The organism is uncultured Desulfovibrio sp. (assembly GCF_944324935.1).
Taxonomy (GTDB): domain Bacteria; phylum Desulfobacterota; class Desulfovibrionia; order Desulfovibrionales; family Desulfovibrionaceae; genus Desulfovibrio.
This window is the reverse complement of the sequence record NZ_CALUYG010000019.1, coordinates 1-51405: the sequence shown is the minus strand read 5'-3', so window position 1 is coordinate 51405 and position 51405 is coordinate 1. Positions and strand designations below refer to the sequence as shown.

The 51405-nt window shown below is 64.1% G+C and carries 37 protein-coding genes and 1 pseudogene; 25 read left to right on the top strand and 13 right to left on the bottom strand.

Annotation, left to right across the window (positions count from 1 at the left end; genetic code table 11):
* Positions 1 to 187 precede the first annotated feature (187 nt).
* Entirely contained in the window at positions 188 to 697 is a 510-nt protein-coding gene (locus Q0J54_RS06095; RefSeq protein ID WP_296304572.1) for a nitroreductase family protein, read from the bottom strand.
* 133 nt (positions 698 to 830) lie between these two features.
* Here Q0J54_RS06095 and Q0J54_RS06090 point away from each other — a divergent pair, with 133 nt between their 5' ends.
* From Q0J54_RS06090 to Q0J54_RS06075, 4 genes and pseudogenes are all read left to right on the top strand, one after another.
* Positions 831 to 2858 carry a cation:proton antiporter gene (locus Q0J54_RS06090; RefSeq protein WP_296304571.1) on the top strand — a complete coding sequence of 676 codons (2028 nt, stop codon included), beginning with the start codon at positions 831 to 833 and terminating at the stop codon, positions 2856 to 2858.
* A 162-nt stretch (positions 2859 to 3020) separates the two neighbouring features.
* Positions 3021 to 3473 carry a CoA-binding protein gene (locus Q0J54_RS06085; protein WP_296304570.1) on the top strand — a complete coding sequence of 151 codons (453 nt, stop codon included), beginning with the start codon at positions 3021 to 3023 and terminating at the stop codon, positions 3471 to 3473.
* Between the two features lie 17 nt (positions 3474 to 3490).
* A pseudogene (locus Q0J54_RS06080) lies at positions 3491 to 3931 on the top strand (YkgJ family cysteine cluster protein); the annotation flags it as partial.
* Between the two features lie 7 nt (positions 3932 to 3938).
* Positions 3939 to 4979, top strand: coding sequence for a J domain-containing protein (locus Q0J54_RS06075; protein ID WP_296304568.1), 1041 nt, complete (start codon positions 3939 to 3941; stop codon positions 4977 to 4979).
* A 513-nt stretch (positions 4980 to 5492) separates the two neighbouring features.
* Here Q0J54_RS06075 and Q0J54_RS06070 read toward each other — a convergent pair.
* On the bottom strand, positions 5493 to 6242 hold the full coding sequence (locus Q0J54_RS06070; protein WP_296304567.1) for a molybdenum cofactor guanylyltransferase: 750 nt from the start codon (positions 6240 to 6242) through the stop codon (positions 5493 to 5495).
* Positions 6243 to 6868: 626 nt separating this feature from the next.
* Between Q0J54_RS06070 and Q0J54_RS06065 the strand changes: the two genes are divergently transcribed.
* The 4 genes from Q0J54_RS06065 to Q0J54_RS06050 all read left to right on the top strand — a co-directional run bounded on the left by Q0J54_RS06065 (position 6869) and on the right by Q0J54_RS06050 (position 11241).
* Complete coding sequence (locus Q0J54_RS06065) at positions 6869 to 7846, top strand: metal ABC transporter substrate-binding protein (RefSeq protein WP_296304566.1); 978 nt, start codon at positions 6869 to 6871, stop codon at positions 7844 to 7846.
* Positions 7824 to 8663, top strand: a complete 840-nt coding sequence (locus Q0J54_RS06060) for a metal ABC transporter ATP-binding protein (RefSeq protein ID WP_296304565.1) — start codon at positions 7824 to 7826, stop codon at positions 8661 to 8663. Before Q0J54_RS06065 ends, Q0J54_RS06060 begins: the two co-directional genes overlap by 23 nt.
* Before the next feature lie 222 nt (positions 8664 to 8885).
* A complete protein-coding gene (locus Q0J54_RS06055) occupies positions 8886 to 9773 on the top strand; it encodes a metal ABC transporter permease (protein WP_296304564.1) in 888 nt (295 codons plus the stop codon).
* Positions 9774 to 9939: 166 nt separating this feature from the next.
* Positions 9940 to 11241, top strand: coding sequence for a diguanylate cyclase (locus Q0J54_RS06050; RefSeq protein ID WP_296304563.1), 1302 nt, complete (start codon positions 9940 to 9942; stop codon positions 11239 to 11241).
* 370 nt (positions 11242 to 11611) lie between these two features.
* Here the strand turns inward: Q0J54_RS06050 and Q0J54_RS06045 are convergent, their stop codons facing one another.
* Positions 11612 to 14512: an EAL domain-containing protein gene (locus Q0J54_RS06045; RefSeq protein WP_296304562.1), complete on the bottom strand. Its 2901-nt coding sequence runs from the start codon at positions 14510 to 14512 to the stop codon at positions 11612 to 11614.
* A gap of 287 nt (positions 14513 to 14799) precedes the next feature.
* Between Q0J54_RS06045 and Q0J54_RS06040 the strand changes: the two genes are divergently transcribed.
* The 10 genes from Q0J54_RS06040 (at position 14800) to Q0J54_RS05995 (ending at position 34141) form a co-directional block, all read left to right on the top strand.
* On the top strand, positions 14800 to 17136 hold the full coding sequence (locus Q0J54_RS06040) for a methyl-accepting chemotaxis protein (protein WP_296304561.1): 2337 nt from the start codon (positions 14800 to 14802) through the stop codon (positions 17134 to 17136).
* A 223-nt stretch (positions 17137 to 17359) separates the two neighbouring features.
* Positions 17360 to 18427 carry an alcohol dehydrogenase gene (locus tag Q0J54_RS06035; RefSeq protein ID WP_296304560.1) on the top strand — a complete coding sequence of 356 codons (1068 nt, stop codon included), beginning with the start codon at positions 17360 to 17362 and terminating at the stop codon, positions 18425 to 18427.
* A gap of 14 nt (positions 18428 to 18441) precedes the next feature.
* Positions 18442 to 20034: a sigma 54-interacting transcriptional regulator gene (locus tag Q0J54_RS06030; RefSeq protein ID WP_296304559.1), complete on the top strand. Its 1593-nt coding sequence runs from the start codon at positions 18442 to 18444 to the stop codon at positions 20032 to 20034.
* A gap of 828 nt (positions 20035 to 20862) precedes the next feature.
* Positions 20863 to 21858: a TRAP transporter substrate-binding protein gene (locus Q0J54_RS06025; protein WP_296304558.1), complete on the top strand. Its 996-nt coding sequence runs from the start codon at positions 20863 to 20865 to the stop codon at positions 21856 to 21858.
* Positions 21859 to 22584: 726 nt separating this feature from the next.
* Positions 22585 to 24723 (top strand): glutamine synthetase III, encoded by a 2139-nt coding sequence (locus tag Q0J54_RS06020; RefSeq protein WP_367172230.1) that lies wholly within the window; start codon positions 22585 to 22587, stop codon positions 24721 to 24723.
* Between the two features lie 126 nt (positions 24724 to 24849).
* Positions 24850 to 26661: a carbon starvation protein A gene (locus Q0J54_RS06015; protein WP_296304574.1), complete on the top strand. Its 1812-nt coding sequence runs from the start codon at positions 24850 to 24852 to the stop codon at positions 26659 to 26661.
* Positions 26662 to 26854: 193 nt separating this feature from the next.
* Entirely contained in the window at positions 26855 to 27961 is a 1107-nt protein-coding gene (locus Q0J54_RS06010; protein ID WP_296304556.1) for a glutamate synthase, read from the top strand.
* Entirely contained in the window at positions 27949 to 29580 is a 1632-nt protein-coding gene (locus Q0J54_RS06005; RefSeq protein ID WP_296304555.1) for a glutamate synthase-related protein, read from the top strand. The genes Q0J54_RS06010 and Q0J54_RS06005 overlap by 13 nt, the downstream gene beginning before the upstream one ends.
* A gap of 12 nt (positions 29581 to 29592) precedes the next feature.
* Positions 29593 to 31896, top strand: a complete 2304-nt coding sequence (locus Q0J54_RS06000) for an FAD-dependent oxidoreductase (RefSeq protein WP_296304554.1) — start codon at positions 29593 to 29595, stop codon at positions 31894 to 31896.
* Between the two features lie 166 nt (positions 31897 to 32062).
* Positions 32063 to 34141: a methyl-accepting chemotaxis protein gene (locus Q0J54_RS05995; RefSeq protein ID WP_296304553.1), complete on the top strand. Its 2079-nt coding sequence runs from the start codon at positions 32063 to 32065 to the stop codon at positions 34139 to 34141.
* A gap of 117 nt (positions 34142 to 34258) precedes the next feature.
* Here the strand turns inward: Q0J54_RS05995 and Q0J54_RS05990 are convergent, their stop codons facing one another.
* Complete coding sequence (locus Q0J54_RS05990; protein WP_296304552.1) at positions 34259 to 35527, bottom strand: O-acetylhomoserine aminocarboxypropyltransferase/cysteine synthase family protein; 1269 nt, start codon at positions 35525 to 35527, stop codon at positions 34259 to 34261.
* A gap of 271 nt (positions 35528 to 35798) precedes the next feature.
* On the opposite strand from Q0J54_RS05990, the gene Q0J54_RS05985 reads away from it, so the two are divergent.
* The 3 genes from Q0J54_RS05985 to Q0J54_RS05975 are packed head-to-tail and all read left to right on the top strand — an operon-like array spanning position 35799 to position 39028.
* Positions 35799 to 36746, top strand: a complete 948-nt coding sequence (locus tag Q0J54_RS05985) for a hydrogenase small subunit (protein ID WP_296304551.1) — start codon at positions 35799 to 35801, stop codon at positions 36744 to 36746.
* 15 nt (positions 36747 to 36761) lie between these two features.
* A complete protein-coding gene (locus tag Q0J54_RS05980) occupies positions 36762 to 38438 on the top strand; it encodes a nickel-dependent hydrogenase large subunit (RefSeq protein WP_296304550.1) in 1677 nt (558 codons plus the stop codon).
* 59 nt (positions 38439 to 38497) lie between these two features.
* Positions 38498 to 39028, top strand: a complete 531-nt coding sequence (locus Q0J54_RS05975; protein ID WP_296304549.1) for a HyaD/HybD family hydrogenase maturation endopeptidase — start codon at positions 38498 to 38500, stop codon at positions 39026 to 39028.
* A 118-nt stretch (positions 39029 to 39146) separates the two neighbouring features.
* On the opposite strand, the gene Q0J54_RS05970 is transcribed toward Q0J54_RS05975, so the two are convergent.
* The 4 genes from Q0J54_RS05970 to Q0J54_RS05955 form a co-directional block, all read right to left on the bottom strand.
* Positions 39147 to 39593, bottom strand: a complete 447-nt coding sequence (locus Q0J54_RS05970; RefSeq protein ID WP_296304548.1) for a DUF523 domain-containing protein — start codon at positions 39591 to 39593, stop codon at positions 39147 to 39149.
* The gene (locus Q0J54_RS05965) at positions 39590 to 39856 is read right to left on the bottom strand and encodes a hypothetical protein (protein WP_296304547.1); all 267 of its coding nucleotides are present in this window, start codon (positions 39854 to 39856) and stop codon (positions 39590 to 39592) included. The genes Q0J54_RS05970 and Q0J54_RS05965 overlap by 4 nt, the downstream gene beginning before the upstream one ends.
* Positions 39857 to 39931: 75 nt before the next feature.
* Positions 39932 to 40093: a bacteriocin-type signal sequence gene (locus Q0J54_RS05960; protein WP_296304546.1), complete on the bottom strand. Its 162-nt coding sequence runs from the start codon at positions 40091 to 40093 to the stop codon at positions 39932 to 39934.
* 30 nt (positions 40094 to 40123) lie between these two features.
* Positions 40124 to 41569: a putative sulfate exporter family transporter gene (locus Q0J54_RS05955; protein ID WP_296304545.1), complete on the bottom strand. Its 1446-nt coding sequence runs from the start codon at positions 41567 to 41569 to the stop codon at positions 40124 to 40126.
* Between the two features lie 591 nt (positions 41570 to 42160).
* Between Q0J54_RS05955 and Q0J54_RS05950 the strand changes: the two genes are divergently transcribed.
* Positions 42161 to 43099, top strand: a complete 939-nt coding sequence (locus Q0J54_RS05950; RefSeq protein WP_296304544.1) for a TIM44-like domain-containing protein — start codon at positions 42161 to 42163, stop codon at positions 43097 to 43099.
* Between the two features lie 106 nt (positions 43100 to 43205).
* The gene (locus Q0J54_RS05945) at positions 43206 to 43601 is read left to right on the top strand and encodes a PaaI family thioesterase (protein ID WP_296304543.1); all 396 of its coding nucleotides are present in this window, start codon (positions 43206 to 43208) and stop codon (positions 43599 to 43601) included.
* Positions 43602 to 43974: 373 nt separating this feature from the next.
* On the opposite strand, the gene msrA is transcribed toward Q0J54_RS05945, so the two are convergent.
* From msrA to Q0J54_RS05925, 4 genes are all read right to left on the bottom strand, one after another.
* Entirely contained in the window at positions 43975 to 44358 is a 384-nt protein-coding gene (gene msrA, locus Q0J54_RS05940) for a peptide-methionine (S)-S-oxide reductase MsrA (protein WP_296304542.1), read from the bottom strand.
* Positions 44359 to 44372: 14 nt separating this feature from the next.
* A complete protein-coding gene (locus Q0J54_RS05935) occupies positions 44373 to 44897 on the bottom strand; it encodes a methionine-R-sulfoxide reductase (protein WP_296304541.1) in 525 nt (174 codons plus the stop codon).
* 115 nt (positions 44898 to 45012) lie between these two features.
* Positions 45013 to 45999, bottom strand: coding sequence for a UDP-glucose 4-epimerase GalE (galE, locus tag Q0J54_RS05930; protein ID WP_296304540.1), 987 nt, complete (start codon positions 45997 to 45999; stop codon positions 45013 to 45015).
* A gap of 454 nt (positions 46000 to 46453) precedes the next feature.
* Positions 46454 to 47626, bottom strand: coding sequence for an MltA domain-containing protein (locus tag Q0J54_RS05925; RefSeq protein WP_296304539.1), 1173 nt, complete (start codon positions 47624 to 47626; stop codon positions 46454 to 46456).
* A gap of 27 nt (positions 47627 to 47653) precedes the next feature.
* On the opposite strand from Q0J54_RS05925, the gene Q0J54_RS05920 reads away from it, so the two are divergent.
* A complete protein-coding gene (locus Q0J54_RS05920; protein WP_296304573.1) occupies positions 47654 to 48064 on the top strand; it encodes a thioesterase family protein in 411 nt (136 codons plus the stop codon).
* Positions 48065 to 48070: 6 nt separating this feature from the next.
* Here the strand turns inward: Q0J54_RS05920 and Q0J54_RS05915 are convergent, their stop codons facing one another.
* Positions 48071 to 48670, bottom strand: coding sequence for a DUF948 domain-containing protein (locus Q0J54_RS05915; protein ID WP_296304538.1), 600 nt, complete (start codon positions 48668 to 48670; stop codon positions 48071 to 48073).
* Between the two features lie 369 nt (positions 48671 to 49039).
* On the opposite strand from Q0J54_RS05915, the gene Q0J54_RS05910 reads away from it, so the two are divergent.
* Complete coding sequence (locus tag Q0J54_RS05910) at positions 49040 to 51103, top strand: elongation factor G (protein ID WP_296304537.1); 2064 nt, start codon at positions 49040 to 49042, stop codon at positions 51101 to 51103.
* Positions 51104 to 51405: the final 302 nt, after the last annotated feature.

The window sequence follows — 51405 nt, the reverse complement described above, 5'->3', positions numbered from 1 at the left end:
TTACAAGACAACTGTGGAAAAAATGAGGGAAGACGGGGTCTTCTTTGTGTCAACTTTCGTTTGACAATCTGCCCCCCTCTCACCCCCTGCCCCTCGCCGGGAGGCGACCAAGCCGCCATGCCGGGCAGCAGCCGCAAGCCAGCGGCAGAAAAGAAAGAAAAAGAAAGGACTTCCTGCACGCGCAGGCTTACCAGTGGTTATGGTGCACCTTGGCTTCCTGATAGCGGTCGGCTTCGCTGAATTCCTGCTCGGGATAGCCCATGACGACGAGGCTCAGGGGGACGATGTTCTCCGGCAGGCCGAGGATGCGGCGTATGGGGGCCACGCGGTCCTCGACGGGATGGAGACCACACCACACGCTCCCGATGCCGAGGGCACGGGCGGCGAGCATGAGGTTTTGCGTGGCGGCCGCGCAGTCCTGCACCCAGAAGCCCCTGGTCTTTTCCGCATCGAGGTCGCCGCAGACCACCACGGCCAGCGGCGCGCCGGCGGCCATCTTGGCATAGGGATGCTCCGTGGCGATCCGCTCCAGCGTGGCCTTGTCGTCCACGACCACGAAATGCCACGGCTGGCGGTTGCTGGCGCTGGGGGCCAGCATGGCCGCCTCGAGCATGATGCGGACATCCTCCGCGGCAATAGGCTGTGCGGTGTACTTGCGTATGCTGCGGCGAGTGCGAAGCGCTTCAAAAAATTCCATGATCCTGCCTCCTGTGCTGGCTCCGGCCCGTTCTCCGGCTGCCCCCCCGCTCAGGGACACTCCCTGCCATCTGCCCGGAACATTGCGTTATTTTTGCAAATAAGGTAGACTATGGGACTGGGGGTTATGCGCCATGCTGGAACTTGCCGAAGTCAATGATCTTGTTTTGCTGTTTTTGCTGTCCATCATCGTCAGCCTTGTCTGCAACAAAGTCAAGCTGACTCCTACGGTAGGTTTTCTCCTGACGGGCTTTCTCTGCGGCCCCTCGGTGATGAACGTCATCACGGATCAGGAATCCATCAGCACCATCGCCGATCTGGGCGTGGCCATGCTGCTGTTCACCATCGGCATGGAGCTTTCCGGGGAAGCGCTCAACCGGCTGAAAAAGCCTGTTTTTCTTGGAGGCAGCCTGCAAATAGGCTGTACCGCCGGGGCGGTGGCCGTGCTCATGCATTTTCAGGGCGTTGCCTGGACACAGGGCATCATCTGGGGCTGCCTCGTGGCCATGTCCTCCTCGGCCATCGTCCTGCAGATCCTCCAGCAGAAGGGGCTGACCAGCACGCCCATGGGGCGGCTCTCCCTGGCCATCCTGGTTTTTCAGGACATCATGGTGGCCCCTATGGTGCTCTGCATCCCCCTGCTGGCCGGCACGTTGCAGGTGGGCGGCTGGGAGATGCTGACCGCCGTGGGCAAGGTGGCGCTCATCCTGGGGGCGGTCCTGACGCTCTGCTACTACGGCCTCAACCGCCTCATGGAGGCCGTCGTCCGTACCCGCTCGCGGGAAGTGCTGCTGCTGACCACGCTCGGGCTCTGCTTCGGCATGGCCGTACTGACCCACCGGCTGGGGCTCTCCCTGTCGCTGGGGGCCTTCCTGGCCGGGCTCATGCTGGCGCGCTCCCAGTACAGCATGAGCGTCATCGCGGGCATCCTGCCCTACCGTGACGTGTTCATGTGTCTTTTCTTCATGTCCGTGGGCATGATGCTCAATCTGGATTTCCTCTCCTCGCACTTTCTGCTGACCATCCTCAACGCCGTCCTTTTCATCCTCATCAAGACCCTGCTGACGCTGCCTTCGGTGCTCATCCAGCGTTTCCCGCTGCGCACGGCCATCATCACCGGCCTGTCGCTGGCGCAGGTGGGGGAATTCTCCTTCGTGCTGGCCGCGCTGGCCGTGAGCGCCGGCGTCTTCACCCACCAGGCGTATCAGGGCTTCCTGGCCGTCAGCGTGCTGACCATGATGGTCACGCCCATGCTCATCAACTTGGCGCCGCGCATTGCCGATCTGCTCACGCGCTGGCAGCATCGCATACCCACGGCCGAAGAGACCGAGGCCGACGACAGCTGCCCCCTGCAAAACCACCTCATCATCGTGGGCTTCGGCATCAGCGGCAAGCATCTGGCGCGTGTGGCCCGCGAGTCGGGCATCTCCTACAATATCCTGGAGATGAACCCCGAGACCGTCACCCGCTACCGCGGCAAGGAGCCCATCATGCATGGCGACGCCACCCAGCCCGTCATCCTTGAACATCTGGGCATAGCCAAGGCGCGGGTCATGGCCATCATCATTTCCGATCCGGCCGCCGTCCGGGCCATCACGCTGGAAGCCCGGCGCATGAACCCCAATATCTACATCGTGGCGCGCACGCGCTTCGTTACCGAGGTGGCCCCGTTGCGGCGGCTGGGGGCAAATTCCGTCATTGCCGAGGAGTTCGAGACCTCCATCGAGGTGTTCAATCAGGTGCTCACCCAATACCTGATCCCCCGGCAGGACATCGACGCCTTTACCGCCCGCGTCCGGCAGGACAATTACCGCATGATCCGCAAGGCCGCCGCCACCACCACCGATCTGGACGAAGCCGTGCACCAGCTGCCGGACATGGGCGTGCAGGCCCTGCGGCTGGATGCCGGTTCCCCGCTCTGCGACCGCAGCCTGGTGGAAAGCGACCTTCGCAAGCGCTACGGCGTGACCCTGGTGGCCGCCCATCGCGGCAAGGAGACCATCGCTTCGCCCGGACCGGAATTCATCATGCGGGCGGGGGATCTGCTCTACTTCTTCGGCAAGACCGACAAGCTGCTGGGTCTGCCGCCGGTGTTGAGCCATCCCCGGACCGCCGACGGCGGGGCCAGCCGGGGGAGCGGAACGGCGGCAGGCCGGGCCTGAGTCACGGACGGGCCTGCCGTCAGGCCCGGACCTCTCCGGCCGCCTGCCGGGCGCGCCCCGGAGATGAGGCTTGCCATAACAGGCGGTTCGACGTATATTGTCACATTGTGTAAACGACGCTCGCAGAGCCATTGCGCGACAACAGGGGAAAGGGGGGAACGCATGGCCGCATCTCGTTTTGCGTCCGACGCCGTGTCGCATCTTTTGCGCACGACCGGAAGCATCGCTCTTGTCGGCGCCAAGGACAAGGCCGGCCAGCCGGTGGATCGCGTCGGCCGCTATCTTCTGGAGCAGGGCTTCACCGTCTATCCCGTCCACCCCGTGCGGCGTACCGTATGGGGCCTTTCCGCGTATCCCTCCCTTGCGGAACTGCCGCAGCCTGTCGACATCATTACGCTTTTTCGTGCTCCCGAGGCCTGCCCGGCCCATGCCCGCGAAACGCTGGCCCTGCCCTGGCGTCCCCGCTGCTTCTGGATGCAGGAGGGTATCCGCTCCGAAGCGGCCCGCGCCCTGCTGGAGCCCGCGGGCATCCTTGTGGTGGAGGATGCCTGCATCATGGTGGAGCATAACCTCATCATCCGCGGCTCCGACGGGGCCGCCGCAGACAGCCTATGAACAACGCTTCGGAACCGACCGTCTTTGTCTGCCGCATGTGCGGCCACTGCTGCACGGGGCGGGGGGGGATCATCGTCGGCCCCCGCGATCTTGAACGCCTTGCCGCCCATCTGGGCCTTGCCCCGGAAACCGTGCTGGAACGCTACTGCGAGCGCATGGGCGGCAAATGGCAGGTACGCTGCGGCGAAGACGGCAACTGCCTCTTTTTCCGGGCCGGGAAAGGCTGTTCCGTCCATGAGGGCAAACCCGCCATCTGCCGGGCCTGGCCCTTCTTTCGCGGCAATCTGGAAGATCCCCTCAGCTGGGAGCTGGCCAAGGAGTTCTGTCCGGGCATCGTGGCTGATGCCGACCATGCCGACTTTGCTGCCCAGGGGCTGCGCTATCTGCGCGAAAACGACCTGCTGGCCCATGATCCCGCCTGCGAGGCCAATGCCCTGATCCTCAACCCACAGCCGTAAGAGCCCCATGAAACGCAGCCGACAACTCACCCTCAAGCAGTGCCACGAGATACTCCGGCTGGACAAGAACGCCGGCCTGGAGGAGCTCAAAAGCGCCTACCGCAAGCGGGCCTTCGAGCTGCACCCGGATCTCAACCCCGGCAACCCCAACGCCAGCCACGACTTTCAGCTGCTCAACGAAGCCTATGTGGCCCTTTCGGCCGTGCTCAAACCCGCCGAAGAAGCCCGGCAAAAAGCGGAAGAAAGCCGCCGCAAGGCGCAGGAAAGCCGCGATGAACGCCGCCGCGCCGAGGAACGCGCCCGCGATGCCGCCGAAAGCCGCCGGGCCAGAGAGGAACGCGAACGCATCATCCGTGAACAGGCCGAGAAGCGCCGCGCCGAGGAACAGGCCCGCGCCAGACGGGAAGAACAGGCCCGCCGGCAGCAGACGCAGCAGGCCCGGCAGCAGCAGGCCGCGCAGGACGAAAAGGAGGGGCAGGCCGCCGATGCGGACGCCGCCCGGGATTTTCAGCAAAGCGGCTATGCCGAGCAGGATGTCCTGAGGGACCTGCTCAACGACCCCTTTGCCCGCCGCGTGTTCGAAGATATCTACAGCGAGCTGAACCGGCAGGAACGGGAAAAGCCGCAGACGGAAGCGCATCCGCAGGAAACGGCCTCCGCCGACGTTCCGCCCGCCGCCGAGCCCAGGGAGTCGGCACAGGGCAAGCCCCGCGAACGCATCCGCAAGGAGGACGCGCAGGAAGTCACCGTCACCTGGAGCGACAAGAAACCCGGTATCAGCCTGCGCAAGGGCGTTGCCGGAGCCGTCAAGGGCTGGCTGCGCCAGCAGATCGACGAGGAGCAGGAATTCACCCTGCCCGCCAGCAACCTCGTGCCCGGCCGGCGTATCCGCCTGCGCATCCGGCGTGGCTTCAGCAACGATCTCGTCACCGTGGAGATCACCCTCCCGCCGGATTTCGTCCCCGGCAAACCCGTTCGCCTGCGCGGCCTGGGCAAGCGCGTGGGCCCCTGGCAGGGCGACCTTTATCTGAAGCTCAACAGCCAGTAGACCGGATGGATCGAGCTCTTTCTCGGCCCGTAGCGCCCACGGCGTTACGGGCTGATGTTTTCTGGGGGAGGGGGCCCCCCGGCTCTGCCCCCACCCCTTTCCCCACCGCGCTTTATTGGGAAGGATGAAAAAACGACACGGCGCGAAAGCCGCCCCTTCGCTTGTCAGTCCCCCGGCGATATAAAAGAGGAAAAAGGCGGCAGGCTTCCCCGGTCGGCGGAGAGGCGACGGGTGCGACTCCCCATCGCCGGAACGCCCGAAGCGGCGGCAAACGGAAACGCAGGATGACAGCAGGCCGACGCGCGCCGCCCGCCGGTCACAGGAAACATCCGTACTGGGCAAACATTGTTTCCAGAAAAGCGTCCGCGTCCGTCATCCCGTCTCCGGCGCAGGCCATGCAGAGGATGGATGAGCCTCGCCGCGGGAGTGCTCTCGTTACGCGCTGGCATGTTGGAGCACGCGTGCTCTCCAGCGTTGACGGCACAGGACGTCGGCGTGGAACGACTCCAGGAGTTATTGCGCCGCCGTGCCGTCGTCGGCAGCGGGAATGTCCACCCCCAGCGCGCGGGCCTGCTCCGGCGTATTGCAGTTGGCAAACAGGCTGTGCGCCGCTTCCGGCAGGGGCACGAGCAATTTGGCCTCGTCCGGCAAGATGTCGCGGACGCGCCGCTGCCCGGTCCGCAGGGCGCGCGTCAGGAAGGGCAGCGCGCCGCAGCGGTACACGCCGGCCAGCGGCTCCTCCCAGCCGCCCGGCGTCCGGTAGAAGACGGCCAGCGCCGTTTCCCGCCCGACGGCCGCCGTCAGGAGATCGCGCAGCAGGCTTTCCGGCAGCCGCGGCATGTCGCAGGGCAGCGTCAGCATGCCCGCCCAGCCCCGCGCCCGCGCCCGCGCGAGGCAGGTCGCCAGCCCGGCCAGCGGCCCGAGGCCGCTTCCCGCCACGGACCGCGCATGCTCGGGCAGCGGCCCCGCCTGGCCGGCCGCCGCCGCAAAGGGCGCGTCGGGCACGCAGACATATCCGGCATAGCCCCGCCCGCTGCCGCAGGAGACCCAGACTTCCGGGCACAGGGCCGACAACCGCCCGACAGCCTGCGCGAGCAGCGTCTGGCCTGCCTGCCCGGACAGCGTGAGGAGCGCCTTGTCCCTCCCCATGCGCCGCGAGAGCCCTCCCGCCAGCACCACGCCGACCAGCGGCGCGGCGCCGCCCGGGCACTGCGGTCCCGCCCGTACCGTCAAATGTTCTCTGCTGACTGCTGTTGCTGGCATATGGCAAGCCTACCGAAAGCGCCCGCCTCTGCCAAGCGCCGGCAGCCGCCGGGACGGTCGCCTGGTACGCACCCTGCGGAAAGTCCGGCAAGACCGCCTTCCCGCGACGAAAAAGCCTCCCTTTCCCCTTGCGACTTGCCCTCTGGAGACAACGCCTCTTCCTTCTCCATCGGGAAACCGGACAGATGAAGGGCAGACGTTCGCGCTGCTCCTCCCTTTCATCTTCCCTTTTGATAAAAGCGCGCCGGGGAAAGGATGAAGGACTGGGAGAAAGGAAAGCGACCGAATGGCGGCCGGAGGCCGTGCCCGTCAGGCGACACAGGAGCCTTACGGGCATCGACAGCAGCGCGCGACCGAATGGCGGCCGGAGGCCGTGCCTGTCAGGCGACGCAGGAGCCTTACAGGCATCGACAGCAACGCGCGGCCGAATGGCGCTGTCAGGGCCTGTTACCACTATTCGCTGTCTGTTTGGAGGGAAGGGAACCCCCTCCGCCAGCGCGGGAGCGGGTTCCCCTTCCCCCCACAGAGACCATGACCGCCATGTCCCCTGGAGCAGGCGCTTGCTTGACAGTCCGTGGGGCACTCCCTAAAGAAAGGGAAAATCACCATCAACCTCTCGGCCAGCCATGATGTTCCCCTCCTTCCTCATTGCCGCTCTGCTGTCTGTTTTTTTCCTGCTTTGCCCGCAGCCTGCGGTCGCCGCGCAAGCTGCGCCGGGCATGCGCGTGCTGGCCAGCACCTACCCGGTATGGCTGCTCACGCGGGCCGTGACGGACGGCGTGCCGGATGTCGACATCCGGCTGCTCGTGGCGGCGGCCACCGGCTGCCCCCATGATTATGCGCCGACGCCCGCCGACCTGCTGCACCTCGAGCAGGCCGATCTTGTCGTCATCAACGGTCTGGGCCTGGAGGAGGCCTTCCACGACGCCCTTGCCCGGCGCAGGGCGGACGTGCTGGATTGCGGCGCGCAACTTGCCGCCGCCCTTGAGGACTATGCCGGCCGGCTCCCCGCCGCCACGATCTGCCGGCAGCCGGGTCACGGGCACGCGCATGAGCAGACGTCCGCCGGCTGCGGAATCGATCCCCACATTTTCGCCGGGCCGCACCTTGCGGCGCTCATGGTCGAGCGCATCGCCGAAGAGCTCGCCCGACGAGACCCGGCCCATGCCGCCGCCTATACGGAAAACGCCGCCCGCTTTGCCGCCGGCATGGACGAACTGGAGCAGCGCCTCCGGCAGCTTTCGCCGCAGGGGCGGCGGCTGCGCGTCCTCCTGCAGCATGATGCCCTGATCTACCTGGCGGCGGACGCCGGCTTCGACATCCTGGGCATCGTGCAGGAGACCTCCTCCGACGCTCCGTCGGCCAGCCGCCTTATGGAGCTTCTTGCCGATGTCCGGCGGGAGGAGCCGCGCCTCCTGCTGGGGGAACGCCAGTTTACGGACAGAACCATGCAGCTGCTGGCGCAGGAGTCGGGCATCCCCCTGCTCTGTCTGGACACCCTGGCCTCCGGCCCCGAGGATGTCCCCGCCGACCAGTATCTGCGCGTCATGCAAAATAATGTCAGCCTGCTTGAGGAACGCCTTGCCAGCTCCCCTGCCCACTGATACGGCCGTACGCCTGCGGGGTCTGACGGTACGCCGTAACGGACTGACCATCCTGCAGGACGTCACGGCGGACATCCCCCGCGGCGGCAGTACGGTCATCGTGGGGCCCAACGGCGCGGGCAAGAGCACGCTGCTCCTCTGCATCATCGGCAATATCCCCTTCGAGGGGCAGATCGATTTCCCCGCTTTTGGCGACCCGCCGCGCATGGCGTATGTGCCGCAGCACGTCCAGCTTGACGCGGGCCTGCCGCTGACCGTGCTGGAGTTCCTGACGCTGACCGGCCGACGCCGGCCGCTCTGGCTCGGCATGACCGGCGCCGCGCGCGAGCACGCCCGCCGCCATCTGGACATGGTGCAGGCCGTCCATCTGGCGCATCGCCGCATGGGCGACCTTTCCGGCGGCGAACAACGGCGAGTGCTGCTGGCAGGGGCGCTGGCACGTCGGCCCCGCCTGCTGCTGCTGGACGAACCGGCGGCCGGGGTGGACGCCAGCGGCGAACGTCTGTTCTGGAAAGTCCTGACCGCCGCCCGCCAGGAGCAGGGGTTCACCCTGATCATGGTCAGCCACAACCTGTCGCTGACGGCCCATTACGCCAGCCAGGTACTGTGCCTCAAGGGCTCTCTGCTGCGGGCAGGCGCGCCGCACGCGGCGCTGACCGCCCCGACCCTGCGGGCCCTGTTCGGCGTGCCCATCCATCTGTACCCCGAACAGTGCGAAGAACCGGACGAGACCTGCGCCCAGTGCGGGGCGCACTGCCACAGCGCGGATGCGCCTGCCTGCCCGGCAGCGTCAACGGCCCCCGGCAGGGCCGGTTAGCACACATGTTTCAAAAAAATCCCAACAGAATAAAAAGATACCACTATCACACATAATTATGGAAAAGCGTATGCCACATGCGCCGTCTCTCCCCTGGCAAGCACGCGCTGGGGAAAGAATGGGGGGCCCGGGAGGAAGAGAGGCCCCTCCCGCGCCGGCGGAGGACTCTCCCTTCCTCCCGGACGACCCGCGCAACGTGGCGATACGCCCTGGGAGCTAGCCATGCTGGAGAGCCTTTCCGCCCTGCTTCCCGACATGTTGCCCGTGGCGAACGCCCTTGGGCGGCTGCCGCTGGACTGTCTGCATGTGGGCTTCATGCAACAGGCCATGCTGGCCATCTTGCTGCTGGCGCCCATGACCGCCGCCCTCGGCGTCAGCGTCATCACCTTTCGCATGGCCTTCTTTTCCGACGCCATCGGTCATTCGGCCTTTGCGGGTGCGGCCCTCGGTCTGCTGTTTTCGCTTGATCCGCTCTTCACCATGCCGGCGTTCGGCGTGCTGGTGGGCCTGTGCATCATGGCCGTGCGCCGGGGCAGTCTGCTTTCGGCGGATACGTCCATCGGCATCGTCTTTTCCGCCGTGGTGGCCTTCGGCCTGGCCGTGGTCAGCCGCACTCCGGGCATGGCCCGCAACATGACGCAGTTCCTCTACGGCGATATTTTGACCGTCACGCCCGCCGAACTGGGCTTCCTGGCGCTGCTGGCGCTGGCAGTGCTTTTCTTTGCCGTCATCGGCTTCAACCGCCTGCTGCTCATCGCCCTCGATCCCGTCATGGCCGGGGCGCAGGGGGTGCGGGTGGCCATCTGGCAATACGCCTTTGCGGCCCTGCTTTCTCTGGTGGTTATGATGGCCGTGCGCGCCGTGGGGGTCCTGCTTGTTACGGCCCTGCTCATCGTGCCGGCGGCGACGGCACGGAACCTGGCCCGCAGCGCGGGTGGCATGTTCTGGTGGGCCCAGGGTGTCGCCCTGTTCAGCGGCGTTGCCGGGCTGCTGCTCTCGGCGCAAAGCTGGCTGGGCACATCCAGCGGCGCGACCATCATCCTTGTCGCCTGCGGCTGCTTCCTGTGCAGCGCCCTCCTGGCCGGACGGCAGGGACATCGCCGCGGCTGACGCCCTCCGGCAGCGCTCCTCGCGACGGCGCTCGCCGGATGCCCGCGCCGAAAAAACGCACCGTCAGTCCGGGCGACCCTGCCTCTCCTCCGACCTGCCCGCGCCCCACACATTGACCTTCCCCTTCCCGGTCGTACCCTGAAAGGAAACACGGGCCGGAGGCCACATGTCCATCAAGAAAAAACGGCTGCTCGCGGGTATTTTCCTCCTGCTGCTTGCCGTCAGTCTGGCCTGCTGTCGTGTCGTGCTGATCCAGCTGGAACAGCGGGAGCGGCAGCACTGCTACGGTATCGCCCAGTCCCAGCTCGGCTACCTGACGCGACAGGTGGAGAATATCTTCAACACCATGCGGCTGCTGGCCGAACGCTGCGTCCTGCCCGACGGCGGCGTGACGGATTTTGACGAAAGCGCCCGCGGCGTCATGGTGCTGCGGGAGATACGCTCCCTGCAACTGGCCCCGGACGGCCGCATCCTGTACAGCTATCCGCCGCAACCCGAGGTAACGCCGCTGGATCTTTTTGTCGACCCCGCCCAGAAGACGGAGGCCATGCAAAGCCGGGACTCCGGGCTGCCGGGCATTTACGGGCCCTATCCCCTGCGGCAGGGCGGGTCGGGCCTGCTCTGCCGTCTTCCCGTATATCGCGGCGCGCATGGCGACGCCTTCTGGGGCTTTGCCATCGCCGTTGTGGAGATGGACAATTTTCTGGCCAATCTCGCGCCCGCCTTCAGCAGCAAGGCGAACCTCCGCTTTGCCCTGTTCCGGCGCAATGGCGAAAACGGCGCGCCGGTCTCCATTGCGGGCTGTTCGTACGACAGTCTTGTCGATCCGCTGGAGATCAGCAGCATCCTGCCCAACGGCCAGTGGTCCCTGGCCATAGAGCCGCGCACCGGCTGGATCCAGCCGTGGTACGCCGCCAGCATCTACTGTGTGGCCGTTCTCCTGAGTCTTCTGCTCAGCATCCTTGCCTACTGGCTGCTCAAGCACATCTCGCAGACAGGCTTCCTGGCGGACATGGACTGTCACGACCCGCTCACCCATTGTCAGAACAAGGCGAGCCTGCAACAGGACGTGAGCACCTGGATCACCGCGCGGGAAAAGTTCTGCCTCGTCAGCCTGGGCCTGAGCAACTTCATCGCCTTGTGCGAGGAATACGGCTACGACGCCGGCGACCGCCTGCTTCAGGTCGTGGCCCAGCGGATACGTTCGCAGATGCCGCGCTCCGCGCGGCTCTACCGGACGGGGAACGCCATTTTCGGCCTGCTGGTGGAACGGGAATCCACAGGCCCCCTGCTTACGGCCCTGAGCCGCCAGCTCGACGGACCGCTGCGCATCGGCTCCCGGCTGCTGCGCTGCCATCTTGCCGTGGGCATTGCCCAGTTTCCCCTGGACGGGCATGCGCCCGACACCCTCCTCGGCAAGGCCGAAGAACGGCGGGAGAGGGACTCGCGCGAGCAGCGCGTGAACTAGGGGCTGCTGACACAAATTTTACAAAGAAATTTCAAAAGACAAGAAAAAATAAGCCGCACACGCTCCGCTTGTCTTTGGGGGCGGGGTGGCCTCGTGTCTCCGACTTTTCCCCGGTAAAAACGCGTTGGGAAGGGATGGGGGGCCTGGGAGGAGGACGAGCACGCCTTTTCTCGCCTCGCCGCGAAACGGCTTGGCACTCCCGTGCAGACGGTGACCGGAAGACCGTCCCTTCCCGTCACGACGCGGGAAGCCGCGAGCATCGACGGCAGCACGAGGGCTCTCCTTCCCTCAAAACAAGCGGCAGATAGAATCCGCCAGGCCCTGGGAAGGAAGAGAAGGAGGAGGTGGTGGTGGAAGAAGGGGCGTCCCCCTACAGACTGGCCCGCTGGGTCAGGAAGGCCTCAAAGTCGGCAAAGGGCATGGGCCGGGCGATATAATAGCCCTGCCCGTAGGTACAGCCTATGCCGGCCAGGAAACGAAGCTGCTCCAGCGTCTCGATGCCTTCGCACAACACTTTGAGGCCCAGCTTGCCGCCGAGATGCACGAGGGACTCCACCATGGCCGGACTGGACTTGTCGGAGAGGAATTCCTTGTCCAGTTTGAGCACATCCACCGGAAAGACCTGGAGGGCCGTCAGCGAGGAATAGCCCTTGCCGAAGTCATCCAGCGCCACCTTGATGCCCCAGGACTTGAGCTTTTGCAGGTTGGCCACGACCAGTTCCTCGTTGAAGCCCGCCAGGGACTCCGTCACCTCCACTTCCACAAGGTCATGGGGGATGTGATGCCGCTCAAGCACACTGAGGAACTGTTCGCAATAGGTGTCCGTCAAAAACAGCGCGCGTGACTGATTCACCCCGATGGGCACTACCCGCCGGCCTTCGTCCAGCCGCTGCCGCAGCCAGCGGCAGACGCGGTCAAGCACATACATGTCCAGTTCGCGGATAAAGCCGTTTTTCTCGAACAGCGGAATGAACTCATCAGGATAGATCTTGCTGCCGTCCGGCGGCATCCAGCGCACGAGGGCCTCCCCGCCGCTGACGTTGCCGGAGGCAAGCTGTATCTGCGGCTGCACATGCACCACGAATTCTCCGGCGCCAAGCGCCGCCTGCATGCGGTTCTCCAGCGCGGCCATGCGCAGGACGATGGCGTCCATCTCCGTATTGTAAAAGACGTAGGAAGACTTGTAGGTATTGTCGCCGATGCTGGTCTGGGCCGTTTCGGCGGCCACCACGAAGGGGGCGACCCTGCCTTCGAAATTCTGGATGCGGGCGATGCCGCAGACCAGCACCAGCGCATGCCCAAGCTCGCCGCCCAGTGCCGCCCCGGCATGGAAGAAGGTGTTCAGGCGGGCTTCCACGTCGCTGTCCTCCAGACAATGCCAGAGACAGAGGAAGCGTCCCCCGCCCACATGGGCCGCCAGTTCCCGGCCGGAGGTGAGATTCTGCAACTCCGCGTAACAGCGCCGTATGGTCCAGTCACCGCTGCCGTATCCGCATGAACGGTTGATCTGCACGAGCTTGCGGATATTGATGCTCACCACCACATAACCTTCCGCGCTGCCCAGCAGCAGTTCATCGCTCTCAAGCAAGAAGCGGGCGCGGTTGATGCCGCCGGTGACGGAATCGGTGTAGGCGACCTTTTCCAGGGCATGCAGGTGCTTCTGATTTGCCCTGCCCCTGCGCCAGAACACGAGCCCTCCCAGCACTATCCCCCCCGCGATGATCCAGAGGATGTTGCGGTGCACGACGCCGATCAGCATCTCCTGCATGGTCTGCGGCACATGATCCATGACCAGCGTTTCCACCTGACCGCCGGAAAGGGCCAGGATGCTCTTGTCGAAAATGGAGATGGCGTAGGGCGAGACGTGCGGCCCGAAGCCGAACGCCATGGGATAAAAGGCCTGCGTGATGCTGAAGGCGTGCCGCCGCGGCAGATTGGGCGGCGCGTACGATCCGGGATAGGTGGTCAGGTGGGCGTCCGCCTCCCCTCGTTCCACGGCTTCGCAGCATTCTTCAGGCGTGGCGTACTGCTCGAAGCGATCGGCGGGATAGGTATGCAGGTAGGATTCCTCCACGCTCAGGAATTCCCGGGTGGTGGCGATGCTCAGGCCCGTACCGGGCCTGGCCTTCCCGGCCACGGCAAGGGAGATGGGCGCATTGTAATAGGGCTGCCCCACGAAGATGCCGAAACGGCGCGCAAAGTCCGCCGACGGCGGCACGTTGCTGATCAGGTCGGCCTCTCCCCTGCGAAGCATGGCGAGGCATTCCTCATAACTGTCCGCCGGGACCATCTCCAGCCTGATGCCGGCCCGTCCGGCCATCTCCAGCGCGAGCCGCTGGAGGAAGGGGCCGGCCCGGGGGTTCATGCGCTGGAGCTCCCGGCTGTAGGCCATGCGCAGCATGGGCTTGCCGGCCAGCCATTCCTCCTCGCCGCGGGAAAGGGAGATGGCGACGTTGCTGCCCACATTGAGGAAACTGTCGAACAGGGCGGAAAAAAAACGGGGACTGGTAAGCTGCATCTGCCGGATGGCCTCGTCGATGCGGGGCATGAACACCGTATCGCCCTTGCGGGAGACGAAATAAAACGGCTCGATGGCAAAGGTGCCGGCGACCTTGGTGTTTTTCCCGGAAAGACAGCCGTCCACATAGCCGTCCACCGTGCCGTCCTGCACGGCGCGGAGCATGGGCAGGCTCTCTTCGAATTCCACGATGCTGAAATCGAAGTCGAACTGCCTGCCCATACGGCGAAAGATGTCCTGCTCGTACGCCCCGCTGAAAAACCCCAGCCGCATGCCGTCAAAGTCCTTGAACTCCATGTAATGGACATTGCTCTGCAAGGGCACATGCAGGGTGGTGATCTCAAAGCCGGCCTGGAGTTTGGAGAACGTCATCCGCCGCGCGCGCTCGGGCGTATAGGAAATGCCGCAGGATATGTCGATCTCGCCGCTGTCGAGCTTTTCCGCCAGCTCCTCGAACGGTATGGCGATCCACTCGAAGCGCCAGCCGGTATACCGGGAGATGGCCTCCAGCAGGGACGGCGCATAGCCGCACACCTTGCCGCCGTTCCTCCTGAAGACGGCATGCTGATCGAACCAGCCCACCCGCACCACGCGCTGGGCGGCATAGTCCTTGCGCAAATTCTCCGGCAAAAAAAAGTGCATGGGCGCGGCGGGGGCGTCATTGCGCACCGGGGCCGCCCGGCCCGCCTCCCCGAAGCAGAGCAGGCACAAGGTTCCCACCAGCACGCCCAATCGCCAGAACAACCGCGGCATATCCTTTCTCCTCATCATCCCCTGACGGGATGATCTGCGTCCTTCCCATCACATTTACGAGCTCGCAGAGGACAAGGCAAGAAAAATTGCGCCGCCAGCCGCAACGGCGAACGGCATCCGCATTGCCTCCGCGCCGCTCACACGGTATCATGCCCGGCGATGGGACAAAAAATCCCCCGCAGGCATAAAGGAAGCAAGCCCGCGGGCGATAAAGCGTATAGTTGGTAAAATTGCCTGTACGAGGCAGCGTGCGGCAGCGCCTGCCACGTTGTGAACTGGAGGATTCCATGCGTTGGGTTGACATCTCTGTCGGCAAGAAGCTGTATACCACATTCTGTGCGTTCATTTTTTTCTTCCTCATCACGATGGGGGCCATGCTCCTCTACCTCGATATCGTCAACAAGGACGCCAAGATCCTCAGTCAGCCCTCCAGGGACGGCGCGCTGCTGGCGGCGGAAGTAGCCCATTTGCAATGGGCGATGAAAGTGCAGAATTTTGTCCTCCAGCAGGGCAAGGCTCCTCTGGGCGTGCCCACCGACGGCCGGCAGTGCGACTTCGGCAAATGGTTCCACGGCCCGCAGCGCCAGGAGCTGGAAGAAGAGGTCCCCGGCATCCGCGGCATCTTTGCCAAGGTGGATGACGTCCATACCAGGCTGCATGCCTCGGCCCACACCATCAAGGAACACGTCGATGCCGGCCGGCATGAGGCGGCGAGCGCCTATTTGCAGGAAAATACGCTGCCCCTCCTTGCGGATGTCCAGAAGCTCCTCTCCCAGTCCCGCAGCCTGCTGACCGACTCCAAGGACGGCCTGCTCCAGCATCTGGCCGCCAGCGTCAACAATGCCCTGCGCCTCGCCTCCGCCGCCGCTGTCGTCTACATCGTCTTCGCCATTCTCATCTCCGTGCTGCTGGTACGCAACATCTGCAAGCCGCTCACCCGCATCACCACCGTGGCCGACAAGGCCGCCCGCGGCATCTTCGAACCGTCCGCCATCGACCGCGGCGACGAGATCGGCCGCCTGGCCAAGGCCTTCGACACCACGTCGGCCATCATCAAGGAAAAGCTGGGCGTCAGCGAAGGCCTCATGCGCGGCATGACCTCCCCGCTCGCCATCTGCGACACGCACGGCAAGATCACCTTTGTCAATCAGCTCATGCTCGACCTCTGGGGACGCGACGGACATCCCGAGGATTATCTCGGCGTCAGCGTCAGCCAGTTCTTCTACAATGACGATTCCCGCAAGACCATATGCGACGATGTGCTGCACAGCGGCAAGCCCGTGCTCGGCTACGCGCGCACCTTCATCAACATGCGCCAGCAGACCAAGCACATCGTCATGGATCTTTCGCCCCTGCTCAATCTTGACGGAACCCTGGTCGGCGTCTTCACCCTGCACAACGACCTGACGGAAATGTACGAGCAGCGCAACCGCATCGCCCAGCTCAACGACCGTATCTATCTGTCCGCCAGTCACGCGCAGGAGATCTCCACCACCCAGACCGAGGCCTTCCAGCAGCTCTTCCAGCAGCTGGAAAATACCGGCAAGGTCGCTACGGAACAGGAACGGGAAGCCGTCTCCGCCGCCGAGAGCATGCACGCCATGGCCGAGTCCATGCGTGATGCCGCCCTCAAGACCAGCTTCAGCATGGAAAAGTCCCAGACCGCCCAGAAGGAAGCCCAGGAAGGCTACGAGGTCGTGCGCCGTACCATCGCCTGCATCACGCGCGTGGACGAGCAGACTTCCAAGGTTGCCGACAGCATGGCCTCGCTTGATGCACAGGCCAAGGACATCGGCAACGTGCTCGAACTCATCAAGGACGTGGCCGATCAGACCAACCTGCTGGCCCTCAACGCCGCCATCGAGGCGGCCCGCGCCGGGGAGGCCGGCAAGGGCTTTGCCGTGGTGGCCGACGAAGTCCGCAAGCTGGCCGAAAAGACCATGCATGCCACGGATGAAGTGGCCGGCTCCATCATGGGCATCCAGAACAGCGTCCGGGAGAGCTCCAAGGCCACCAAGGAGTGCGTCACCCTGACGCGCCAGGCGACCGAACTGGCCGACAATTCCGGCGAACGTCTGAGCAACATCCAGAACGTCATCGGCGAAGCCGTCAACGACATCGCCGCCGTGGCCCAGGTCACGACCGATCAGGCGCATGCCAGCGAAGATGTGCTGCGCAAGATGGAGAACTTCTCCGAACAGGCCAAGATATCCACGCAGAACATGCACGATTCCTCCAGCCATGCGCAGGAGCTGCGCAAGCTCTCCGACGATCTGCGGCACATGATCGACGCCATGCGCAGCGAGCGCCGCGGCGACGAGCGCTTCGAAATCACGGAAGTGCATACCGTGCGCGTCTCCAACATGGCCGGCGTGCCCTTCTTTGCCACCATCCTTGACGCCAGCATCTCCGGCTTCCGGCTGCGCTTCGATACGCCGCCGAGCCTGCGCGAACAGGATGAAGTCAAGATGGACAGCGCCGACGGGCCCTTTGCCCGCATCCTGCATGATACGCCCGCCCGCATCATCTGGGTGGACGGCAACCTTGCCGGCGTCAACATGACCCACAACATCAACGAAAGCGTTCTGCGCGTGGTGGTGGACGAAGCCAATCACCGCAGCTAGACGACCTCCTCACATCACCCTTTGCTGGGGCGTCCATCCGGGCGTCCCTTTTTTCTTTTTTTCTTCATTTTCTCCGGCTGCCGGGGATTTTCTCCGCCTCTGCCTGCCGTGCCCGTCGCTTTCGGACTTGACAGTGTCCGCCTTTCTGGACCATGAAGCCTGAAAGCGCTCCTTTTTTTCGATGTTATGGGGCGAAAAAGACGACGTGGCAAAAGGAGGTCCCATGCCGTCCACCATGCAGGCCCTGGTTTTCACGGCTGTCGACACGCTGCGTCTGGAAACGCGCCCCCTCCCCGTCCTGGCAGCGCCCACGGATGCCATCGTGCGCGTCCGTCTTTCCAGCATTTGCACCAGCGATTTACATATTTGCAATGGGAGCGTGCCCCGTGCGCGTCCCGGCGTGATCCTGGGGCACGAATTCGTGGGCGAGGTGGTGGAGGTGGGCGGCGAGGTCCACCGCGTCCGCCCGGGGCAGCGCGTTGCCGTCAATGTAGAGACGTTCTGCGGCCAGTGCTTTTTCTGCCGGCAGGGCTTCGTCAACAATTGCGAACACGGCGGCTGGGAGCTGGGCTGCCGTATCGACGGCTGCCAGACGGAATATGTGCGCGTCCCCTTTGCCGACAACGGGCTTGATCCTCTGCCGGACGGCGTGGACGACCTGTCCGCCCTGCTGGTGGGCGACGTGCTGGCCAGCGGCTACTTTGGCGCGGAACTTGCCGCCATCCGCCCCGGCGACACGGCGCTTGTCATCGGGGCGGGCCCTGTGGGCATTTGCGCCATGCTCTGCGCCCGCCTCTTCGGGCCGGCGCGTATCATCGCCGTGGACAGGCTCCCCGAGCGCCTGGCGCTGGCACAGCGCATGGGAGCGGCCGACGAGGTTATCCTTGTGCCGGACGATGCGGACACCGAGGCAGTTGCCGGCCGGGTACGCGACCTGACGCGGGGCCGGGGAGCGGATGCGGTCATTGAATGCGCCGGTTCCGCCGCCACCTTCGCCCTGGCCTGGCAGGCCGCCCGGCCCAATGCCTGCGTGGCGCTGGTGGCGCTGTACGAAACGGCGCAGACCCTGCCCCTGCCCCGGATGTACGGCAAAAACCTCATTTTCAAGACCGGCGGCGTGGATGCCGTCCACAGTGCCCGGCTCATTCGTCTCATCGAGGAAGGGCGACTTGATACCCGGCCGCTCATCACGCATACCTTTCCGCTGCGGGATATCCTGACGGCCTATGATGTCTTTGCCCACCGCCGGGACGGCTGCGTCAAGTGCGCCATCGTCCCCTCCACCCTTTAGCTCTGGTCAACCACATGACGCATCCTCCCTCCTCGATGGCGTCCGCCGTCAGCGATGCCGCCAAGCTGCGCCTGCTGCGCGACATCGCCGAGATCATGCGCGCCCCCGGCAAGGTGCGCGACGCACTGGAAAACGTTCTTGAGCGCCTTCGCCGTACCCTGCCCGTGGTGCGCGGCAGCGTAACCCTCATCTCGCCCGCCACCGGCGAAATACGCATCGAGGCCTCCTGCGGCCTCAAGGAAACGGAACGCCTGCGCGGACGCTACGCCCGCGGCGAAGGCGTCACCGGCCGCGTCATCCAGACAGGGCAGGCCATGTGCGTCGCCGACGTGTCCGGCGAGCCGCTTTTCCTCAACAGGACAGGCTCGCGCGACCTCCAGCACGAGGCCATCTCCTTTCTCTGCGTCCCCATCCAGATCGACGGGCAGTCCGTGGGCGCGTTGTCCGTGGATCGGCGTATGGCCCCTCAGCCTGTCCTTCAGGAAGAGATGGATCTCCTGCACATCATCGCCACCCTGCTCGGCCATGCGGCCTTTGAGGGGCAGCGCTTCATGGATGACACGAACAGCAGCGCTTCTCCGCTGGCGGAAATGTTTCATACCTCCTCGCCCGTCATGCGGCATGTGCTGGAACAGATCGAGCATGTGGCCCATGCGGGCACGACCGTCTTTCTGCAGGGAGAATCCGGGACGGGCAAGGAGGTGGCGGCCCGGGCCATCCATGCGGCCAGTCCGCGGGCGTCCGGGCCCTTCATCTCGCTCAACTGCGCCGCCCTGCCGGAAAATCTCATTGAGAGCGAGATGTTCGGGCACGAGCGCGGCGCTTACACCGGCGCAAGCAGTCTGCGCAAGGGTCGTTTTGAACTGGCTGACGGCGGCACGCTCTTTCTGGACGAAGTGGGGGAGCTGAGCCTCCCGGTGCAGGCCAAGCTGTTGCGCGTGCTTCAGGAACGCTGTTTCGAACGTCTTGGCGGGACGCATACCCTGCATGTGGACGTACGCATCATCGCCGCCACCAACCGCGATCTGGAAAGCATGGTGGAGGCGGGGACCTACCGCCGCGATCTCTTTTACCGCCTCAACGTCTTTCCCATCCGTCTGCCGGCCCTGCGTGAACGCAAGGACGACATCCTGCCCCTGGCCAGCCGTTTTGGCCTGCGCTTTGGCCGGGCCAATGGCCGGGAGGATGTCCGCCTTTCGCTGGCGGTCATGGACATGCTGCAACGCTATGACTGGCCGGGCAACGTCCGGGAACTGGAAAACGTCATGGAGCGCGCCGTTCTGCTCATGGGGAGGGAAGACATCATCCTTCCCCAGCATCTGCCGCTCTCGCTGCATGGCGAATACCGCGCCGCGCAGGCGGACGCCCCGGAACACTGCTGCATCCTGCCCGCCCATGCGGCCACCCTCCCCCAGCGCGTTGCCGAGCTGGAACGCTCCTGCATCGTGGAGGCCCTCACCGCCTCCGGCGGACACATGGGCAAGGCGGCGAAGGCCCTCGGTCTGACCGAACGCATCATGGGACTGCGCATGCGCAAGTACCATCTGCGCTATCAGAGTTTTCGCATGCCGGCCGCCGCCGAGGAATCCGACAAGGCCGACGCCTGACCCCCGGGCCCCTGCCGATGCAGGGGCTTTTTTTCGCTCGCCGCATACGACAACCTCCTGTCCGCATGCCGTGCGTCCGGATCAGCAGCCGGTGCATGTCGTCCGTTGCGCCGTTGCGCTCCACCGCGCGACCGCTTGCCTCGCCTCCTCCCCCTCCTGAGGCGTCCCCCCTTCCGGGCACGCCGCAGCCGCCGGGCGCGTCCGCCCTCTCCCCCCTGATGCCTCACCCACAAACACAAAACGGCCTTGCGGCACGGCTGCTTCTCCAGCCGCTTTTCCCGCGGCTTGCCCCGCTTTCCTCCCGGGTTCCGCTTCCTTATCCCTGTCATCCCGCCTTTTCCGGGCGGCACGCCCATCCTGACGCGACGGACGGCATGCTCCGGCCTCCCTCATTCCCTTTTGTCGGCATATGCCATGTCGTACACTCTTTGCACTCTTCGCCGACCTCCGCGCGAGGAGTCGGGCGGCGGCCGCGCTCCCGCTGCGGGATCCTCTTCACCGCGCGCCTGTCATACAATTTTTATTTTTTCCTAACTACCTGATATAAAAATAATAAATCAAAGTTTTGAAAAAACATTTCATATACTACAAAATAATAATAATGCATCATTTAGCATTAAAAAATATCATGCACTCAGATATTGACAAAAAAAGCCGGAAAAATGTATGAAATATACAACAAAAGCGTAAAAAAATACCATAAAAATATATCTTAAAGACATATTAATATTTCAGTATCAAATAGTGAAATATTTAACAAAGGAGGTCGTTTTCTTTTCCAGGCCCGGGGACATCCCTGTCTCTTTCCTTCAACCAGTGAGGACGATTATGAGGATTATCAAGGCCATCCCCCTGCTGCTGGCCGTCTGTCTCCTGTGGAGCACCACGGCACAGGCGCTCACCCTGCGCATCGGCGCCGGTGACCCCGAAAACTCGGAAATGGGCGTCGTGGGCAATACCTTCAAGAAGTTCATCGAGGAAAAGACCAAGGGCAAGGTCAAGGTAGAGTGCTTCTACAGCGCCTCCCTGGGCGACGAGACCGAGTGCCTGCGCAATGTGCAGAAGGGTTCCCTGCCCATCACCATCGCGGGTATCGCCAACCTCGTGCCCTTTGAGAATCGCCTGGGCATCCTGACGCTGCCCTACCTCTTCGCCAATCTTGATGAAGTGGTGACGGGCACCAACGGCGCGCCGGCCGAACTGCTCAACAGCTACGCCACCAAGGCCGGCTTCCGCGTGCTGTGCTGGACCTACACCGACTTCCGCTACATCTCCAACTCCAAGCATCCCATCACCAAGATGGCCGACATGCGCGGGCTGAAGTTCCGCGTGCCCCAGAGCGCCGTGCTCATCGCCTCCTACAAGGCCTTCGGCGGCAGCCCGACCCCCATCTCCTGGGCCGAAACCTTCACGGCGCTCCAGCAGGGCGTGGTGGACGGGCAGTGCTACGGCTACATCGGCTTTCGGGCCAACAAGTTCCAGGAAGCCAACCAGAAGTATCTGACCGAAGTCCACTACACCTACCAGCTCCAGCCCATGATCATCAGCGAACGTGTGTTCCAGAAGATGGACCCCGAACTGCAAAAGCTGATCATTGAAGGCGGCAAGGTGGCCCAGAAGGCCGTGCTGGACTATCAGATCAGGGAAGCCGACGCCGCCAAGGCCCAGCTCATCAAGGACGGCGTCGTCATCTCCCAGCTGGAAGACGAAGACCAGTGGAAGAAGGCCGCCATGGAAAAGGTCTGGCCCGAAATGATGGAATTCGTGGGCGGCCGTGATGCCGTCAATGCCTATCTCAAGGCCTGCGGCAAGCCCACCATCTGATGGACCGTTTCTGACGCCGGGATAACGCGGTCGGCAGCCGTCGCATCGGTCCCGCCAGGCCCGCGGAACCGCCGCACACTCCGCCATATGCCGGCCTGAGGACGGGCCGGCGCAGCGCACGGGGACGGACCGTACCGCCATCAGCGAGACCCGGGTCCGCCGCTCGCGCACCGGACCAGACGATCCCGGAACAAATGCCAGCCGGGCGGCATCCGTAAGGATGCCGCCCGTTTTTGCTGCCCGCGACATCCCGCGGACCTGTTGCCCACATCCCAGAGTCTCCCCCTGATGCGGCTTGTCGCCGCCGCCCATCCGCGCTGATTGGCTGAGAACCGCACATTTTCTGCGATTATGTAGCTTATTTGCCATGCCACACAAAAAACAACAAATTTGTATATTATTTTTTTATATTATAAATCGTAATGTTACATGCATAACTTAGCGCTTGGCCCACGGATCCCGCCTCGGCCACGCTCTTTTTTCTACAAAAAAGTCAAAAAATGTCGACCACCGGGGGCACATGCAGACGCATGCGTTGCCTAGAAAAATAAAAATTGTTTTATTTCAGTATGTTGAAAATATTTTTTTGTTTGGCATGCTTTCTGCTTAAAGGGAGACAACGGCGGCATACCCCGTATGCGTTTCCGCCGAGTTTCACCACCCCGGAGGATTCCCGTGAAAAATCAACGCAGTTCCGCCCTGCTGGAAGCCCTGTCCACCGCCCCGCTGCGCCTGTCTGACGTAAACGATGCCAACGCCACCGACGGCGCGGATGTTTTCGGCTGCCATGTCTTCGGCCTTGACGCCATGCGTAAGCGCCTGCCCAAGGACGTTTACCGCCGCCTTGCCCGCATCATCAGCGAGGGCGGTCGTCTCGATCCCGCCATTGCCGATGTGGTGGCCAATGCCATGAAGGACTGGGCCATCGAAATGGGGGCGGATCACTATACCCACTGGTTCCAGCCCATGACCGGCCTCACGGCGGAAAAGCACGACGCCTTCCTGTCCCCCACGCCGGACGGGCACATGATCAACGAATTTTCGGGCAAGATGCTCATTTCCGGCGAGCCGGACGCCTCGTCCTTCCCTTCGGGGGGCATCCGCTCCACCTTCGAGGCTCGCGGCTATACGGCCTGGGATCCGTCGGTACCGGTGTTCATCATCCGCAACGACAACGGCGCCACCCTGCACATCCCCACCTTCTTCTATGCCTATTCCGGCGAGGCGCTGGACCGCAAGATCCCTCTGCTGCGCTCGCTGGATGCCCTCTCCGTGCAGGCCCTGCGCATCCTGCGCCTGTTCGGCAATGACACGGCGCAGCGCGTGCGGGCCAGCGTGGGCCCGGAACAGGAGTATTTTCTGGTGGACCGCCGTCTGGCGGCCCTGCGGCCGGATCTCATGCTCACGGGCCGCACCCTTCAGGGCGCGCCTTCCCCCAAGGGGCAGGAGATGGAGGATCATTATTTCGGCGCCATCCCCGGTCGCGTGATGAGCTTCATGCAGGATGTGGAACGCGAACTGCAAAAGCTCGGCATCCCGGCCAAGACGCGCCACAATGAAGTGGCCCCCGGACAGTTCGAGCTGGCGCCCATCCATGAGGAAGCCAACATCGCCTGCGACCACAACATGCTGACCATGAACATGCTGCGCCATCTGGCCGCGCGGCACGGTTTCGTCTGCCTGCTGCACGAAAAGCCCTTTGCCGGCGTCAACGGCAGCGGTAAGCACAACAACTGGTCGCTGACCGACTCCGAAGGCAACAACCTGCTCAATCCCGGCTCCACGCCGCAGGACAACGCGCAGTTCCTCGTCTTCCTTGCGGCGGTGCTGCGGGCGGTACACCTGCACGGCGCGGCCCTGCGTCTGGGGGCCATCGGCGCGGGCAACGACCATCGCCTCGGCGCCAATGAAGCGCCGCCGGCCATCATCTCCGTCTTCCTCGGGCAGGAGCTCACCGGCGTCATCGAAGGCATCATCACCGGCAAGCCCGCTCCCAACACGGGCAGCGGCGTCATGGAGATCGGCGTCTCCAGCCTGCCGCCCCTGCCCATCGACACCTCGGACCGCAACCGCACGAGCCCCTTCGCCTTCACGGGCAACAAGTTCGAATTCCGCGCCGTGGGCTCCTCGCAGTCCGTGGCTCCGGCCAACATCGCTCTCAATGCGGCCATGACCTGCGCCCTTCAGGACATCGCCGATGAGCTGGAAAAGGCCACGGCAGCGGGCAAAACCCTCAATGCGACCCTCCAGGAACTGCTGCCGCGCCTTTTCCGTCAACATTCGCCGGTCGTCTTCAACGGCAACGGCTATGCCGAAGCCTGGAAGGAAGAAGCCGCCAGCCGTGGCCTGCCCAACTATCCCGACACCGTCACCGCCGTTGAACATTACAGCGACGCCGACGTCATGCAGGTCTTCCTGAGGGCGGGCGTGCTCAGCGAACGGGAGATCCTGGCCCGTCAGGAGATCCTCTTCGAGAACTATGCCAAGACCGTACGCATCGAGGGCGACGTGCTGCTGCGCATGGTCAGCAGCCAGATACTCCCGGCCGCCCGCCGCGCTGAGGACAGCGCCGCCCGCCTGCTCATGCATGTACGCGCCGTGAGCGAGGACGATCAGGCTGAAAACGAGCATTTCCGCACCCTGCGCTCCCACGCCGGCCAGCTCCAGCAGGCGGCGGCCGGCCTGGCCGAAGCCCTCGCCATCTGCCGCGCCGCCACGGACGCGCACGAGATGGCCCGCGTGGCCCGCGACACCGTGCTGCCGGCCATGCGCCTCTGTCGCGAACACGCCGACGCGCTCGAAATGCTGGTGGACGACGAGCTCTGGCCCCTGCCCACCTATGCCGAATTGCTCTGGACGCATTAAGCGCGTTTTTTTGGGGTATCCGCTCAAATATGCCATGCCGAGCAACGGCAACCGGGATATCGCCTACTGTCAAATCACTGCTGGACTTCCACAATTTGGAGGCATCTTATGGAATACCTGTCAGGCATAAATGCCGTCACCATCATCTTTGCCGCACTATGCGTCTTCGCCATCGGTTACCGGTTCTATGGACTCTTCATCGCACGCAAAGTCCTGAACCTGAATGACGCCCGTCCCACGCCAGCGGTCAAATACGCGGATGGGCACGACTACATCCAGACCAACAAGTTTGTGCTATTCGGGCATCATTTCGCGGCTATCGCCGCAGCCGGCCCGCTGCTGGGGCCCGTACTGGCGGCCCAGTTCGGCTATATGCCGGGCATGCTCTGGATCCTGATCGGATGCGTCCTTGCGGGTGGCGTCCACGACATGGTGGTACTGTTTTGCTCCGTGCGCCACCGCGGCCAGAGCTTGGCCTATATCGCCAGTCAAGAGATCGACAAGACTACCGGCGCCGTGGCCGCCTGGGCGGTGCTCGCCATCCTGATCCTGACGCTGGCGGGTCTGTCCATCGCGGTAGTCAACGCCATGCACAACAGCCTCTGGTCCACCTATACCGTGGCGGCAACCATCCCCATCGCCATCATCATGGGACTGTACATGCAAATTTGGCGCAAGGGCGATGTGCTGGGGGCCTCCATCATCGGCGTGATCCTGCTGGCGCTGTGCCTGCTTTCCGGCCCCGTGGTCGCCGCTCATCCCGAAATTTTCGGCTGGCTGGACATCGACAAAAAATCCATGTCCATCCTGATCCCGATCTACGGATTCATCGCCTCAGTCCTTCCTGTCTGGCTCCTGCTGCTGCCGCGAGACTATCTCTCCACATTCCTGAAGGTGGGCACCATTCTGGCACTGGCTATCGGCATCATCTTCGTCATGCCGCACTTCAACATGCCGCCATTCACCAAGTTCATTGAAGGCGGCGGCCCCATCGTGGGGGGGCCCGTCGTTCCCTTCATCTTCATCACCATAGCCTGCGGCGCGCTCTCCGGCTTCCATGCCACCATCGGCACCGGCACCACGCCCAAGATGATTGGCCAGGAGCATGATGTGCTCTTTGTGGGCTACGGCGCCATGCTGCTGGAAGGTTTTGTGGCCATTATGGCCCTGATCGCCGCCTGTGTGCTCATCCCCGCGGACTACTTTGCCATCAATTCGCCCGAGCAGGCCTTCAACGCGCTTGGCATGAAGGTCCAGGAGCTTCCTGTTCTGGAACAGGAAGTGCGGGAAAATCTGATGCACCGCCCAGGCGGTTCCGTTTCCCTTGCTGTCGGCATGGCTCATATTTTCTCAAGGATCCCTTTCATGCAGCACCTGATGGCCTACTGGTATCACTTCGCCATCATGTTTGAAGCCGTATTCATCCTTTCAGCCGTGGACGCTGGCACGCGTGTGGGACGATTTTTCCTGCAGGAAATGCTTGGCAAGATTTCTCCCCGCTGGGGAGACAAGAACTGGTGGCCAAGCGTCTTCGTAACCAGCTTCATTTTTACCGGCGCGTGGGGTTACCTTGTGTATAGCGGCGATATCAGCAATATCTGGCCCCTGTTCGGCATCAGCAACCAGCTGCTTGCGTCAGTGACCCTGCTTATCGGCACCACCGTCCTGCTTCGTATGAACAAGGGCGGGTATGCCCTCATGACAGGCATTCCGGGTGTCTTTATGACCATCATCACCTTCTGGGCCGGCATCTGGCTGATCCTTTACCAATACATCCCCAACGACAAGTATCTGCTGGTATTCCTCAGCCTGCTCGTCATGGTCATGATGCTCTTTGTCATCTTCGGCACCATTCGCCGCTGGTGCGTCCTCCTCGAGGAACATGGCATCGTCAAGGACAGCTATGGAGACGAATTCAAGGAAATCGTGCCGGAATAAGCCGTTGCAGGGGATTCCCGCCTGTACGGACGAGTTTTCGGGAGCGGGCATGGGGATCTCCTTGCCTATGGACTCGTTCTGAAGCGGGTGGAAAGAATGTAATCCAACCGAAATCTTGTGAACGCAAACCATACACGCGGCCCGCGTCCGTTCTCCCGAACTCGGCGGGCGCGGGCCGCCACAGGACGAACATATGTGCAGAATCGGATCCATCAAGAGCCTGACGCCTCTTGCGCCGTCGGCGGCCTTACAGCTCATGCTGCCGCAACAGGAAGGGCATGACAATTCGGGCTTTGCGCTGGTCATGCAGGATTTGGAGGGCGTGTTTGCCCATTACAAGGACAAGCCGCTGCTTTCGCTGGCCTGTACGCCGCAGGGGGTGCAGCTGGTCAACGACTACATGGAACAGCGGGGCTTCGTGCAGGCGGCGCAATGGGTGCCGGACGTGGATCGGCGTCCCGGTCTGCGCATCGAGGCCATGCCGCGGTACATCTTCCGCAATTATGATTATCCCGAGGTGTATCATTACCGCAGCCGGGCCGAGCGGGAAGAGCTGCTGGTGGACACGCGCCTTGCCCTGCGTGACCTGCTGGAGCGGCATGATGCGGGCTACGTCTATTCCTTCTGGCCGGACGTGCTGACCCTCAAGGAAATCGGCGATCCGGCGGATATCGCCACCTATTTCCGCCTCTGGGATGACGACTCCCGCCTGCTGGCCCGCAACATCGTGGCCCAGTGCCGCCAGAACACCAATTACGACATCGTGCGCTACGCGGCCCATCCCTTCTTTTTGCAGGGCTACACCCTCTGCGCCAACGGTGAGAACACCTTCTTCACCAAGAACAAGGAATTCCAGAAGTCCCTGCACCGGGGCTATGTGGGCTTCGAGTCCGACTCGCAGAACTTCCTTTACACCCTGCATTATGTGTTGCACGAGCTGAAGTGGCCGCTGCGCTACTTCAAGCACGTCATCACGCCCCTGCCCCTTGCCGAGGTGGAGAACCGCCCCGACCGCGCGGTGCTGACGCATATCCGCGAATCGCTGGCCCATCTGGAGATCAACGGCCCCAACGCCATCATCGGCCTGCTGCCCGACGGCAGCATGCTGACCTGTTGCGACTCCAAGAAGCTGCGCCCCGTGGTGGTGGGCTTTGACGACGGCATGGTGGCCATGGCCTCCGAAGTCTGCGGCCTCAACGCCATCATGCCCGGCCGCGACGCCTCGAAGGACATCTACCCCAACGAGCGGGAACTCGTGCTCATCGACAACGACCTGGCGGTGCAGAGATGGAAGCAGTAAGAACACAGGACATCGGGCGTAACGACCTGCGCTGGAAGATCGACTACCAGGAGGAGAGCTGCACGCTCTGCGGCTCCTGCGTGGCCGCCTGCACCTTTGACGCCATCGAGGTAAGCGTGCGGCGGCACAGCCTGCCGTTGTCGGACGGGCCCTTCCCCACGCCGCGGCAGGAGCACCGCCCGCGCCCGGTCATCCGGCAGCGCGCCGAGTTCGCCCGCGCCTGCGTGGGCTGCGGCATGTGCGAAAAAGTCTGCCCCAACGGGGCCATACGGCCCGTTCGCAACCCGGACAACCGCTTTGCCCTGCTGGCCCGCGCCGGCGGTCCCCTCAAGCGTGGCGGCCGCACCAATCTCAACACCCAGCGCACCCTGGACGCCATCGTGGTGGGCCGCATCAGCCAGATGACCGACCCGGCCCTGGATTCCGAGCGGCACACCTTCGACATGCGCGCCCCGCTGGGCCGCGTCATGCCGGTACGGGACCTGCCCCTGCGCCGCGACGGGGACAATCTGGTGCTGGACGGCCGCACGCCGCCCGTACACTGGATATATCCCGTCATCTTCAGCGACATGAGCATCGGCGCGCTCTCCACCCGTGCCTGGGAGGCCATCGCTCTGGCCACGGCCTACCTCAACGAGGTCTGCGGCCTGCCCGTGCGCATGTGCTCCGGCGAGGGCGGCATGCCCGTACGCCTGCTGGAATCCGACCAGCTCCGCTACATGATCCTGCAGATCGCGTCCGGCCACTTCGGCTGGAACCGCATCATCCGGGCCATGCCCCGCATGAAGACCGACCCCGCGGGCGTGCTCATCAAGATCGGTCAGGGAGCCAAGCCGGGGGACGGCGGCCTCTTGCCCGCGGCCAAGGTGGCCCCGCACATCCAGGCCATCCGCGGCGTGCCGCGCACCACCCTCCATTCGCCGCCGAACCATCAGGGCCTCTATTCCATCGAGGAGTCGGTGCAGAAGATGCACCTTTCGCTCAATGCGGCCTTCGGCTTCCGCGTGCCGGTGGCCATCAAGTGCGCGGCCTCGGCCACCTCGGTCTCGGTCTACAACAACCTTTTGCGCGACCCCTACCGCATCTGCGGCGGCTTCTTCATCGACGGCATCCAGGGTGGCACGGGCGCGGCCAACGAGATCTCCCTCGACCACACCGGCCATCCCATCGTCTCCAAGCTGCGCGACTGCTACCTTGCCGCCGTCTCGCAGGGTCTGCAGGGCCAGATCCCCCTCTGGGCCGGCGGCGGCATGGGCATGACGGGCAACGCCGCGGCCGACGCCTTCAAGATGATCTGTCTGGGCGCCAACGGCATCATCATGGGCAAGCTGCTCATCCAGCTCCTGGGCTGCGTGGGCAACGAGCAGGGCCGCTGCAACGCCTGCTCCACCGGCAAGTGCCCCTCCGGCATCTGCACGCAGGACCCGCGCCTCGTCCGCCGGCTGGACGTGGACAGGGGCGCGCAGAACATCGTTGACTACATGCTGACCTTTGACGACGAACTGCGGAAGCTGCTCGCCCCGGTGGGCAACAGCTCCCTGCCCGTGGGCCGCTCCGACGCGCTGGTTGCCACCAGCAAGGACGTGGCCGATACCCTGCATATTTCCTATGCCTGCTGACGGAGATTTGTCATGCTGCATCTGACGACCGTACATGAACACCAGCGCCTTTCCACACAGGACCTGCTCCTGCGCATCGAGGAGGCGGTGGAACGCGGCGAAACCGATTTCGTCATCGAAGCCTCCGGCCAGCACGACATCGGCGGGCCGCTCTGGAACCGTGAAGGCCGCCCCCTGCGCTTCGTGGTCACCAATCCCGGCCAGCGCGTGGGCGGCATGTGCATGCCGGACACCGAGGTCATCGTCAACGGCCCGGCCCCGGCCGATGTGGGCTGGCTCAATGCCGGCGGACGTATCATCGTGCGCGGCGACGCCGGGGACACGGCGGGGCACTGCGCCGCCGCCGGACGCATCTATATCGGCGGACGCGCCGGGACCCGCTCCGGCTCGCTCATGAAGCACGACCCCCTCTATGAAGCTCCCGAACTCTGGGTGCTGCAAAGCGTGGGCAGCTTTTCCTTCGAATTCATGGGCGGCGGCAAGGCCGTGGTCTGCGGCTGGAACAGCCAGACCCTCTCCAGCGTGCTGGGCGAACGCCCCTGCGTGGGCATGGTGGGCGGCGTCATCTATGTACGCGGCCCGCTGGGCGACCTGCCGCCGGATGTGGCCGTGCATCCGCTGGACGAGGACGACATCGCCTTTCTGGATGCCGGACTGGAAGCCTTCCTCGATGCCGTGGAACGGCCGCGCCTGCGCCGGGAGCTCACCGTCTGGAAGCACTGGCGCAAGATTCTGCCCGCCCCGCACGCCGCGGACAGCCATGAAGGCCTGCCGGACATGCACGATTTCCGCCGTAACCGCTGGGTGGAGAACGGCATCTTCAGCGACGTCTGCCCGGATGATTTCAGCGTGCGCGGCCTTGTCGTGCATGATGCGGACCGCCTGCGCCGTCCCGTCTGGGAAAACGCCCGCCATGACGCCCCGTGCGAGCACGCCTGCCCGGCGGGCATCCCCTCGCAGCGCCGCTTCAACCTGCTGCGCCAGGGCCGCGTGGACGAGGCGCTGCGCCTCGTGCTGGAGCACAGCCCCTTCCCGGCCTCGGTCTGCGGCCATGTCTGCCCCAATCTCTGCCAGACCGCCTGCAGCCGCAACCAGCTGGACGACGCCATCCAGATAGGCGCGCTGGGGCGGCTCTCCGCCGAAACGGCGCTGCCGGTCGCCGCCCCGGCCAGCGGCAAGAGCGTGGGCATCATCGGCGGCGGCGTGGGCGGCCTGAGCGCTGCCTGGCAGCTCGTGCACAAGGGGCACGCTGTCACCGTCTACGAAGCCGACGAAGAGATCGGCGGCAAGCTGCGGCAGGTCATCCCCCATGCCCGGCTCGATGAGGATGTGCTGGCCGCGGAACTGCAACGCATCCGCGACGCCGGCGTGACCATCCGCACCGGCTGCCGGGTGGATGCCGAACGCTTTGCCGCCCTGCGCAAGGAGCACGATGCCGTCATCGTCGCCACGGGCGGCCACAAGGCGCGCATCTTCCCCTGGCCGGGCAAGGAACGCGTCGTGGCGGGCATCGACTTCCTCAAGGCCGTGAACCGTGGCGAATCGCCCGCCGTGCCCGAACGGGTGGTGGTCATCGGCTGCGGCAATGCGGGCATGGACGTGGCTGCCGGGGCCTTTGCCTGCGGCGCGCGCGACGTGACCTGCATCGACGTGCAAAAGCCCGCCGCCTTTGCCCATGAGATGGCGCACATCGAATCCCTCGGCGGCAAGATCGTCTGGCCGGTGCGCACCCGGGAGATCACGGAACAGGGCCTCGTGGACGAGGAAGGCCGCCTCTTCCCGGCGGATATGGTCATCATCAGCGTGGGCGAGACGCCGGAACTGGACTTCGTGCCCGAGACGGCCCCGCGCTTCCGCGACTGGCTCTCGCCGGCCGCCGACGGCAGCGTGCTGGACAACGTCTTTGCCGTGGGCGATGTGGTACGGCCCGGCCTGCTGGTGGACGCCATCGGCTCCGGCCGGCGCGTCGCCGAGGCCGTGGACGCCCGCCTGCGCGGCACGGTCGCGGAGGCCGCGCGTACCCAGCGCCAGTGCGTACCGGCCGCCAGCCTGCACACGGCCTGGTTCGCGCCCTGCCCGGCGGACAAGCGTCCCGATGCGGCCCACGACTACGAACGCTGCATAAGCTGCGGCACCTGCCGCGATTGCAGTCTCTGTCTGACGGCCTGCCCGCAACAGGCCATCAGCCGCACGGTGGAGGCGGACGGCAGCGCCACCTACGCGTCCGACCCGACCCGCTGCATCGGCTGCGGCATCTGCGCCGGCGTCTGCCCCTGTGGCATCTGGAAGATGCAGGTCAATACCACCGCCGCCTGATCCGCCCTCTCTCCGGCACGGCCGCATCCTCCGATACTCCGGCACGGCGGGCCCCCATGCGGGAGCTCCGCCGTGCCGGGCCTTTCCGCACGTCTGGCGCATTCATCGCTAATGCTTTCCCCGCGTACGCCGATAAGAACGTCATATAACGTTGGGGGAAGCCCGTATGACCATTTCGCGCTCGACCAGCCTTGTCAATGGCATCATGTTCGTCCTGATCTGCTGCGTGGCCCTGCTTGTCTGCACTCTCTACCGCGATGTGGAAGGCAACGTCCGCATGAACCGGCAGAAAGAAGTCGCCCTGCAACTTGCCAACGAGCTGATGCAATCCTCTGAGATGCTGACCAGCAACGTACGCGAATACGCCGTCACCGGCGATGCGCGTTACGAAACGGCCTACCTTGCCATCGTGGATGAGCGCGCCGGCAAAATCCCCCGTTCGCAGGACAAGGCCGTGGCCCCCGGGCGCACGGTCAGTCTGACGGATCTCATGCGTGAAAACGGCTTTACCGAGCAGGAATTCGCGCTGGTCAAGCAGGCCAACGACCTTTCCAACGCGCTGGTGGTCCTGGAGACAAAGGCCATGAACGCCGTCAAGGGCATCACCACCACGGCGGACGGCAAGAGCGTCACCGGCGCGCCGGACAGGGAACTGGCCTGCTTGCTGGTCTTCGGCGAGGACTACACCCGCCAGACGGACAAGATCATGCAGCCGCTGAAGGAATTCTTCCGTCTCCTTTCCGCACGCACCGCCGCTCAGGTGGAGGAAAGCCGCGCCCGCGTCATGCGGAGCATCACCCTGCTGACGGTGACCCTGCTGCTGCTCGCGGGCGCGCTGGTCTACTCATTCATCTTCGTACGGCGCGGCATCTGCCGCCCCCTGGCCGACACCGCCCGCTTTGCCCGGCAGGTCATGGACGGCGACCACTCCTCCCGTCTGCATGATACGGCCCAGAACGAGGTGGGCGAACTGGCCCGCGCGCTCGACAGCATGCTGGACAAGCTGGTGGCGCAGCTTGCCTTCTCCAGGGGCGTGCTGAGCTCCATGCCCACGCCGGTCATGGTCTGCGATACGGAGGAGGTCATCCGCTTCGTCAACGCGCCCATGCTGGATCTCTTCGCCCACAAGGGCGAGCCGGAAAGCTACGTCAACATGAATATGCGCGCCTTCATCGGCGCGGATGACGACATTGCCCGCCGCTGTGTGGAAACGCGCAAGACCCTCCGGGAAAACCGCCACCTCACTATCCCGGGCAAGGGGGAAGCCTTCGGCGCGGTCGTGGCCACGCCCATTTTCGACAATCAGCAGAACGTCCGGGATACGCTGGTCGTCTGGCTGGACTTCACGGAGATCACCCGGCAACAGCGCCATATGGAAGAAACGGCCGAACGCATCCAGGAGGCCGCCGGCGAGACCACCACCCGCATCAGCACGGCCAATACGGCCTGCGGCAGCGTGCTCACGCTCATCGCCAAGGCGGACGAATCCTCGCGCCAGACCTCGCAGCGCATGGCCGAGACCATGTCGGCCATGGAACAGATGAACGCCGCCGTCCTCAACATCGCCAAGAACGCGGAGGACGCCGCCTCCCACTCCGCCACCATGCGCGACAAGGCCAGCGAAGGACAGGGCATCGTCAACGACGTCGTCACGGCCATCAATGCCGTGCAGGAAAAGTCCCTGCGCCTGCGCGCGGACATGGAGCATCTGCACGGCGAGGCCCAGAACATCACGCAGGTGATGACCGTCATCTCCGATATCGCCGACCAGACCAACCTGCTGGCGCTCAATGCGGCCATCGAGGCCGCCCGCGCCGGGGAAGCCGGCCGCGGCTTCGCCGTGGTGGCCGACGAGGTCCGCAAGCTGGCCGAAAAGACCATGGCCGCCACCACCGAGGTGGACAAGACCATGGGCGGCATCCAGCGCGATGCTGTCACCAATATGAAGAATGTGGACGAGGCCGTCGGCGGCATCAATCAGGTGACCGAACTGGCCCGCGCCTCCGGCGATCATCTGGCCGCCATCGTCACGCTGTCCACCGAGGCGGCGGATATGGTGCGCCTCATCGCTTCCGCCAGTGAGGAGCAGTCCGCCACCTCCGCCCAGATCAACAACGCCGTTGAAGAGGTCAACACCATCAGCAAGGAACTGGTCGACGCCATGTCGCAGGCCACCGAATCCACCCAGGCGCTGACCGAAGAACTCAGGGAACTGCAGAAGGTGGCCGACAGGCTGGTGGAATAGCCCGCCACCTTCCCGCCATGAAGAAAAAAGGCCCCGTAAACGGGGCCTTTTGCTTTGCTGACGGGAAGCCGCGCCGGCGGGGGATGCCACGCGGGGACACGGCCGGTCTGCCCGATCCTACGCCTTGTCCAGCGCCTGCGCGAGATCGGCAAGCAGATCGTCGGCATGCTCCACACCGACGGACAGACGAACCATGCCGGGGGTGATGCCCGCTTCCACCAGTTGCTCGTCGCTGAGCTGACGGTGCGTGGAGCTGGCCGGATGCAGAACGCAGGTACGGATGTCGGCCACATGCACCTGAAGGGAAATGAGCTCCAGGGCGTCGATGAAACGGGCCCCGGCCTCACGCCCCCCCTTGAGCGTGAAGGACACCACACCGCCGCACCCCCGGGGCAGATACTTCTTGGCCAGCGCATGGCAGGGGCTGGACGACAGCCCGGGATAGAGCACTTCCTCCACCTTGTCGTGCCCGCTCAGCCACTGGGCCAGCCGCAGGGCATTGGCGCAATGCCTTTCCATGCGCATGGGCAGGGTCTCCAGCCCCAGATTGATGTAAAAGGCTCCCTGCGGCGTCTGGCAGACGCCCATGTCGCGCATGAGCTGCACCCGTGCCTTGACGATGTAGGCCGACTTGCCGAAAGCCTTCGTGTACACGAGGCCGTGATAGGAGGCGTCCGGCTCCACGAATTCCGGGAAGCGCGGGCTCGCCGTCCAGTCGAAGCGGCCGCCGTCCACGATGACCCCGCCCATCTGCACGGCATGGCCGTCCATGTACTTGGTGGTGGAATGGATCACGATATCCGCGCCGAAATCCAGCGGCCGGCAGAGGATGGGCGTGGCGAAGGTATTGTCCACGATGAGGGGAAGGCCGTGGGCATGGGCGATGCCGGCCAGCCGTTCGATGTCCAGCACGTCCATGGAAGGATTGGACAGGGTCTCGCCGAAGACGGCCTTCGTTTCCGGGCGGATGGCCGCGGCGATCTCCGCGTCCGGCGCGTGCTGATCCACAAAGGTCACCTCGATGCCCATACGCTTGAGCGTCACGGCAAAGAGGTTGAAGGTGCCGCCATAGATGCTGGCCGTGCTGACGATATGATCGCCGCTGCGAGCCAGATTGAGCACGGCCAGCAGGTTGGCGGCCTGCCCGGACGCGGTGCACAGCGCGCCCACGCCGCCCTCGAGCGCGGCGATCTTCTTCTCCACCGCGTCCACGGTGGGATTGCCGAGGCGGGTATAGAAAAAGCCCTCGGCCTCAAGGTCGAAAAGCTTGCTTACTTCCGCTGTGGAAGCATAGGTAAAGGTCGTGCTCTGGACAATGGGCAAAACGCGCGGTTCGCCATTGCCCGGCGTGTACCCGGCATAAAGGCAGAGGGACGCTTCTTTCATGCAAAAAACCTCGCTGAACATGCTGAAATATCGAGCGGCATCTTACGTCAGGCCGGGCCGCATGGCAACCGCGGCGCGTGCTCCCTTTTTCACACCCCGCCCAAAAAGCATGCCCCTATTGACCTGCCCTTCCCAACAGGCTAGTCTGACCCTATCCAGACATACGCGTCCGCGGCGGAGCATGCCGTTTCCGCCGCGGACGGGCGGGCCGCCCGCTCGGCTCGTCGCCCGTTTCTGCCTTGTGTTCACACATTCTTGCCAGGAGGCTCTTATGCGTATTGCCGTGGGACTGGGCAAAAAAGATGCGGAACAGCGCCTTGACAGCGCCGGCGTCAGCCGCCGCGATTTCATGAAATTCTGTACGGCCGTGGCCGTCACCATGGGCATGGGCCCTGCCTTTGCGCCGCAGGTGGCCGCCGCCCTGACGGGCAAGCGGCCTTCCGTGGTGTATCTGCATTTCGCTGAATGCACGGGCTGTTCCGAAGCCCTGCTGCGCACATACAAACCCTTCCTTGATTCCCTGATCCTGGACACCATCTCCCTGGATTACCACGAAACCATCATGGCCGCCGCCGGCGAAGCCGCGGAAGATGCCCTGAACAAGGCCGTGGAAGGCCCGGACGGCTTCATCTGCATCGTGGAAGGCGCCGTGCCCACCGCCGACATGGGCAAATTCGGCTATGTGGCCGGCCACACCATGTACGACATCGGCAAGCGCATCCTGCCCAAGGCCAAGGCCGTCATCACTATGGGAACCTGCGCCGCCTACGGCGGCATCCAGGCCGCCAAACCCAACCCGACCCAGGCCAAGGGCGTCAATGACTGCTATGCCGATCTCGGCATCAAGGCCATCAACATCCCCGGCTGTCCGCCCAATCCCCTCAATCTGGTGGGGACCATCGTGGCCTTCCTCCAGGGCAAGGAGATCGAGGTGGACGACAAGGGCCGTCCCACCATGTTCTACGGCCAGTCCGTGCATGATCAGTGCGAACGCCTGCCGCACTTCGAGGCCGGCGAATTCGCGCCCTCCTTCAATTCCAGGGAAGCGCGCGAGGGCTGGTGTCTCTATGAACTGGGCTGCAAGGGGCCGAGCACCTTCAACAACTGCCCCAAGGCCCTGTTCAACGAAACCAACTGGCCCGTGCGCGCCGGTCACCCCTGCATCGGCTGCAGCGAACCCAATTTCTGGGACGAACTGACCCCCTTCTACCAGAACTAGCCAGGGAGAAACCACATGAGCGACAAGAAAACCCCCCAGAGCAGCTATTCCGGCCCTGTCGTGGTGGATCCCCTGACCCGTATCGAGGGGCATCTCCGCATCGAAGTGGAAGTGGAAAACGGCAAGATCAAGGACGCCCGCAGCTGCGGCACCCTGTTCCGCGGACTGGAAAACATCCTGAAAGGACGTGATCCGCGCGACGCCCAGCACATCACCCAGCGTACCTGCGGCGTGTGCACCTATACTCACGCCCTCTGCTCCACCCGTGCGCTGGAAGACGCCATCAAGGTCAGCATCCCGGCCAACGCCACCTACATCCGTAACCTCGTGCTGGGCGCGCAGTTCCTGCATGACCATCTGGTACACTTCTATCATCTGCACGCCCTCGACTTCGTGGACGTGACCAGCGCCCTGCAGGCCGACCCGGCCAAAGCGGCCCAGCTGGCCTCCTCCATCTCGCCGCGCCCGGCCAAGACCGAAGACTTCAAGGCCGTGCAGGACAAGCTGAAAGCCTTTGTGGCTTCCGGCCAGCTCGGCCCCTTCACCAACGCCTACTTCCTCGGCGGGCATGAGGCCTACTACCTGACGCCGGAAGAAAACCTCGTGGCCACGGCCCACTATCTGGAAGCCCTGCGCGTGCAGGTCAAGACGGCGCGGGCCATGGCGGCCTTCGGCGCCAAGAACCCCCACCCGCAATTCCTGGTGGCCGGCGGCGTGACCTGTTACGAGTCTTTGACGCCCGCGCGCATCAAGGAATATGCCGATCTGTACAAAGAGACCCGCGACTTCGTGGAACAGGTCTACATCCCCGACCTGCTCATGGTGGCCAGCAAGTACAAGGACTGGGCGGCCTTCGGCGGTACCGAGAACTTCATGACCTTCGGCGAGTTCCCGGCTCCGGGCGGCGAACGCCAGCTCGACAGCCGCTGGCTCAAACCCGGCATCATCTACAAGCGCGACCTCTCCAGCGTCAAGAAGTTCGAACCGGAAAAGATCGCCGAACATGTGCGCCACAGCTGGTTCGAAGGGGACAAGGCCCTGCCGCCCTACGATGGCGTGACCGTCCCCCACTTCACCAAGATGGGCGACACCGACCGCTACTCCTGGCTCAAGGCTCCCCGGTACAATGAGACCGTCGTGGAGACCGGCCCGCTGGCGCAGGTGCTCGTGAGCTACGCCCAGGGCCATGAAGCCATCAAGCCCCTTGTGGATCATGTGCTCAAGGCCCTCAACGTGGGCCCCGAGGCGCTCTACTCCACCCTGGGCCGCACGGCCGCCCGCGGCATCGAGACCCTGGCCATCGCCAAGCAGATCGACGCCTGGCTGAAGATCTATCAGGACAACATCGTCAAGGATCAGCAGATCGTGGAAGACCTCGAGATCCCCAAGGACGCGCGCGGCGTGGGCTTCGTCAACGCGCCCCGCGGCGGTCTTTCGCACTGGCTGCGCATCGAGGACGGCAAGATCGGCAATTTCCAGCTGGTCGTGCCCACCACCTGGAACCTTGGCCCCCGCGACGCCAAGGACGCCATGGGCGCCGCCGAACAGGCCCTCATCGGCACGCCCGTTGCCGATCCCAAGCGCCCGGTGGAGATCCTGCGCACCATTCACTCCTTTGACCCGTGCATCGCCTGCGCCGTTCACGTCATCGACGGCGAAAGCAATGAAGTGCACACGTTCAAGGTGCTGTAGTCCCGCAACACGACCCAATATGGCGGGGGCTTCGGCCCCCGCTTTTTTTCAGGAGCGCCATGCATTCCCCCAGCCCGGAAACGCCGCCACGCATCCTCATCATGGGCGTCGGCAATATTCTGCTGTGTGATGAGGGCTTCGGCGTACGCGCCGTCGCCTATCTTGAAGAACACTACGACTGGCCGGCAAACGTGCAGTTCCTGGCCGGCGAGACCGGCGGCATCATGCTCATGCCGGAGATCCAGTCCTGCGATCTGCTCATTGTACTGGATGTGGTCCTGGGCGGCGAAGCCCCGGGCACGGTCTATCTGCTGGAAAATGACGACCTGCGCAAGAGCCTGAGCTTTCGGGATTCCATGCACCAGACGGACCTGCTGGACACGCTGGTCACCTGCGAACTGGCCGGACATCGCCCGGAAACCATCGCTTTCGGCCTGCAGCCCTTCGACTATCAGAGCATGGTCATGCAGCTCAGCCCGCAGGCGGAAGCCATGCTGCCCACCTTCTGCCGCAAGGTCGTGGAGGAGCTGGAGCGGCGGGGCATCCGCGCCACCCCGCGTGCCGCCGCGCCGTCAGCCCCCGCGATCTGACGCAGCCCCCGCACGCCTGATCAGTATGGGCAGCAAAAGGAGCGGCCGCCGCTTCCCGGCAGAACCGCTCCAGCGCGCCCTGTTCCTGTTGGATGGCCCCGCTGCCGTGCGAGGGCATTCAGTCTGTTTCTCCTGTGAGCTCAGGGGGGAGCACATCCTCCGAGTAGAGGGTGAGGCCCGCCTCCCGCAGGCGACGCGCCCAGATCCCCATACCCGCGCAGGTGGCCCCGGTAAAGCTGCCGTCATAGATCTGCCCGAAGCCGCAGGAAGGCGAACGCGCCTTGAGGATGGCCGCCGTACAGCCGTGCGCGCGCACGATGCGCATGGCCCTCTCGGCGCCCAGTTCAAAGGCTTCCGTCACGTCCTCCCCTGTCCGCATGATGACCCGGCCGTCCCGCTGCTCGCACGGCGGACGCGGTACCGGCAGGCCGGACAGGCTTTCCGGGCAGGCCGTCACCGCACGTCCTTCCTCCACCAGCCTGCGCACGGGCTCAAAGGGGGTGCTGCCGCCGTCATAGCGGCAGGAAAGCCCGGCAAGGCAACCGCTGACCACATAGGTCTTCATGCCTTGGCGTCCCTGGCTTTCGTGCCGGCGCTGCCGTCCTCGTCCGTGTCCGGCAGGAGGGCCGCCTCCCACATCTCCTGATAATACATGCAGGTGCCCGGATTCCAGGCCGTGGCCGTGGCGTGGTCGTAGGATTCGGTGATGGGCCAGTCGGTGAACGGCGCAAGCGCCTCGGCAAAGGACGGGGCCTCCACGGTGGCTTCCTGCGCCAGACGCAGCGTGTAATTGGGGCCCTTGAGAAAACGGAGATGATAACGGGGCATGGATGTCGCTCCTTGCAAAAGACCGGGAGGGGAATCCCCTCCCGGTCTCGTCAGATCAGATGGTGACGGTGAGGCCTAGTGGACGGTCATCACGAACTTGCTGATGAGGAAGAGCACCACCAGCAGGCCCACACCAAGGCCCCAGCTCCAGTGGATGAGCTTCATTTCCGTCTCATCAAGAGGTTCGTATTCCATATTCTGGATTTCTTCGTGCAGCTTGACTTCTTTATCTTCCATGAGAGTTCTCCTTTACTGAACACGGGATGACTAGCCGCCCATGACCGGCGGATGCATGCCGTGGAAGAAGGCGAAGGAAATGAACAGGCCCACCCAGATGATGAAGCCGAACAGGCAGACCACATACACCACGGCCAGGCGGCCGATGCCTTCTTCACGCAGCTTGTGGAAGTTGGAGACCACGCCGATGCTGAAGAAGGTCAGCAGGAAGAAGATCACGCGGAAGCAGTTGGCCACGCCGGAGACCTTGTTGCCAATCTGATGGATGGGGCCGTTGGGTTCCAGCAGGCAGATGGCCAGCATGATCAGGAAGGTCGCCAGATAGCCCAGCACGAAGCGGGGGAAGCGTTCCATCACGTCGCCCCAGGTCATGCTGCGTTCGCCGCGGGTCTTGTCGAACTTGGCCGTCCAGATGTAGGCCAGCAACAGCGCCCAGATGCCGATGAACATGTCGATGAACACCTTGACCGTGGTCGTCACCATGACGATCCAGCCGGGTTCGTACTGCACGCCGGTCATGCCGGCCACCTTGGTCAGGATCAGAGCTTCGGTGATGGCGCCGGAGGCGATGGCGCCGCCGTCGGACTTCACCGCCAGGCCCATCCAGCCGCCGGCCACCATGGGCTCGGTGTACAGGAACTGCTGGGCGATGAAGGGCAGGATCAGCATTTCGATGCAGGTGAACACCACGACCAGGGAGGACACCATGATCGGCACCACAGGCCGAGCGCGGATGGCGCCGCCGGTGGCGATGGCGGCGGACACGCCGCAGATGGAGATACCGGAGGCCAGCGGGGCCGCCCATTCCTTGTTGAACTTGAAGTACTTGCGGGCCACATAGTAGACCACGGCCCAGTAGAGCAGGTAGGCTTCCACGATGGCGCACAGGCCTCGGAAGAACACATGGCCGGCAAAGGCGGACGCGCCGGCGGCCTTGACGCCCAGTTCGGCGCCGAGCACCACGATGGCGATCTTGACGAAGAGTTCGGGGCGACAGGCGTCACGCAGCCAGTTGGCGAAGCCCGGCGTCACGTTGCCGATGAGCAGGCCCATGATAAGGGCAAGGATCAGACCGGCTTCCGTACTCAGACCGAGCGCCCAGGTGATGCCCTGCTTTTCCAGCTGGGTGGGATTGGCCGCGATATAGGCGTTGGCGCCCACGGTATAGCAGGCCACGGCGATGAAGAAGATCACCGTGAAGCCGGCAATAAAACGGCCCACATTGCCGTTCATCAGCTTCACGCCGAAACCAAGCAGCGCCGCCACAAAGACATAGGTGGCAAAGAGCGCGCCCACACCGGGGATGATCTTGCTGGCGGAGCTCCAGCACTTGATTGGGTCACCCACCCACATGCCCATCTTCAGCGCCCAGCCAAGCGCGTCGATGCCGACGAACTTGCCCAAGGCAAGAATGAAGATGATTGAACCCAATAACAGGGCAACCTTATCTTCATTGAATGTTGCTTTCGTTGTCATAGACATCTCCTCCAATTGAATTGACACCACATCCGCCCGTCGGGCGGATCACTCCACATTCGTCAGCAGCAATACACCAACTGTCTGGTAACCCCCTATTGCATTATGCGGCCCGGCAGGATCCGGCAAACAACCTCCGGCAGCCCACCCGGCTGCCGCCTGTCGCCCGCGCTGACATTGTGATTCTTTGAACTACTTATTTCCTTTCTACCCCTATCCCTACCGTTGTCAAGCCATAACATGATACGATTCCTCATTCACAGATGATACTTTGGCAAGCATCACAACGAGATTTCGCCATACGACGTTTTGCGGCCGGCTGGCGGACACGTCGGAGCGCAGGCCCCCTTTCTCTTCGCCGCCGGTACGGCGGTACGGCGGCTGGTCACCGTTACATTTTGTTATAAATACATCAGATATGCAAGATTCCGGCGCTTCAGCATCATTTATTGCCTTTCCCGCTTTTTGCCGCGCCTGCCGGCTTGTCCGCCACCTGCCCCTTGCCATATCCGACGCCATGACTATATAGATAAGAGTGACATATCCACATGACGTCGCCAGACGTCGTCCAACCCCCTCAGGGAGTCAACCATGTCTTTCAAAGCTCTTGTCACCGCCTTCTTTCTCCTTTTTGCCTCCTGTGCCGTCGTCATGCCTGACACGGCCGAAGCCGCCCGCATGGGTGGCGGTCGCTCCTTCGGGAGCCGTCCCGCCATGCGCAGCCCGGCCGCTCCGCCCACGACCATGCAGCGGCAGGCGCAGCCCAGCACCGCCCAGCGTCAGAACGCCGTCGCCCAGCCCAACCGCGGCTTTCTGGGCGGCATGGGCGGCATGCTCGGCGGTCTGCTGGCCGGCACGCTCCTGGGTTCCCTGCTCTCCGGAGCGGGATTTTCCGGTGGCGGCTTTCTGGATATCCTGATCCTCGGCGTGGTGATCTACCTTGCCTACCGCTTCCTCAGCCGCCGCCGTGCCGGTTCTTCGGCCCCCTCGCCCGCGCCCGCCGCTGCCGCGGGCGCTCACGGCGGCCTGTTCCAGACGTCCGCCCCGCAGCAGGACCATTCCAGCCAGTATGTCGACACCTCGGCCAACGGGACGGCCCAGGCAGCCTGGGGGGCCCTTGGCGGCGCGACGCCGCAGGCCGACGCTCCGCGGCTCCCGGCCGGCTTCGATGCCGACGAATTCCTCCAGGGCGCCAAGATGGCTTACAATCGCCTCCAGAGCGCCTGGGACAAGCGCGACCTGAATGATATCGCCCACTTCGTCACCCCCGCCGTCATGGACGAACTGCGCGCGCAGCTGGCGCAGGATCCCACGCCCAGCCATACGGAGATCATCCTCGTCAATGCCCAGCTGCTGGAAGTGAGCGAGGCAGGCCCCGAGGAGCGCGCCCAGGTCTATTTCGACGTGTTGCTGCGTGAAGATCCGCGGCAGCCCACGCCGAACAATGCCCGGGAGATCTGGCACTTCGTCCGTGAACGGAACAATAACGGGACGTGGAAGCTGGACGGCATCCAGCAGGTATCCGCCTAGTCTTCCCCTTCCTTTTCCTTTCGGCAGGCCGCGACGGCGGCCTGCCTTTTTCATGGCAGCGCCAAGAGCCCTTGCCGCCTGCCGCGAACCTTCACAGAGGATACCCATGAACAATTACGTAGCCAAGCATGACAAGCTTATGCGCCATCTCGGCATGACCATCGAAGAAGCCAGCCGGGAATACGCCCGCGTCACCATGCCCATTGAGGAACACAACAAGAACGGCATGGGCCTTGCCCACGGCGGCGCCATCTTTGCCCTGGCCGATGTGGCGTTTGGCGCGGCGGCCAATGCCGGACAGGTCAACGGCGTCGTCAGCCTCACGTCCAGCATCGAATTCCTGCGGCCCGGGAGATCCAGTCCCCTTGTCGCCGAAGCCCGCCTCGTCCGCAAGGGCGCGCATATCCAGAGCTACACCGTGGAAGTGCGCGATGCCGACGGCCAGCTCATTGCCCGGTGCATGGCTACCGGTTTTCAGACGGATGTCCAGCTCCCTGATTAACCACCTTTCTCCCCTGACGTACCTGAAAAGCCCGCCTTGCCGGGCTTTTCTCGTTTTGCCGCCCTCTGACCGGCCGACTCTGGCTGCGCTGCGGCATCCCGGTCGGGCCGTCTCCGCCGGAGCCTGCACATATGAAAAAATGACGCCGGTGGATTCCTCCTCCGGCGTCTTGCCGTCATGGCGGCCTTGCGTCAGCGCCACCCAGCCTTTCCAGCGGGACCCCGCCGTACGCTGCCGGCCGGCTGTCGTCGCGGGGGGAGCTCCCCTCCCCACACACGTCGTCTGCGCCGCACGCTGTTCGAAGCGCTTGACCGGCAAATGGCAGCCTCCCCGGCCTGTGCGGGCGGCGAAGTTCTGGTGGCAGGCTTCCGCCTCATGGAAGGGGCCCGCCTTTTCCAGTCGCGTCACCACCTTGTAGCCCAGCCTTCAGCTCGTCGATGAGGTGCTCGGCAATGTGCTTTTCGCTGCCGGAGGCGTAGAAGATGGCCGACCGGTACTGGCTGCCCACGTCCGGCCCCTGCCGGTCCAGTTGCGTCGGATCGTGGATCTCAAAGAAGCGGCGCAAGATCTGCTCGTAGCTGAACTTCGACGGATCGTACCGAATCAGCACGGCCTCGGCGTGGCCCGTCCTGCCGGTGCTTACCTGCTCATAGCTCGGCGAAGACATCGTGCCGCCCGTATAGCCCGAGACGGCCTCCTTGGCGCCGGGCAGCTTTTCAAAAGCATCCTCAACGCCCCAGAAGCAGCCTCCGGCCACGATGGCCGTGGCGGTCAGGCTGCGGACTGCTGACGGGCAAAGGCCTCCTTTTCCGCTTCACTGCCCTTTTCCACAAAGGCCATGCTGAGGGAATTCACGCAATGCCGCGTGTTCTTTTCGGTAAAGCCCTCGCCCTCGAACACATGGCCCAGATGGCCGCCGCAGCTGGCGCAGACGATCTCCGTGCGCTGCCCGTCCGCATCCGGCAGCCGCCTGACGGCGCCGGGCAGTTCGGCGTCAAAGCTCGGCCAGCCGCAGCCGGAATCAAACTTGTCAGCGCTGCTGTAGAGTGGCATGCCGCATTGCCGGCAGATGTAGGTCCCGGGCTCGCCCTGGTGGTTGTACTTGCCGCTGAAGGGCGGCTCGGTCGCCTTGTTGAGGATGACCGCCGCTTCGCTCTTGTTGAGGGGCGGCATGGCAGATGCGGGCATAAGCGCCTCCGCGTTACGGGTTTTGATCAAGGTGAAGCCAGGCAGGAGGCTGGCGATGATGCTGACGACAAGCAGGGGAACGTCCTTGAAATGCGTATGACATTTCATACTGTTCTCCTAAGTTTTTTGACAGATAAAAGGCTCCGCCCATTTGGCAAGAGCCCTGGCAGGAAAAAATTTTGCCGCTTTTTGATAAAAGGAATTATTAGTATTTTTATGACGCTTACGCGCCGAAGCCGTCAGGATGGCTGCTGTGCCAGCGCCAGGCCGAGGCGATGATCTCCTCCACGCTCTGACGCGGCCGCCAGCCGAGCACTCTCCCCACCCGGCGGGAGGAGGCCACCAGCCGGGCCGGGTCGCCGGGCCGGCGTCCGCCCATGACCACCGGGAGCGGATGTCCTGTGACGCGACGGGCGGCATCGACCATCTGCCGGACGGAGAAGCCCTGTTCGCTGCCCAGATTGAAGACCGCGCTTTCCCCGCCGGCCTCAAGATGGCGCAGCGCCAGCACATGGGCCTCGATCAGATCCTCCACGCCCACATAGTCGCGGATGCAGGTCCCGTCCGGGGTATCGTAATCGCCCCCATTGATGATGATATGCGGCCGCCGGCCCAGAGGAACCTGGAGGATGAGCGGGATGAGGTGGCTTTCCGGCCGGTGATCCTCGCCGATGGAGCCGTCCGCCACCGCGCCGCCCACATTGAAATACCGCAGGGAGACATAGCGCAGGCCATGCGCCACGGCGGCCCAGCGCATCATGCTCTCCATGATGCGCTTGCTCTCGCCATAGGGATTGCCGGGCCGCAGGGGGGCGTCCTCGGTGATGGGCACGCTGTCCGGCTCGCCGTAGACAGCGGCGGATGAGGAAAAGACGATGCGCGCCACACCGTGACGCACCATCGCCTCCAGCAAGGTTTGCATGCCGTGGACATTGTTGCTGAAATACGCAAGGGGGAGCTGCATGCTCTCGCCGACAAGAGAACTGGCCGCAAAGTGCAGCACGCCATCCACCGCATACCGCCCGAAAACGGCGTCCAGCAGAGCCGGGTCGCGCATGTCGCCTTCCACAAAGGGCACATCCGCGGGCAGGGACTGCCGGTGGCCGGTCAACAGATTGTCCAGCACCACCACCTCGCGCCCCTGTGCGCGCAGTGCCCGCACCGCGTGTGAGCCGATATAGCCGGCCCCGCCACAGATCAAAACGGTCATATCTCCCCCATTATTTGCCGTACGCAGCATGTCAGGCCGCGTGTCCGCAGGTCGCGTGCGGGACTTTCGCAGCCGCACGGCGGCTTTCACAACGCCGTTCAGGCAGCATCCACAGATGGTTCCGCCACCCGCCCGGTCATTCCCCGTCGCCATGCCGCGCACAAGGGCCCGCGCGGGCGGCGCGCGCCGCCGGCCCTGCCTGGGGCCTGTCAGCACTCTTGCCGCTTGTCTGAGGGCAAGGAGACCCGCTCGCGCCGTTGCCGATGCCCGCAAGGCTCCTGCGTCGCCTGACGGACACGACCTGCGGCCGCCCGTCGGGGCGCTCCCTTCCCCAGCGCGCTTTGACCAGGGAAAGACACAGACACACGAGCCAACCTCGCCCCCAACGCAAGCGGAGCGCGCATGACTGATTTAGAGTACTGGTGAAATACTCTGTGAAAGTGTGCAACAGCCTCTAACGCGCCACCAGCACCCAGGCCGGGCCGTGCGCGTCCAGATGGCTGGCCACATAATTGGCCCGCTCGCCGCCGCCGCAGAAGATGTCGATGCGGTTGCGCTTGATGGCGCCGCCCACGTCCTGCGCGAAGCCTATACCCCGCAGCGGGATGGTCCCGTAATCCGGGTCGGGCGCGTTGACGCCGTAGGCCACCACCGCGCCCAGCGGGATATATTTGCGGTCGGTCGCCAGCGAGAGCCAGTCGTCCACCACCTGCCCCATGGCTCCCGTGGGCCCGCGGTTGCCGAAGCGAAAAAAGACGTAACTGGGATTTTCGTGCAGGATCTCGTCCACCCGCTGCGGATTGTTCTTGAACCACTCGCGCTGTTCGAAAATATGGCCTTCCGTCAGGAGGCCCTTCTCCCGCATGATGCGGCCGGAACTCTTGTACTTGTGGCCGTTCTGCCCGGCATAGTTCACGAAGGCCTGCGTGCCGTCGTCAAAGATGAGCCGGCCGGACCCCTGAATCTCCAGAAAGAAGACGTCAACGGGATCGGCCGCCCAGGCCAGCTCCAGCCCCCTGCCGGCCAGCACCTGCTTTTCCTCGATGGTGCGGCGGTCGTGATAGCGGCCCCGATTGCGCCGCTTGACGGCGGCCAGATCCGGCGGCAGCTTGTAGATGGCCTGCGGATACCCGGGTTTGGCCGTCCGGCTGGCCCGGACGTAAGGCTCGTAATAGCCTGAATAATCTATCCCCTGCGGCACGGCCTTCCAGGTGAAATTGGCCAGGAAAAGCCCCGGTTCGGCATCCAGGCGCGGCAGCAGGGCTTCCAGCCGCTCCAGCGTCCGGCGCATATCCCCCCAGGTCAGCCTGAGCCCGGGGCGGTTGACGGCCAGCGCGTCCTGCGGTTTGCTCTTGACATAGCGCAGGGACTTCCGCACCGTAGGAGCCATCTCGCGCCATGACGTGAGATCCTGATTGCGGGGATCCAGCCAGCGGACGAATTCCCGCGGCTCTTCCGCCGTCACGGCCGGGCCGAGGGGCCGCCAGCGCGGCGCTTGCTCCCTGACGTCCGACGATTTTCCGGCGCAGGCGCACAAAAGCGTCAGCGCCAGCAGAAGACCACAGCGCACAAGCGCAAACAACGACGCTCGCAGGGGCTTCGCCTGCGAAGGAGCAATGGCGTGCATACCAGTTTTCCTGCTTCCGATGTCTGGATGTCGCACCGCGTGTCCTACGGGGAGACCGACACCATGGGAGTTTTGTACTATGCGGAATATCTTCACATCTTCGAGCGCGCCCGCAGCGAATACATCCGCTGCCGGGGCATGAGCTACCGCGAGGTCGAGGCGCGCGGCATCCTGCTGCCGGTACGCGAGGCACGCTGCCGTTACCGGGCCCCGGCCCGTTATGACGATCTGGTGCAGGTGCATGCCGGCATCAGCGAATGGGGACGTGCATCGCTCGTCTTTGTATATGAGATGTGGAATGAGGACAAGTCCGCCCTGCTGGCCAGCGGCAGCACCCAGCATGCGCTGGTCAACCGGGAGGGCCGTCCGACAGCCGTCCCGGACTGGTTCAAGGCGCTTTTCCACCTCCCGGCCGGAGAACAAACGACGACGGCCTGATCCTCCCTACTTTCCCGGCAGGCTCTCCCTGGCGGCGGGCCTGCCCTGCGCCAGACGGCCGGCCGCGGCGGTCATATGCCGGTGCGCCGGCAGGGCCTTGCCGCGCGCAGGCGCAAAACGGCGGGCGAACTGCGGCAGTTCCTCCGCCTCTTTCTCGTGTCCGCGCAGGATGTGGTCCAGATGCCGCATGGCCGATCCCACATCATGGAAATCCGCATCGCGCCGGCAGCCGCGTACCTGCCAGACAGCATGCCCCTGGATGCGCTTGTGCAGGGAGCGCAACGACGCCTCCTGCATGGCCAGCGCCAGACTGACATCCCCTTCCGGCAGATGCAGCACCAGTCGGCGGCCCTCCACCTCCACGGGGCAGGCCTCCCGGCCCGGCGTAAGACGCAGCAGATCCCGCACGGCTGCCGTGGTGACATCCATATGCTCGGCGCTGCTCATATTGCGCACGTCCTCGGCGATCCGGCGTTCCTCGCCGTCTATCTTTTCCTGCAGCCGCTGCGAGCTGCTCTCCAGCGAGCCGATGCCGCGCCGCATGATGCGAAAACTGAAAATCAGGCCCACGAGCACGATAAAGGCCCCGGCAGCCAGAACGATCATCTTTGCCTCCCGGAAGGGACATCCTATCCTTTTATAGTCATCCTTCCCCCACTTTCTGTCAAGGAGTCCACACTGACCGGGGGACTTCCCTTTTTTTCAGCGACGCGCTATGCTTAAAGCAGTAGAAAAACCATGCCGGGCCCATTCGCTGCCACGGCATGCGGTTTTACGGGGACGGCGGAAGGCGTTTTCCTCCCGCAGGGGGGACAGCGTGTCGAGGCGTCCCGCGCCTTACGGCGCCGCCCTTCCCGACCGCATGCGCTGCGATGCCGGCCCCCGCTGCCGGGCATGCGGCCGGAAACGCGCCATGCCCCGCTCGGCTGAGGCCCTTCCGGTTCCGTGCCACACTGATTACTAAGGGAGTTTTCTATGTCCAACCCGGTAGATGCTCAACGCACGTTCGCTCTCGTCGGCACCGGCGGGTGCGGCAAAACCTCGCTGGCGGAAATGCTTCTCTTCACCACGGGCGCCATCTCGCGGATGGGCGCCATTGAGGAAGGGACCACCAGCCTTGACTATGAGCCCGAAGAAGTCCGCCGCCGCGGCTCCATACAGCCGGCCGTCGCCACCTGGACGTGGAACAAGAACAGGCATTTTCTGCTCGACATTCCCGGCGACGGCAACTTTACCGGGGATATGGACTACCTGCTCAAGGGCGTGGACAGCGTGCTCTTCGTGCTGGATGCCGTGGACGGCGTGCGCCCCCTGACCAAGAAGCTCTGGACCGCCGTCCGTGACGAATCCCTGCCCGCCCTCTTCGTCATCAACAAGCTGGACCGCGACCGCGCCGACTTCGGCATGGCCTTCGACAGCCTGAGCTCGCTGGGCGTCAAGGCCGTCGCCCTGCACTATCCCCTCCGGGACGGCGAAGCGTTCACCGGCTATGTGGATGTGCTGAGCGGCAACGCCTACAAATTCGGGCCCGACGGCGTCCCCACCCCCATCACCCTGCCTGACGAAGTGACCGACGACGTGGCCCTGCTGCGGGACGTGGCCGTGGAAAATATCGCGGAGAGCGATGAAGCCCTCATGGAAAAATACCTTGAGGAAGGCAGCCTGACCGACGACGACCTGCGTACCGGCCTGCGAAATGGCGTGCTGCGCGGCTATCTGACGCCCGTGCTCGTCTGCTCCGCGCTGGAAAACAAGGGCGGCGCGGCCGTGCTCGACGCCGTACAGGCCCTGCTCCCCTCCCCGCTGGAACGTCCTCCCTTCATGGACGCCGAAGGCAATGAACGTGCCTCCTCCCCCGATGAGCCGCTGGCCGCCTTCGTCTTCAAGACCCTGGCCGACCCCTTCACCGGCCAGCTCTCCTTCCTGCGCATCCTCTCCGGCACCATCGACGGCGACGCCACGGTCAAAAATACCCGCAGCGGGGAAAACGAACGCCTGGGCAACCTGCTCTATATGGTGGGCAAGAACCAGACCCCCTGCAAGGACGTGGTGGGCCCCGGCGCCATCGTTGCCGTGGCCAAGCTCAAGAATACCCGTACCGGCGATACCCTCTGCGACGAAAAGGCCCCCTTCACCCTGCCCGCCCCCGAACTGCCCCCGCAGCTCATCACCTACGCCCTCTCGCCCAAGGAAAAGGGCGACGAGGACAAGGTCTACGCCGCCATCCAGCGCCTGCTTGACGAGGACATCACCCTCAAGCTCGGCCGGGACGAGGAAACGGGCGATATCCTCCTCTCCGGCATGGGCCAGCTTCACATCGAGCTCTCCGTGGAAAAGGCCCGCCGCCGCTTCAAGGTGGACATCATCCTCAAGACCCCCAAGGTTCCCTACCGTGAGACCGTGCGCGGCAAATGTCAGGTGCAGGGTCGCCACAAGAAGCAGTCCGGCGGCCGCGGTCAGTTCGGCGACTGCTGGATCGAGCTGGAAGGCCTGCCGCGCGGCTCCGGCTATGTGTTCGAGGACGCTATCGTCGGCGGTGTCATCCCTCGTCAGTACATTCCCGCCATCGACAAGGGCATCCAGGAGGCTGCCGCCCGCGGCTTCCTCGCCGGCTGCCAGGTGGTGGACTTCCGCGTCAAGGTCTATGACGGCAGCTACCACACCGTGGACTCCTCGGAAATGGCCTTCAAGGTCGCCGGTTCGCTGGCCTTCAAAAAGGCGATGGAAAGCCTCAAGCCCGTCCTCCTCGAGCCCGTGGTCCTGCTGACCGTCTCCGTGCCCGACGAAAACATGGGCGACGTCATCGGCGACCTCTCCTCCCGCCGCGGCAAGGTGCTCGGCTCCGACTCCCGCGCCGGCGTCACCGAGATCAAGGCCCACGTCCCCATGAGCGAAGTGCTGCGCTACGCGCCCGACCTGCGCTCCATGACCGGTGGCCAGGGCTTCTTCACCATGGAATTCGCCCACTACGAAGAAGCGCCGCAGCCCATCGCCGACCGCGTCATCGCCGAATACCAGGAACATAACGGACAGGAATAAAACCTGTCCCTGAACGACACAAAAAAACGCGGCCCGCTCCGGCAGGCCGCGTTTTTTGTCGTGCTGCGGGGATGATGCGGGGGAAGGAAGGGGACTTTTTTGCAGGCAGATTGTAAATTGAAAGGTAACAGAGGGCTTGCCCAAAAAAGAAAGCCCCATGACAGTTGCTTTGCAAACAAACACCTCAACAACGAGGAACTGTCATGGGGCAAAAACACCTTACCAAAACTCACGGAGAAATCATGGAGCGGCTTCCGGGGGAAAAATCCCTCAGGAGCATTGCCGATCTCCTCGGCTACAGC

What these genes read in the sequence shown, in the direction of transcription:
- Q0J54_RS06095 (WP_296304572.1), bottom strand. Translation starts at nt 697, where the DNA reads ATGGAATTTTTTGAAGCGCTTCGCACTCGCCGCAGCATACGCAAGTAC.
- Q0J54_RS06090 (WP_296304571.1), top strand. Translation starts at nt 831, where the DNA reads ATGCTGGAACTTGCCGAAGTCAATGATCTTGTTTTGCTGTTTTTGCTG.
- Q0J54_RS06085 (WP_296304570.1), top strand. Translation starts at nt 3,021, where the DNA reads ATGGCCGCATCTCGTTTTGCGTCCGACGCCGTGTCGCATCTTTTGCGC.
- Q0J54_RS06075 (WP_296304568.1), top strand. Translation starts at nt 3,939, where the DNA reads ATGAAACGCAGCCGACAACTCACCCTCAAGCAGTGCCACGAGATACTC.
- Q0J54_RS06070 (WP_296304567.1), bottom strand. Translation starts at nt 6,242, where the DNA reads ATGCCAGCAACAGCAGTCAGCAGAGAACATTTGACGGTACGGGCGGGA.
- Q0J54_RS06065 (WP_296304566.1), top strand. Translation starts at nt 6,869, where the DNA reads ATGATGTTCCCCTCCTTCCTCATTGCCGCTCTGCTGTCTGTTTTTTTC.
- Q0J54_RS06055 (WP_296304564.1), top strand. Translation starts at nt 8,886, where the DNA reads ATGCTGGAGAGCCTTTCCGCCCTGCTTCCCGACATGTTGCCCGTGGCG.
- Q0J54_RS06050 (WP_296304563.1), top strand. Translation starts at nt 9,940, where the DNA reads ATGTCCATCAAGAAAAAACGGCTGCTCGCGGGTATTTTCCTCCTGCTG.
- Q0J54_RS06045 (WP_296304562.1), bottom strand. Translation starts at nt 14,512, where the DNA reads ATGCCGCGGTTGTTCTGGCGATTGGGCGTGCTGGTGGGAACCTTGTGC.
- Q0J54_RS06040 (WP_296304561.1), top strand. Translation starts at nt 14,800, where the DNA reads ATGCGTTGGGTTGACATCTCTGTCGGCAAGAAGCTGTATACCACATTC.
- Q0J54_RS06035 (WP_296304560.1), top strand. Translation starts at nt 17,360, where the DNA reads ATGCCGTCCACCATGCAGGCCCTGGTTTTCACGGCTGTCGACACGCTG.
- Q0J54_RS06030 (WP_296304559.1), top strand. Translation starts at nt 18,442, where the DNA reads ATGACGCATCCTCCCTCCTCGATGGCGTCCGCCGTCAGCGATGCCGCC.
- Q0J54_RS06025 (WP_296304558.1), top strand. Translation starts at nt 20,863, where the DNA reads ATGAGGATTATCAAGGCCATCCCCCTGCTGCTGGCCGTCTGTCTCCTG.
- Q0J54_RS06010 (WP_296304556.1), top strand. Translation starts at nt 26,855, where the DNA reads ATGTGCAGAATCGGATCCATCAAGAGCCTGACGCCTCTTGCGCCGTCG.
- Q0J54_RS06005 (WP_296304555.1), top strand. Translation starts at nt 27,949, where the DNA reads ATGGAAGCAGTAAGAACACAGGACATCGGGCGTAACGACCTGCGCTGG.
- Q0J54_RS06000 (WP_296304554.1), top strand. Translation starts at nt 29,593, where the DNA reads ATGCTGCATCTGACGACCGTACATGAACACCAGCGCCTTTCCACACAG.
- Q0J54_RS05995 (WP_296304553.1), top strand. Translation starts at nt 32,063, where the DNA reads ATGACCATTTCGCGCTCGACCAGCCTTGTCAATGGCATCATGTTCGTC.
- Q0J54_RS05990 (WP_296304552.1), bottom strand. Translation starts at nt 35,527, where the DNA reads ATGAAAGAAGCGTCCCTCTGCCTTTATGCCGGGTACACGCCGGGCAAT.
- Q0J54_RS05985 (WP_296304551.1), top strand. Translation starts at nt 35,799, where the DNA reads ATGCGTATTGCCGTGGGACTGGGCAAAAAAGATGCGGAACAGCGCCTT.
- Q0J54_RS05980 (WP_296304550.1), top strand. Translation starts at nt 36,762, where the DNA reads ATGAGCGACAAGAAAACCCCCCAGAGCAGCTATTCCGGCCCTGTCGTG.
- Q0J54_RS05975 (WP_296304549.1), top strand. Translation starts at nt 38,498, where the DNA reads ATGCATTCCCCCAGCCCGGAAACGCCGCCACGCATCCTCATCATGGGC.
- Q0J54_RS05970 (WP_296304548.1), bottom strand. Translation starts at nt 39,593, where the DNA reads ATGAAGACCTATGTGGTCAGCGGTTGCCTTGCCGGGCTTTCCTGCCGC.
- Q0J54_RS05965 (WP_296304547.1), bottom strand. Translation starts at nt 39,856, where the DNA reads ATGCCCCGTTATCATCTCCGTTTTCTCAAGGGCCCCAATTACACGCTG.
- Q0J54_RS05960 (WP_296304546.1), bottom strand. Translation starts at nt 40,093, where the DNA reads ATGGAAGATAAAGAAGTCAAGCTGCACGAAGAAATCCAGAATATGGAA.
- Q0J54_RS05955 (WP_296304545.1), bottom strand. Translation starts at nt 41,569, where the DNA reads ATGACAACGAAAGCAACATTCAATGAAGATAAGGTTGCCCTGTTATTG.
- Q0J54_RS05950 (WP_296304544.1), top strand. Translation starts at nt 42,161, where the DNA reads ATGTCTTTCAAAGCTCTTGTCACCGCCTTCTTTCTCCTTTTTGCCTCC.
- Q0J54_RS05945 (WP_296304543.1), top strand. Translation starts at nt 43,206, where the DNA reads ATGAACAATTACGTAGCCAAGCATGACAAGCTTATGCGCCATCTCGGC.
- Q0J54_RS05935 (WP_296304541.1), bottom strand. Translation starts at nt 44,897, where the DNA reads ATGAAATGTCATACGCATTTCAAGGACGTTCCCCTGCTTGTCGTCAGC.
- galE (WP_296304540.1), bottom strand. Translation starts at nt 45,999, where the DNA reads ATGACCGTTTTGATCTGTGGCGGGGCCGGCTATATCGGCTCACACGCG.
- Q0J54_RS05925 (WP_296304539.1), bottom strand. Translation starts at nt 47,626, where the DNA reads ATGCACGCCATTGCTCCTTCGCAGGCGAAGCCCCTGCGAGCGTCGTTG.
- Q0J54_RS05920 (WP_296304573.1), top strand. Translation starts at nt 47,654, where the DNA reads ATGTCGCACCGCGTGTCCTACGGGGAGACCGACACCATGGGAGTTTTG.
- Q0J54_RS05915 (WP_296304538.1), bottom strand. Translation starts at nt 48,670, where the DNA reads ATGATCGTTCTGGCTGCCGGGGCCTTTATCGTGCTCGTGGGCCTGATT.
- Q0J54_RS05910 (WP_296304537.1), top strand. Translation starts at nt 49,040, where the DNA reads ATGTCCAACCCGGTAGATGCTCAACGCACGTTCGCTCTCGTCGGCACC.